Genomic DNA, 45,994 nt, shown 5'->3' with positions numbered 1-45,994 from the left:
TTTGTATGTGATCAACCGTGACAAGGTTTGGCTAGGATCTTGAAAATTGAAGATAAAAGAGTTGAGTGTAGACTCTTTAGCCAAAGCTAGTTCTTCTGGTGTAACTCTTTGCTCTTGGATACGCTTGATTTCAGTCTGTAAAGCTTTGATAAACTGTACAGTAGTCTCAGAGCGGGTTTCTCCACCAACAATGAAAATTCCAGGGTAATCATAGTTGGGACTCCAAAAACCGCCTACTGAATAAGCTAAACCTTGACGCGATCGCAATTCATTAAATAAGCGTCCACCCATTCCATTTAAGATCCCATTTAATACATCTAGTACCCCATAGTCGGGATTATCCAAACGTCCGCCTAAATGCCCCATACGAACACTACTCTGAGTTAGTTGTGGTTGATTGACAAAAAAGACACCATCTGTGTTCGCTGCTGATACTGCTGGTAATTGGGGTTTAGTAATGTTGGGGTTAGACGGCCAATCACCTAACTGAGCTTGGATGAGCGATCGCATTTGCTGAGGATCAAAGTCCCCCACAATCCCCAAAATAATATTATTGGGGTGGAAATATTGTTCGTAAAACTTCAGCAAGTCTTCACGAGTAATCCGATTTACCGTTGCGTACTCTGGTGTACGGGCATAAGGGCTATTCTTACCATAAATCAATTTCAAAAATTCCCGCTCAGTGATACTATTTGGATCGTCATTGCGACGGGAAATCGTATCTCTCATCTGAGCCTTAGCTAAATCCAGCTTTTCCTGAATAAATACTGGCTCTCGCAACACCTCAGTAAACAGCCCAAATACTGTTTCTAAATCTTCACTGAGTCCTATAAAGGCAGCACCACCATCAGTTTTGCCAATGCCAGTTTCCACCACTGCTGCGCGTTGTGCCAACAAGTTGTCTAATTCATCCGGTGAATGCTTCTTAGTCCCTCCAGTTCGCATTACTGTTCCAACAAGATCAGCTAAACCAACTTTATCTGCTGGTTCTAAGCGATCCCCTGTACGCACTAACGCTGCCCCATTCACAAAAGGTAGCTCGTGATCCTCCGCCAAATACACAACCATGCCATTTTGTAAGACAAACTGCTCGTACTTGGGTAGCTTGATCTCTGGTAACGAGGCAAACTGCAATTCGGTGTAATGCTTTGCCGTTGCCGTTACTGCCAGAGTAAAGTCAAAAGTTACAATTAAAAAGGCCACAGCTAGACTCAAAGCATAAAACAACCTCTTACTCTGGGGAATTTTGCACTTTGAGAGAAGTCTAAACGGCTGTTTGTGCTGCTCAAAATTTCTACTGTTCACCTTGTACCTGTCCATATCTTTAATTCCTTGACATCTTTTGCATTAGCCTGCGGCAAACCTCTGCGCGTCTATGTTGCTTACCCATCTTGCGATAACAGCTTGCCAATCGTGCGATTTTCGGGCGTAAAAGTTGCCTTTGCCACTCGCTGAATATCAGCAGGAGTCACTGCTATAATTTCATCCAAATACTTAAATAAATTCCGCCAAGAGCCAGTTTTTACCTGATATTCCGACAATAGTCCCGCCATCCCCATATTAGATTTGAGGTTAGCTAATAAACCTGCTTTTACTTGGGTTTTCACACGTTGCAATTCAGTTACGGAAACAGGCTCAATCTTCAATTTGTCTATTTCCTTTTGCAAAGCTGCTGCCAACTCATCCACTGTGTGACCAGAAGCCGTAGCAGCTAAGAAAAATATCAAATTGGGGTACTTGTTTCCTGGTATGCTAATTTCACCATTTAACGCTAGTGCTAGCTGTTGCTGTTCCACCAAGGACTTGTACAATCGGGATGTGCGCCCACCCCATAATAAATTGCCAATGATCTCATACACCGCATTATCTAGATGGGTTACTGCTGGACGGTGATAACCTTCAAAGTAAAATGGTTGAGATGGCAGTCGCAAGGTCACTTCCCGCATTTTTGTCTGCGGCGGTTCTACCGGAATTTTAGAAATTGGTTGTGGTTTGGACTGATAACGCCCAAAGTAAATTTGTGCTAGTTTTTTAACCTCAGCCGGGTTGACATCTCCGACAATAGCGATCGTTAAATTGCTTGGGACATAATATGTCTCAAAAAACTTCTGCACATCTTTTGGTGTCAAGTTACGGATATCTTCTTCATAACCTATAACCAGATGTTTGTAGGGATGGACTTTGAAAGCAGTATCGAAAAACTTTGCACCCATCAATCCAGTAGGTGAGTTTTCCACTCGCAAGCGTCGCTCTTCCAAAACGGTATCTTTTTCTTGATAAAACTCACGACGAAATTCTGGTTCTAGAAATCGCTCTGACTCCAGCGACATCCATAGTTCCAACTTATTAGCAGGAAGGCTGTAAAAATAACGAGTGGCATCTGTAGTAGTCTCAGCATTTAAATCTGGGCCTCCTGCTTGTCTGACAATTTGCCCAAACTCATTCTGCTTAACTAGTTTGGATGCTTGCAATTCTACTTGCTCAAACTCTGCTTGCAATCGAGCAACCTCATCTTTTTTACCATCGGCTTTTGCAGCTTTAATTTGAGCATCTAACTGTTCTAAGCGTTCTAGTAGCAATTTCTCTGCTTGATAGTCTTTTGTACCAATGCGTGTTGTACCTTTAAATGCTAAATGCTCAAGAAAGTGAGCCATACCAGTTTTCCCATCAGGCTCATCCACCGCACCCACGTCTGCGTAAGTCACAAAGGAAACGACTGGTGCTTGATGCCGTTTCAAAACAATAAATTTAAGTCCATTATCGAGACGAAACTCTGTCACCTGCTTAATCGCCCGATCTAGATAAGGTTGTATTGAACTTGAGGCTGCTGGGGTTTGGCTTTTACTTCTTTGTAGTAGTTGAGGAGGAGATGCTGTCTGAGTTTGAGCTATAGCTACTTCTGACACCATTCCCCACCATAAAAATGTCAGCATGATCAAGATTGCCAACAGCCGATGCAATCTGACAGACACAGTAATTGCACAATATGAACGGGGAATTAAGCGTTTCAGCTTAGATAACAGCATATGATTTATGCCTTATGTGAGTTGAAAATTCCTCAGCGATATCAAAGGTTTTAGCCTTTGCTTTCATGATCAAATCCGGCTTTATGAACGAAACTGTGTTCTTTCAGTCTCTAATTCACATAAGCCGTTACTAATAAATTCAGCGTATTTACCCGATATGATCGTAGTTATTCCTGTTCGGGAATGGCAATTTCTCTCGACTATTTCTTTATCTACTTTTGCCAAACTCTTAAAATAATAGTCAGCCTAAAATGACCTGAAACGTTTTGCTTTTAGTCCCAGAAGTTCAAAAAAATCACCGCCGCCAAGATTGCGAGAACCCCATCGTCCCTGTGTCAATAATGCTCGCCTTCTTCCTGAAAAACAACTCCCACACAAGCTTTTTACCCCAGATAAATTTCTGACCGATGCAGTTACCCCTCCCCCTGCTACACAAATATCAGAGGCGTAAATTTACCCTTTTTTAGTACACCTGAATAGGGATAGGGTTTAGGGGAAAGCAAAGTGGTTGGATGGAACGCAGTGAAACCCAACACAGCAGCATCAGAGTATTGAAAAAACTTTCCTTTCCTATTCTTTGTCCCCTGTTTCCTAATATTTAATTTTAATGTTGATGCACTTTTTCTAATAACCACATCGATGCTACAGTCCCGATAAAGTGAGCAGCAATACCATTGATGTTTGCCACCATTACAAACACATCCAACGCGCGGATAATTTTATTAGGATCAGTTATAGCTACCCCTGGTGGTTGGGAAATAGATTTTGCTATCAACACTCCCAAGGTTGCACCCGCACCTAAAATAGTTAATAGAATCCCTACTAAACCTACAATTATGCCTATTTGAATAATTCTAGTAGTCTCTGCCTTGCTAGGATGTAGAGTTGGGTTAGGATTATCCAATCGCTTACCGATGCGGGTGTAACGAAAATCCCAATACACGCTAAACATTAATGCCACGACTCCGCATATAGCCCAGAATATACCAATACCAAGTCCAGCATTTGGTTGAGCCGTAAAGTCACGACCAGTGGAAGCAAACAACAGGACTAGTCCGGAAACTACAACTAGTGTCAGTTGCACCCAAAAAGTAACCCAGCCTGTGAGATTAATAGTCTTGGCAATTCCATGCAGCGAACTATGTGCTAGCGATCGCGTTTCTGTTTCAGCTTGCATATATCTGACTTCCTGATATCCCAATCACCAGCATATTTTTACTTCTCAGCCTTTACCCCCACCCACAGACATAACCACTGCCACATCTCCAGGCATAAAATTAGACAAACACAACATCTCGAACTTAGGATTGATGAGGAATTTGGCTGTAACCTGACATAATTTCGACAGAATAACTAATATTGAAACGCTACGCACCGCCGTAGGCGATCGCAAGGAACAGAAGACATGATTAAATCTTGGATGGTAATTGGAGGTGTAGCGTTTGTCGTAGCATTGGCAGCAAATTGGATTACACCAAGCGATCGTCAGTGGTTCAACCGCTTACAAAGACCTAAATGGCTGACCTTTGAAGCCGCAATTCCTCTTATCTGGACTGTCATCTTTATTTGCGGTGCATGGTCAGCTTATATTGTTTGGGAACGCCAACCAGACACAAACCCGACTTGGGTACTCATGGGTTTATACTTACTACTAGAAATTGTCACAATCGCCTACACACCAGTTATGTTAAGGCTTCGCAGTCTTCATGTAGGTACAGTTCTTGGTGGCACAGGCTTTACTATCTGTATTATTTTAGCCATTACAGTCTTAACGGTTTCTAGTTGGGCAGCATTATTATTAGTTCCCTATTTACTTTGGAGTCCCATTGGTACATACACCACTTGGCAAATGATTAAAATTAATCCTCAAGATGCTTAAGGTTACTACCAGCGAATGATTTAACCCATATCATCAATTGTCAAACTTGCGGTGTATTAATTGACAAAAGATAAATTTGGGAAAATGATGATTCCATCTTGGATGGTAATCGGGGCTGTAACTTTCTTAGTAGCAGTAGGTAGTTTCTTCATCACACCGCGTGATGCTAAATGGTTTGCACAGTTAAGCCGTCCCCGATGGCTAGTTTTTGAACCTTTTATCCCCCTGATCTGGACTGTAATTTTTATTTGCGGTGCGGCTTCTGCTCATCTTGTTTGGCTACATAATCCAGGCAGTGTGATTACTTGGCTACTGATGGGTTTATACCTTTTAGTAGAAATAATCACTGTAGCTTATATACCTTTAATGCTGAGATTTCGCAGCCTCAAAACTGGGGAAATTATTGGTATAAGTGGTTTTATGTCAGCAGTGTTGCTAGCCATCTGTATCCTACCAATTTCTGGGCTAGCGACGTTGTTACTCATTCCTTACCTACTTTGGAGTCCCATTGGTACATACACCACTGAAGAATTAAGACAGATGAATCCAGAGGATGCGTAAACTTAGGGGACAGGGGACAGGGGACAGGAGACAGGTGATAGGGGACACTTCAGCACAAACGTCCATAAAAGGCTGTGGCTTGATGATTTAGCCAAGCCCACATTTGATCACCGTAACAAAAATGCCACCATTCTTTGGGGTTACGTTGAAAACCAGCTTTTAACATGACATCGGACAATAACTGACGATGGGTGTGATAGTAGTGTGCATCTGGATGATCCTTATAAGCATAGTAATCGGGATGCGATCGCTCTGACATTTCATCTATCGGCGAACCCATATTGATAATCTGTCCAACTTCGTCTACCAGCGTGATGTCTACTGCTGCACCTGTACTGTGAGGAGGTGGCATTTTTTCATCCATACTGGGTACAGCCCAAATTTCATACACTGCTTCCCAAATCTCTTGGCATTGTTTGGGTGTTAACTCAGCTTCAGTTAGTCCTCGTTCCTCTAATGCCGTAGAAAAACTGTAATCTACCATAAATTGCTGCACAGCCACCGGACGATAAGCATCAAATATCTGAATGTGCCAATTAGGACGCAGCAATTGCAGGTAATTCTGAGCTTGAATTAAATTCTTAACTACACTCTCACGGAGATAATAAGGAGAATAATTCCCATAACTAGCACCTAGCTTTTCATAAGGATGAGGAGATTCGACTGCAAACATTTCTAAGGGGATCTCCACCAGCCGTTCACCACATTCTAGAATTGGTATCTGATGATACGGCCTCATTTGATAAGTTTGCATTCACTCACAACCACAAATTTCAGATAAATACTCAAACTAGTGAAAAATTTTTGCTTTATTCTCTGTGTCTCCGTGCCTCTGTGGTTAATTAAATTATTTTTACCACAGAGGCACAGAGAACACAGAGTTAAGAAGTTCAAGAATAATTATTTCCGTTGGGGTTGACTAGTATATGGATTGTATGGAACATTAGGTTGGGGAACTTGATTCGGTTGCTGCCAGATGGAATTGCCATAACTATTTGGTACTAAGGGCATCGTGTTTGTTACAACACCTGGGCTGGGATTGCGGATAGTATAGGGGCCAATAATTGGTGATGTCCGCGTGATGACTGGTGATGTTACTTGTACTTGGTTAGGCGAAACCTGACCGTTATTTAAGTTATTATAAAAACCCGGTTGGATGTTAGTTGTATTTGGTTGGACATAACCTGGGCTAGATGTAAGAGGCTGATTGTTGAGGTTATTGTCAACACCAGGCTGAAGATTGGGTGTATTTGGTTGAATATAATTTGTGGAAGAATTTAGTCCTGTATTCGGTGAAAAAGTTTGACCGTTATTGAAGTTATTGTATCCACTTGGCTGAATGTAATTAGTTGGTGAATTGATTCTTCCACTAGGCGAGAAAGTTTGGCTAGGTGAGATGATGTTGGGTGAAGTTTGTATGACTCTCCCATAGTAAGAACTGCCTACAGAGTTAATTGGTGATGCAGTTTCACTATTGACACTGGATGAATTTTGACTAGTTGATGAGTTGACAACGGTTGTCAAAGGATTAGTTGAGTTATTATTTTGATTCTGATTAGTTTGATTAAACAGTCCTGTTTCTACTCCCGGAGAATTGGCATTGGCTGCTCTTGATTCAGCCGATGAATCCAAAGATTTAAAACCTAATAAATGATTATTATCAGTCGCTCCAAACCTTAATAGACTTTGGGTTTGTGATACAAACAAGTTCTGGTTTTGAGAGGTAGCTGTGGTATTAAAACTATTAGGAGTAGGTTTTGATTGCTGATCTGTAGATTTTTGTTTACTAGCAGCATCCAATAACGAGTTTTTACTTTTATCGTCTGGAGGATTATTTGTAGGTACTGGCAAACTCAATTGTTCATTTGTGCCAAACAATAATGGTAAATTATCAATATCTGCGGCGATCGCTCTATCTTCAGCCGAAAATGAAGCACTTAGAGGATCTGAAGCACTCACCGCGTTATCTGGCCTTTCACCAAATAGATTCGGGTTTGCCCAATATTCTTGAATCACCAGACCAACTACAGATAGAAAAATTGCTGTTCCCCAAAAACTAGGTCGCCTCAAATTCATTAATCTGGCTTTGAGATAGCGTAAGTAAGCAGGGGGATAACGACGATTTGGCATAATGAATATTAGTAAATTTAATGTGTATTTAATTGGGAATTGGGCATTAGTTATTTTCTACCTTGTCTAAATTTTTTCCTGTCACCTATCCCCTATCACCTATTCTCCCCCTAAAATTTACCTTTGAGCAACACGCATTAATAAAAATGTACCTACTCCCAAGAAAATGAAGTTAGGCAACCAAGCACCGACAAAGGGAGAAAGGACACCGGCTTGCCCTAAAGCCCCAGTAATAAAGCTGAGTAGGTAATAAGAAAAGATTACAATAACACTAATACCAAAACTTGTGCCGCGTCCGGTGCGTTGGGGTACAGTTCCCATTGCTGCACCAACTAAGCCGAAAACTACGCAGACAAACGGGAGGGCAATTTTTTGCTGAATCCGCACTTCCAGTTTACGAATTTTTTGGCGATCGCCTGCTAATTTTTCTACGGTTAGCTGTTCTAAAGCCTCTGCAATATTCATCTCGCCATAGTCGCGGCTTTTTTCTGCCAAACTTAAGGGTGTGCGGGGAAGCTTTAATTGTTGCTTTTCAAATCTTAAGATATTGCGATAAGAGCGATCGGGAGCTACTAAATAAATTGTCCCGTTATAAAAATCCCAAACACTTTGCGAGCCATTCCACTCGGCTGATTCTGCTACTACAATTTGATTTAAACCTTCCGTAGAACGGTCTATGATAGTTAATCCTTTCATCCGCTTACCATCAAATTGGTCAGCATAAAACAGCCGCGTCAGCATTCTGTTTTTTGTGCCATCCGCCTCTACAACTTCGCGGTATTCTGGATAAAAAATATTCTGTTGCCTAAGAGTTGGTTTGTCTGACTTGATGGCGGCGTTTAAGGTAAGAGTAGCTTGGTAATTTGCGGCTGGTGCAATTTGTTCGTTAAATACAAAAGTCATGCCAGTTACAACAAAACTCAACACTATCGCAGTTAACACCATGCGATAGACACTTACCCCACAACCTCGCATAGCAATTAGTTCGCTCTCACTCGAAAGACGACTATAGGCCATCAAAGTCGCCAACAGTGTAGACATGGGGAAGGCTAAAACGATGAAATTGGGCAGCTTTAACAAAAAAACCTGAACGGCGATATTGATGGGTAGTCCAGATTCTACGATTCTGCGTACTAACTCAAATACTGCATCAATGGTGACACCAATTGAAGAAAAAGCCCCAACCCCAAATAAAAACGTTGGTAGCAGTTCGCTAGCAAGGTAGCGATCCATAATCGTCAAAGGCAGCAATGAGTTGAGGCTGTAGAAAGATGGGAAATTTTTGGACACCATAATTTAATTCGTAATTCGTAATTCGTAATTCGTAATGGGCGTAAAATCTCCTCTGCTCCCCTAAACTTGAAAGTTATCGCCTAAATAATACTGTCGCACTAGTGGATTGGTGTATAGTTCATCAGCCGTACCATAGGCTAAGATTTGTCCTTCGCGCATGATGTAGGCGCGGTCGGTGATGGCTAGGGTTTCTCGGACATTGTGATCTGTGATTAAGATGCCCATGCCGCGATCGCGTAGTTGTGCGACAATGTGTTGAATCTCGTGAACTGCGATCGGGTCAACCCCCGCAAAGGGTTCATCTAAAAGTAAGAACTTTGGCCCTTCTCTCCCTGCTGCTAAGGCTCTGGCTAATTCTGTACGTCGTCTTTCTCCGCCAGATAGTTGAATCCCTTTGCTTCTAGCTAATTTTTCTAAACGAAACTCCCTCAATAGAGTTGTTAATCGTTGTGACCATTCCCGTCTCGGTACATTGGTTTGCTCTAGCACCAACAAAATATTATCTTGGACTGACAGTTGTCGAAAAACACTCGCTTCCTGTGCTAGATAGCCAATGCCCAACCGCGCCCTTTTGTGCATTGGCAATCCAGTAATCTCTAAACTATCTAACCAAACTTTCCCCTGATTAGGTTTTTCTAAACCTGTGGCAATGTAAAATGTGGTTGTTTTACCAGCCCCATTGGGGCCAAGTAAACCGACAATTTCACCCTGAGCTACAGAAAGGTTGACGCGATTCACAATTACTCGCTTGCCGTAAGATTTGTGAATATTTTCTAAAACAATTTTCACTATTTGCGGACTTTCTTAATGGTTGATGCTAATTAGCAGGTTTGAATACTGGTGTTTTGGGGGCAGGTGTAGTATCTCCAGCGTTAAGTTCTGAATCTTCCACCATATAGATAGACTCTACTTGACGGCTAGATTGGGGTAAGGCAACAAATCGGCCTTCATCAATCAAATATGTTACCCTTTCGGCGCGCATACTATTACCGCCTTGTTGCAAAATATAGACATTACCACTAAAATCAATCCGGCGTTCCTTGCTGAAATATTGGGCTTGAGTTGCTGTAGCCTGAATCTGGCGAGCAGGATACAACATCTGTACATTACCACGAGCCGTTATCACCTGATTTTTTGAGTCATATTCTTGGATATCAGAGCGGATAGTCAGGGGACGATTTCCGGCTGTTGTTTGTGCAGTAGCTGTTTGTAGTTGATTGGAGAAGGCTAAAGTACCCAAGAATGTAGCTTGTAACACCAAAGCTAATCCAAGGCGGCGTATTTTTGAAGAAGATTGATAGCGGGTTATCATAGCAATTTCAGATTCGGGATGGTGGATGATATATTAAGGTATCTCCAGCATTTTTTCCATAAATAAAAGCTCCAATCGGGAATCAATTGGGCTAAATACTGGCTAAAGCTTTGACGCTTCACTAAATCTTAAAGTTTCTGCAACACTTAAGCATAAATCTAGAACCCCGGTTTCTCAAAGAAACCGGGGTTCTGTCATCTTTAATTTTCAATCATCAATCAACACAATTTTGGGTAAGGGTAAGGCTGGATTGTTACTAAGGTTATCAGTATTATTTTTATCTAAGTCGATCAGTTGTATTTCCTGTAATAAGACTGCGCTCTGGTTTCGTAATTCATCTACATCAACACCACCGTAACTAGATGGGTAACGGCGCAGGCGATTACTGCCTTCTCCTAATAAAATGGCTGCACCTCGCCAGTTACGATTACCCATATGATAAAGAGCCACAGCAATTTGGAGGATGCCTTGATAAAAGGTTTTTTCCGGTTCACTAGCTTCAATCCATAAAGCCTCTAGGGTGTCATGACAGGCATAGAACTGTCCAGAGTTAAATTGTTCTATGCCTTGCCAATACTCCGGGGGCATGGTTTCGCTCATCCCATACTCTCTCGCACTTCTTTAATAGTTTCCAGTGCAATTTCTTGCTGTTGTCCCGCAAACTCGTTGTCTGGGGTAAGAAATAGCATACAATGGCACTCTTTGCGTTCTCTCATTGGCACACAAGGACAGTTCCAATATGTAGCCTTAACTTCGGCTTCTTTATCTTCATAGTGGCGACATGGACACAAAGGCGCACCCAGATCGTCTTTATGTTTAGCTAGTCCTTCAATCACAACCGCAGTCACGGAAGGTTCAGCACAAAAGTAAGTTCCTGTACGCTTGGCATATTGTTCTGAAAAGTGGCGCATTGCCTCTAGACTTTTATCGGTGGATGTTGTGTTCGCTTCTGATGAGATCATTGGGATCGGCAGCTCATAATTTAAATATTTCTTTGCATTGTACCGCAGCAACACTAGGCTATTGTTGGGGAGATGTCCCCAAACAGTGTTTTTAAATTTGACGACAATTTTTGCTGAGGCTCAGATTGCTGAAATGTTGGGATCAAGATGAAATGTCCCACCCAGAATGTTTAACTTGTCAGCATTCATAAATCTAAGGGTTTTTGTAATTGCGATCGCAATGCCTGTTCTTTGTCGATGATTATCCCAGGATAATCTCGATTAACTACTACTTGCTCTGTCGCTGATTGTATATCTTGCCACAGCACCCAACGACTACCTTGAGGCAGTGTAGAAAGACCCAGAGGGTTTTGTGTTAACCAAATCAATGGATGCCGCAATTCTAGGTTGCTAGCATCTTCATGATATCTAGTAGCTGCTAGAGTTTCTAAAACCAAGCGATCGCCTTTAACTAATCCTGTGGCGGCTGTGAATAGTTGCACCTGTAATTGCTGACGCTGTGCGTAAAAATACAGTGATGCTGCGGCAATTACTGCTTGTTCAAAGTTCTCCGCTTCCCAACTACTAGCACTATCCAGAGCAATAATGATTTCCTGCCCACTTGTAACTATTTCTAACTCCCGCACCCGCAATTCACCGTAACGCGCACTAGTCCGCCAATGAATCAGACGAGTGGGGTCGCCAAGACGGTAGGGACGGAGCGATCGCACTAATCCTGATGTTGATGTCTGCAAAGGTTTCCCCCGATACTCACTCCTGTTACTTTCTGCTTGTCCGATTTCATCTACAAGAGGGCAAGTAGTCAAAGGTAAGACTGTAGGATAAACAATGGCTGTAGCTTCACAGTGATGCTGACGGCGACTCCAAAACAATCCTAAAGGCGCACCTGTACCCAGTTCAACATTATGCCAACGATATACACCCCGGTGTTGGGTAGGTTGGTCATACACCCAACGGTAACTTTCTTGACTGGCGATGGATTCAATCCCCTGTTGGACTGGTTTTCCTAAGACAAAAGGCAATATATCTGCAATTTGCAATAAACTGACAGATTGCTTGGTTTGATTGCGGATTTCTAATTCTAAGATTAAGTCATCCCCGGCGGATACCGGTTGAATCGGGCGACGATTGACAGATAAACCTGTGAGCGATCGCGGTGGTAAAAATGCCGCTATACCTAATAGGGCAAAACTCACGCCGCTAATAGCGTAAAGCCAGCCAGCCATTGTATTAATCGCTGCACCAAAAAAACAAACAGCAATTCCCGCTAGTACCCAACCGGTATATGCAGGGGAACTAGCATGGATTTCTAACCAGTTAGTGATGGGTTTGATCATTTTCATGTTTCTTTTTTAACCCAACACTGATGCAAATTCACACTAATTCACCGTGTGTCTAGAACGTGAGCTAAAAATTCTTTCCCCATGTAATTAAAGCTTGACTTAAACCCTCTAATGTGTATTCTTCAGCTTCAACATCGACACGCCCTAAAAAAGCATGACAGGTTTTTGAAGTTTGCGGGCCAATGGAAGCTATACAAACTCCCCTTAAAGCATTGGCTACATTACTCGTAAAGATACTATCTACCAATTGACAGAAAAATTGGACAGTTTTAGAACTAGCAAAGGTAATCACATCTATCTCGCCATTTTTTAAAGCAAATTCTGCGGCTGGTGCGATACTACTGGGACAACAAGATTGATAAGCCGCAACTTCAACGACTTCTGCGCCTTTAGCTGTAAATTCCTTAACTAAAACTTCTCTACCACCACTTTCTACTCTAGGAAATAAAAACTTTTTCCCTTGTAGTGCTTCAGGAAAGGTTTGTACTAAAGAATCAGCGACAAAATTTTGGGGGATAAAATCGGCTTGGAGTCCGCGCTGTTGCAGACTGTGGGAAGTTTTCTCACCAACAACAGCAATTTTTACCCCAGCCAAAGCACGACTATCTTTCCCTTGGACTTTCAGCCTGTCAAAGAAATAATCTACGCCATTGGTGGAAGTCAGAATTAACCAGTGAAATTTAGATAAATTATTGATTTCCCTGTCTAATGCTTCCCAACTGGAAGGAGGTCCAATTTCTAAAGCTGGCATTTCGATGACTTTAGCACCAAAAGAAGTGAGGCGATCGCTAAATTGACTCGATTGTCCAACAGAACGGGTGACTAAGATAGTTTTACCGGTGAGAGGTAGGTTGTGAGACATAGCTGTAGTCGAATGCTTTAAGGATATTGTCTCAGGTTGTAGGAAATTACGTAGCTCCACGACTTCCCCAATGACGATGACAGATGGGGAAAGCGATAACCCAGCCGTTTGTTCGAGAATATTGCCTAGTTGACCAGTCCAAATCTGTTGTTGAGAAGTTCCTGCCCATCGGATAATGGCTATGGGTGTTAAGTGCGATCGCCCATTTCGCTGCAATTTCTCTACAATTTCCCCCAGGTGTCTCCCACCCATCAATATGACTAGTGTCTCTAACCGTGACAACGCCTCCCAGTCTAAAACCTCTGGTTCGTGGGCTGTCAACACTGCAAAGCAGCGACTCAAAACCGGATCTGTCAAGGGAATACCCGCTAGTAAAGGCGCAGCTAAAGCTGAGGAAATTCCTGGTATGACTTCAAATTCACAGCCAAAAGCCTTTAACGCTTCAATTTCTGAAGTACATCGTCCAAAAATAAACGGATCACCTGATTTTAGCCTGACGACTTGTTTTCCTGCTTGACAGTGCTGTACTAGTAATTGATTAATTTCTCCCTGGGATGTGCTAGGTTTTCCACCACGTTTTCCGACATCCAACTTTAAGCAATCAGGTGATACACACTCTAATAATTGTTCATCAACTAGGGCATCGTAAATTAAAACCTCAGCCAGAGCCAAAAGATTATCAGCTTTTACTGTCAGATAAGCTGCATCTCCCAACCCTGCACCCACAAGATAGACTTTGCCTGTGTTAGTCATTAGTCATTAGACCTCTTGCATAAATGCTGAAGCTGTCATGCTGAGCAAAGCGAAACATCTCAAAGATTCTACATTCCATTCAAAATGGCACATCCCATTTTTGGACTTTTGCAAGAGGTCTTAAGTTGATTTAGAACCCATTTTATCTAAAACTTGACTAATTCTTGCAGCTTTTTGAGGTTGACGCTGTTTTTGGAATAGTTCTTGAGATTTTCTGAGATTAATTGTTGCTTCTTCTTGTTGATTTTGCTGCATCAAAATATTGGCTAGTCTTAGATAAGCTTCAGGATTTTTAGGACTACGTTGAATTACTTCTTGATATAATTCTGTAGCTTCTGCCATTTTGTCCTGCGCTTTTAAAACATCACCCAAAAATAACCGCACGACATCATTAGTAGAGTTGATATTAATCACTTTCCGAAAAGCAGTTTCTGCACCTGGATAGTCTTTTTGTTGAGAAAAGTTAATACCTTGTTGGAATAAATTAGCGGTAACTAAAGTTTTGCCAGCAAAATAAATTAGCAAGAAAACCCCAATAGCAACTACAATAATTGCCAAAATATCATTTATTTGCAAATTATCTAACATGATTTTACGCCAAAAGACAGGCAATGGGGAACATTAAATATTCTAAGAAAAATAGCTTCCAGATGAATTGATAGAATTGAGCGATCGCTTTTTTATCTTGTAAGTCTACTGCTAAACTCCTCACCCACATCCAACATAATGCAACTAAATGGGTGATGACTAAAAATGCTGGGTTAATTGGCTCTACACGTAGAACTCCAACTATCACCATACCTAAGTAGCAAATTGTGATTACCCAAAGTGCCAAATTAAATACAGCCTGTGAACCTAATTGAATAGTAAAAGTGGTGATATTGTAGAGGCGATCGCCTTCCATATCAGGGATATCTTTAAAAATAGCGATCGCAAAGGTAAATACCAAAATAAATAAAGTTAATACCCATACTGCCAAAGGAATTGATGGATTTTTCTGTAGTACCCAATTAAAGTGCAGGAACAACCCTAAGTTAACAATAGTCCCCCGCACGGAAAAAATACACAATGCTGCCCAAAACGGAAATTGTTTTAAACGAATTGGTGGCAAAGAATAAGCTGTACCAATTGCTAAACTCACAGCCACCATACCCAATAAATAAGGGCCATTTAGTAATGCTAAAACTAAAGCTAAAATCCCCATAATCATCACGATTATTTGCCCTTGTTTCCGGGTAAATTCTCCTGAAGCTAGGGGGAGATGAGGCTTATTAATTTTGTCAATATCAACATCTTCTAGTTGATTTAGCCCCACAATATAAACGTTGCCACATAAACAAGCAATCCATGCACCCAAAACAGGCATGATTTGAGTCACAGCAAAACCTGTAGAACTAATTGCCACAGCGACTAAATATAAACCCAATACACTTAAACTTGTACCAATAATTGTGTGTGGGCGCGAAAACTTCCAAAAAGCATAAAGCCACTGGAAAGGTGACGGCAATTGTTTACTTTGCAAAGGACTGTTTTGAGAACTCTGAGTCATGAGTAGCTTGGATAGGTAGATATTGCGGCTGGACGTTCATCCATTGTCACAGAATTTGGGGAGTAGGGGTAGGGATCAGGGATACAAGGGAGAATTTTTCACCTGTCACCTGTCACCTCTAGCCTACTTATTCCCACACAGTAACCCAAACTTAATCAACCCACGCTCATAACCGCGACGCATCAAACCCAGGGATAATGCACCTTGAATGGTAGTCCAACCAGCACGCAATAATCCTAATATTGCTTGGGGAGTAATCGCAGAATCTATAACGATGTTCCAAAATTGGGCAACAGCCTGCGACCAGTCAGCAGTGCGGATATTGTTTAATGGTAATTGACGTGCGATCGCTTCATACTCAGGCAAAGAGATTACATAGGGCAAACAATACACTTGATAAATATCCTGCAAGTGTTTTTGTTCATCTGCTGATAGTGGCAATTCATCAGTATGGCGATGACACCATGTAACCATAATGAATGTACCACCAGGTTTTAACACCCTGTAGCACTCTTGCATAAATTTGGTTTTATCTGGCATATGTTCACCACTTTCCAGTGACCATACCAAGTCAAAAGTATTATCATCAAAAGGCATGGCTTGAGCATTTGCTACAAGAAACTGACTTTTAGCACTCAACCCTTTTTCTTGGGCGCGTTCTGTCGCCCTAGCAGCTTGTACTGGACTTAAAGTAATGCCTGTAGCCTGAGCCTGAAACTTTTCTGCTAAGTAGAGAGAACTACCACCTATACCACAGCCTACATCTAAAATATTTTCTGCTGTCTCTACCCCTGCCCAACTCAACAGTTCTTCGATTAAATCTATTTGCGCTTGACGACGGTCTTTTTTTTCAGTCCCATTCACACCGTAATAGCCGTGGTGCATATGTTCGCCCCAAATCTGTTCCCACAGACCAGAGGACGCATCGTAAAATTGCTGGATTCGCTGGTAAAGTGTTGCACTCATGAAAAAAGCAGTGTTAAGACAAAGCTAAATTTAAAAAAACATATTCGTAGGCTACCATGTGTGTTTTTAATTAAATAAGAAAGTTTTTGTTTCCTGGGAGGTTAAAGTTTATCAACTCTCCCAGGAAAAATTTATTGATTAATTTCCTGTCTTACTTGATACAGCAGTAAGTACCAGATTACACAATTTTGTAGGCTTGCCTTCCCGTAGGGTATTTTGAATTTTGAATTGTTTATGACTGTTTCTCGCACAATTTGTTTGGGGTTTTTGGCTGTCATCGCCGTAGGAACTATCTTACTGATGATGCCGTTTTCTACCAGTAATGGTACATGGAATGATCCTGTAGTGGCATTGTTTACATCAACATCCGCAGTTTGTGTTACTGGTTTAGCAGTAGTGGATACTGGTACTTATTTTTCCTTTTGGGGTCAGTTGTTTATTTTGATGTTGGCTCAAATTGGTGGATTGGGCTACATGACAACTACAACTTTTCTGATTTTGCTGATTGGACGTAGGTTTGATTTACGCCAAAAAGTTGCTATCCAACAAGCTTTAGACCGTCCAGGGATGAGTGGTAGCACGCAAGTCATTCGCTCCATTATTGCCACAACGCTGATTTTTGAGATTACAGGCATATTATTATTACTACCAACTTTTGTCACTGATTATGGATGGAATCGAGGTATTTGGTTGGCAATTTTTCATAGTATTAGTGCTTGGAATAATGCCGGATTTAGTTTATTTCAAGATAGTTTAGTAAAATATCAGTCATCTTGGTTAGTCGTCTTCACGATTACCTTTTTGATTATCTTTGGAGGGATTGGATATCAGGTAATTTTAGAAATGTATATATGGTTGCGCGATCGCCTGGTCAAAAAAAAGGCTACCTTAGTATTTTCTCTAGATTTTAAAGTTGCTACCAGTACAACATTAATACTTTTAGCTTTGGGGACAGTTGCATTTTTATGTATAGAAATGAGAAACCCCAATACTTTTGGCTTACAAAGTATTAGCAACCATTTATTATTAGCATGGTTTCAATCAGTTACAACTCGAACTGCTGGCTTTAACTCTATAGATATCGGTAAAATGACAACTGCTGGGTTATTTATTACTATTGCACTTATGTTTATTGGTGCTAGTCCTAGTGGGACGGGTGGCGGTATCAAAACCACTACATTACGCGTATTAACTAGCTGCACTAAAGCAATTCTTCAAGGTAAAGAAGAAGTATTATTGTATGAGCGTAAAATTGCAATTCCTTTAATCTTAAAAGCTGTTGGTGTTTTAGTCGGTTCTGTCTCTACAGTTATTTTGTCCACAATTATCATAGCTCTTACAGACCCCAAACTAGAATTTATTCAAATTTTGTTTGAAGTAGTATCAGCATTTGCTACAGTAGGACTTTCTACTGGCATTACCAGCAGCGTCTCCACAGCAGCAAAAATAATTTTAATTATCACAATGTATGTAGGAAGAGTTGGTGTTTTATTGCTAATGTCATCTCTATTAGGTGATCCCAAACCTACCAGAATTCACTATCCTGAAGAAAATTTACTCGTGGGTTAGTTAGGGAGGAGGTACGTAGGGGAAGAAGACAAGGCGAGAAAGAATACAAGAAAGAGAATGGCTCATGACTATTGACTCCTGATAATATGTAAAAGAACAGGCAAAAAATAAAACTTTTTAATAAGTCAGTCTAACGTTTTTGCCCTAAATACAGGGATTGATCATAAGGATTACATTGTGAATCTTTCATCGTTAGGTTTTTTTCGTAGTTTACGTAGAGATAACCACCAATTCGCCATAATTGGGTTAGGTCGTTTTGGTCGTTCTGTTTGTTCAACACTGCATAAATTAGGCTACCAAGTGTTAGCAACAGATATTGATGAAAAACGCGTATCGGCAGCATTGACTGAAGACATAGTTGGTCATGCTTTACAATTAGACTCTACTGAGCCGGCTGCACTGAAAGAAGCAGGCATATATGAATTTGATACGGTAATTGTAGCTATTGGCAACTATGTTCAGGAAAGTATTATCACAACTCTAAATGTGAAAGAATGTGGTGTACCTCACGTAGTAGCCAAGGCTTCTAGTGAAGTTCACTACAAGTTGTTAAAACGGGTAGGTGCTGATCATGTTGTCTTTCCTGAATATGAAGCAGGTTGTGCTTTAGCACGTACACTTACTAAACCATCTATATTAGACAGATTTGACCTTGACCCAGATAACAGTATTGTTGAAGTCATCGTACCTGATGAATTTCACGGTAAAACTGTTGCAGAACTCCAACTGCGTAACCGTTATGGGTTAAATTTGTTAGCTGTGAGTCATGATGGCAAATTTCAAATTAATCCTGATCCTTACAAGCGTTTAGAACGGGGTTCAGCAATGGTAGTGATTGGTTGTAATAAAGATATTAATCGCTTGCCGATTTGAACAAAAATGTTGAGTGCAGTCCCCAGGTAAAAAAGTATCAAAAAGGGCTAGGGTGTGCCGTACAAATAATTTCTTGGTATTTCCAGGTTTTATTTGCATGACACACCCTAAAATATTTGGATATTTTTAAGTTTGGAAGTCCCCAATCATGGAACTTCGCTTCAAGTCGCACTAACAATTCCTGACCACTGCACTTTTTTTTGTTGCTCACGTCGGTAAGAAAAGAAATGCTCTGGAGTTTGGTAAGTACAATAAGGTGCGATCGCTATTTGCTCTACACTAATACCTAAATTTTCTATTTGCAAAGCATTGATTCGTCGCACATCTAGCCTTACCCTTCCTGGTTCGGGGTCAGCTAATAATGGTGAATGGGGTAGCTCGTGTAACCCATGAACAATTTTGTGGGTGTCATTATGTGGTATGATGCTGCTTCCAACCTCTGCTGCTACCTCCACAGAAACTTGGTAAACCTCGCCTGCAATGGCTGGCCCCATCGCAATCCGTAAGTTTGATAACTGACTACCTTGGTGTTGCATCCGGGCGATCGCTTCGGGGACAATTTTTTTGGCTGTACCCCGCCAACCTGCGTGTAATGCTGCCACCTGTCCAGTTTTCACATCGCCAATCAAAACAGGTGTGCAATCGGCACTTGCTACCCATATTGCTTGTAAGGGTACTTCACTCATTAAACCATCTGCCAAAGCTAGGGCATCTTCTACATCCAGATTGCTCTCTACTTCCGTGGGGGTGAGAACTGTGTTGCCATGTACCTGTTTCAAGCGATATGCTGATGCTTCTGGGTGCAGCACCTGCGTTAATTCCTGGGGCGATCGCGGCCAAAATTGCTGAGTAAAAAAGCCGTGCTGCCAATTTTTTAAGAGACTACAAGTTAGGTATGGTAGTCCCTCCCAATTATGCCAATGCCAAGTGTGCATCTTGAACCCAACCTAAACAGAAACTTATCCGCCAATCAATGTTAACTTGAACAACGGAATTTCGCTTAATGGCTGTGGAACTTGATCAGCAAAAATTACTAACCGCCCTCACCGCAGGACGTGAGTATGATGATTTACCATTTTCTCTACACATTTTTGACAGTGTTCCTTCCACTAACCGCACCCTATGGGAATTAATCAACCAAGGGGCAGGTGTAGGAACTGTAGTTATTGCCACACAGCAAACAGCAGGCAGGGGACAATGGGGACGACAGTGGACTTCCCCAATAGGGGGACTATATCTTTCTGTGGCGATCGCCCCTAATTTAGCAGCTAACGCCAGCTACCAACTAACTTTAGCTACTGCTTGGGGCATTGCTCATCAGTTGCGTCAATGTGGTATTAGTGTAGGGATTAAATGGCCGAATGATTTAGTATTAGATGGTCGTAAATTAGGCGGCATTTTAACAGAAACCAAAGTTAACCAAGGCAAAATTACACAAGCTGTGATTGGCGTTGGCATTAACTGGTCAAATCCAGTGCCAGAGACAGGCATCAATTTACAATCATGGCAACAGAGCAGGGGAGCAGGGGGCAGGGAGCAGGGGGAGAATACTTATACAAATTCTGTCTCCCAGTCCCTAGTCCCCATTGCCCCTTATCCCCAGTCCCCAGTCCCCAGTTCCCAATCCCCAATCCCTTGTCTGGAAATGTTAACCTGTAAGGTTTTACTGGGAATAGAATCCGGTATGGCTTGCCTTTTGCAAGAAGGAGTAAGTGTACTATTGTCTCGCTATTTAGAATTTTTGGTGAACATGGGCGATCGCGTTTACGTCAACGATCTAGCAGGCAATGTTGTCGGCGTAACACCTCAAGGGAGTTTACGAGTATCCTTAGAGACTGATCGCATAAATGATATGAAAACACCAGAAATTTATTTAGAACCCGGTAAGATTAGTTTGGGTTATCGTAAGTCTTGAGGTTCATATTAGGTTTGTTCATAATTTCGCTCTTTGGGCAAGACAAACCACTAGCATCATCTCTTTAGACCAAGAAGACACAACTCAACTGAGAGAAAAAATGACGCAGCGCAATAAATCTGCCCATAATCCAAAAAAACACTTAGCCCATACTCTACCAGCACAAAGTCTGTGTTGGTTAAGTAGCGTTAGCCTCCTAAGTGGCGGTATGGTGTTTGCTCAAACAGAAAAATCAATAGATAACATCGTTCCTACTATTGAAAATTCCCAACCGACAGCAGCCACAAATTTCGTGAAAAAAGATGTTGTTGTACCAACAGCATCTCAACCCCAACCAAAATTATCTGAACGGCAAACCCAACTCAGACAAAGACTACGTAAACCAGAAGTTTCTCAATCACCAAAACCAGTCAGACAATCTAAACCCAAAGTTGAGATTGAGCCGACTGAGCCAGTTTTGAGTGTGAAAAAGTCACAACCGCAAGTGGAAACTTCCCAAGTTGCACCAGAGCAAGACTCAAAGGTTAAACCAAAACTAGAAGTAACTACCCCGAAACTTTCCGTACCTGATAAGAAACCAGCAGTTGCTCAACCATCATTAACTAATAAAAAACCAGTAGTTGCCCAGCCATCTAACGAATCAGATAAGAATCAAAGCGTTACAGTTCGGCAACCCAAGCAGGATTATAACAACGCCTATATTGACCCCCAAGATTACAACCCCAATACTGCGGGTACTTATCAAGCACCAAATTCTGTAATTCTCACAGAACGTTCTAGTGGTTGTCGCACGATTTTGTCTTCTGGACAAGGGGTAGCTGGTAGCGCGTGCGCTCAAACACCATCTGTAGCTAATTCCAGTGGTAAATCATCCCCCACATGGCTGAGAAAAAGTCAAAATGCTCAGTTAGCTACGACATCTCCAGTCCGTCCCCTAGCTAATGCGAACAGCCAAAGCAGATGGCGTGGTTCTCAGGTGAATTCTGGTAGCGTCAATAAAGGGGCTTTTCAAGCTAACCGATTTATTCCCAACCCCAGCGAATTCGCCACCACTAGAGTTAGTGCTACTCCCATTGCACCGAGTGGTGGTACACTAACACCACCAATGGCAGAAGGGAACATCGCTCCTCGTGTGAGCAGCGTAGCTTATGACATCCCCCTGGCATCAGTATTGCCACAAATTCCCTACACAGGTACATTAGCCTACCGTGGTGGTAGTGGCATGATGTATCCCTTAGCTGTAGCATCGCCCATTACATCTTTATTTGGCTGGCGAGTTCACCCCATTACAGGCGATCGCCGTTTCCACGCTGGTACTGATTTAGGTGCGCCTCTGGGTACACCCATTTTGGCAACTGTTAGAGGTCAAGTATCCACTGCTGATTGGTTGGGTGGTTATGGTTTAACCGTCGTCCTCAACCACAGTTCTGCACAACAAACCCTCTACGGTCATATGTCAGAAATCTTGGTTCAACCAGGACAGTGGGTAGAAGCAGGAACTGTAATTGGGCGAGTGGGTAGCACTGGTAACTCCACAGGCCCCCACCTCCACTTTGAAGTCCGTCACCTCACACAGAATGGATGGGTGGCTGTTGACCCCGGTGTACAATTACAGGTTGCCCTCAGCCAGTTATTGCAAGGCGTACAAACAGCACAGGCGTTGAAGAGGGAGTAGAAAGCAGGGGGAGCAGGGGGAGTTAAGCAAGACTTTTCCTATTCCCCAATCCCCAATCCCCAATCCCCAATCCCCAATCCCTATAAATACCCGTGTTCTGCTAAAAATGCGGGTGTAACTTCACTGAAACTGGAATTATCTATGGTTGTGAGAGATTTTTTGCCAGGGTGAAGCAACTTTTCCACGTATTTGCCGAGAATATCGCCTTCTAAATTTACCAAACTGCCAGAAACGAGATAGCGAAGATTGGTGTCAGCATAGGTGAGAGGAATAACCGCTACGCTAAACTGAGATAATTCGGGATCGTAAGCAGCTACCGTCAGACTAATGCCGTTGACAGTGATACTACCCTTGGGGACAATGTAACGAGCGATCGCTTCGGGTGCAGTGAAAGTCATTTCCCAAGAACTAGCAGTCTGTTGAGCATCTAGCAAGCGGCCTACACCGTCTACGTGACCCATAACAAAATGACCCCCCACTTTACCACCAACGCGTAGTGAAGTTTCTAGGTTAACGTAGCTTTGTTGTGTCTGTTCGTAGCCTAGAGTTGTACGGCGCAAAGTTTCTGGGGAAGCTGAGGCGATAAATCCATTTAGCAAAATTTCTTCTACTGTTAGGCAAACACCGTCTACAGCAACACTGTCACCGTAAGCCAGATCCTGCATAATTAAGGATGACTGACTCACACAAGTAATTTGCCATGAATCACCCTCTAAAGGTTTGATTGTTCCTAATGCTTGAATTAATCCTGTAAACACTGTTATTTTGCAAAACTAACTCTATTTATTGCCTAATTTGTCCGAAAATCCACTGGTAATTCTCACAAGAATGTCGAAAATTTTGAGTATATTTTCTGACTGTATTTATTATAAGGTAATTAACACAATCGCATCCTTCACAAGTCATACTTGGTTAAGAAGGTTATTGTCTACAAAGACCCATTTAATTTACTCTGGTGTTCACAACCAGTTCGGAGTTTAATAGAAGCAATTATAGAGAACGATGCCTATGTTTATTCCTGATCCTAGTTACCTGCTTGAGGGTATGATTTATCACTTAACGATTAAGCACTCAAAGGAGTGTAGAGGGTTAGCCAATGATTGAAATGAAAGTCGCTGGCATAGCATTAGATGCCATAACCCGTAGCCCAATAGTCTTATTAAAAGATGCCTCAGATCGGCGGGCGTTGCCAATTTATATTGGTCAGGAACAGGCTAGGGCAATTATGGGCGCATTGGAGAATCAAAAGCCTCCTCGACCCTTAACCCATGACCTAATTGTCAATATTCTAGAAACCTGGAGTATGACTCTAGAAAAAGTAATTATTCATTCTTTGCAGAAGGATACATTTTATGCAGCATTAATTGTTCAACAAGGCGAAGTTAAAAAAGAAATTGATGCGCGTCCTAGTGATGCGATCGCTGTAGCACTGCGTACAAATACTCCAATTTGGGTAATGGAAGAAGTCATTGCTGATGCTTCTATTCCTGTTGATCGGGATGCTGATGAAGCAGAACAAGAAGCCTTTCGAGAATTTATTTCTAACCTTCGTCCTGAAGATTTAATTAAACGATTTGGTAATGACGAAAGTTAAATCAGTGCTGAGTGCTGAATGTTGAGTGCTGAGTGCTGAGTGCTGAGTCCTGAGTCCTGTTAGCGGTAGCGCGGCGTTAGCCTGTGCTGTTAGCGGTAGCGGGGCGTTTAGCCTGTGCTGAGTGCTGTTAGCGGGGTGTGAGCAGCGTGCTAAATAGCTACAAGTACAAACCTGAACCCCAAACAAAATCTAATTTCCTAATTACGAATTACCAAAACTCAGCACTTTCAACTGAGAACTTAACTTTATGCACTACCGACGCTTTGGGAAAACAAATCTCTATCTATCTGTTTTTTCTCTAGGTACAATGCGCTATCTTGCTGATGTTGAAACCGCACAGCGAACCATAGCCAAAGCCTTAGAAATGGGAATTAATCATATAGAAACAGCCAGAGGTTACGGTAAAAGTGAGGAGTATCTGGGTGCAGCGATCGCTCTTGGATTATCAGTAACCCGTTCCCAAGTGTATATTACTACCAAAATTCCACCCACTGCTGATGCTGATAGTATGCGGCGGTGCATCGATGAATCCTTAACTAGATTGAACTTAGATTATCTAGATTGCTTAGGAATTCATGGTTTAAATACTTGGGAACATCTGGAGTTGGTACAAGCCCAAGGTGGCTGTATGACAGCCGTTGCGGAGGCGATCGCTGACGGTAGAGTCAGACACGTTGGCTTTTCCACCCACGGATCATTAGAAGTAATTCAAGGTGCAATAAATACAGATTTATTTGAATTTGTCAATCTGCATTATTACTATTTTTTCCAAAGAAACGCGCCAGCGATTCAGTTAGCAACTGAGAAGGACATGGGCGTTTTTATTATTTCTCCAGCAGACAAGGGAGGACGGCTATACACGCCACCGCAAACCCTCAAAGATTTGTGTCAGCCATTTTCACCTTTAGAATTAAACTATCGGTTTTTATTAAGTGACAACCGCATCACTACCCTGAGTATAGGGTCAGCTAACCCAGAAGAATTAATCGAACCGTTACAAGTTGCTGATAGTAATGGTGAGCTAACATCAGCCGAAAAGTTAATTTTTCAAAATTTAGAAAATCATCAAAACCAAATTTTAGAAACTGAAAAATGTAGTCAATGCTATGATTGTTTACCCTGTCCAGAAAATATTAATATTCCCGAAGTTTTGCGGTTACACAATCTAGCAGTAGCCTATGACATGACAGATTACGGGCAATATCGTTATGGTATGTTTGAAAACGCTGGTCATTGGTTTCCAGGAATGAAAGCCAACCGTTGTACAGAATGCGGTGATTGTTTACCTCGTTGTCCAGAAAACTTAGATATTCCTGCTTTATTAGCAGATACGCACGATCGACTTAAAGGAAAATCTGGTAGAAGACTTTGGGGATAATTCGTAATTCGTAATACGTAATTCGTAATTTAGAATATAGAGCAGTAGCATATCTTGCCTAACGACTGAGTTAAAGTGTTTAGTAAGATTGTTAAAATCTCTTGAGGCTGTCGCTACCTAATAAAATTATGCAAATAACGCAACAGCGATATTACACCCCAGAGGAATATTTAGCACTAGAAGAAGCGGCTGAATACAAAAGTGAATATATTGACGGGCAAATAATTCCAATGGCAGGTGGAACAGTAAATCATAATCAAATAGCACTTAATTTAAGCACTGAGTTGAATTTTGCATTCAGAAAGCAAAACTATCGCGTTTATATGGGTGATGTTCGTTTATGGATACCTCAAAGGCGTATTTACACATACCCAGATGTCATGATTGTGGCGGGTGAACCGGAATTTTTTCATAACCGCACAGATATGATTCTCAACCCACAGGTAATAGTTGAAGTTTTATCTGAGTCTACCAAAGGTTATGACCGCGAATATAAGTTTCAGATTTATCGGACAATTTCTACCTTCCAAGAATATGTATTAATTGATCAAACCCAAATCTACATAGAACATTTTTCTAAAACGGGTAAAAAGCAATGGAATTTACGCGAGTATGACGCAGAAGATGAAAAAATATCTTTGGTTAATATCCCCTTTGAAATTTGCTTACAGGATTTATATAACAAGGTGAAGTTTGACCTTGTGGAATCGCAGGGGGAGAGTGTTGATGTGGAGTGAGGAATGCAATTATCTGCGCCCGAAAGTCAGTCATCGCTGATTATTTGTACAAATATTTTTCTGTTAAAGTGGATTTTGAGTAGGTATACCTACAGCACGGGGAAACTTAGCTGGTGTAGCTGCTACCTTGCGTAGATACAAGCAATGACGAATACTGTTAGTTAGAGGTGTCGTAAACTCTTCAATTGATTCGATTTCGCCACCCAATTGATTGACTGCATTTTGTAAAGTTGTAGTTTCTTCCTCCGTCCAAGTACCACGATAAATTACTGCTAAACCACCTTCCTTGAGTAAAGGGAGAGTATATTCAGCACACACTGAGGCATTACCAACAGCGCGGATTAATGCTATATCGTAGTGTTTTCGATGTTGTCTTTGCTGACCAATTTCTTCAGCCCTTGCAATAAGAGTTTTAGCATTGGTAACAGCAAGTTCGCTCAATATTTGGTCTATAAAAGTAATTTTTTTGCGGGTAGAATCGGCCAAGGTAATTGTCGAATTAGGTGCAATCATGGCTACAGGAATACCAGGAAACCCAGCACCTGTACCAATATCAATTACAGATGCACCCGTTTCGAGAGACGAGATAAATTTTTGCTGTGGTGCAATTCCCCGCAAAGAGTCCCAAAGATGCTTTTCCCAAAACTCTTGAGGTTCGGTAATGCGAGTTAAATTTAACTGACGATTCCCTTCCAAGATTAATTCATACAGTTGCTGAAATCCCGTGTTCTGTTCGTCAGTAGGTTGCCAATTAAGAGTTTGCTGCCAAATTTCTGCCATTTCTGGCAATGAGTTAGTCATTAGTCGAATCAATTCAAAAAAGGTCAATAGGGATTGAGCATTGGGGTTTGGGTATAAAAGATATAATCTACCTTGTCTGTTTTGTCTCCCTATACCCATATTTCAGACTGCTGCTTGAGCTTCTTTTGCCTTAGCTTCAAGTGTTGCAGGGTCTACTGATTCTAGTTCACCCTGTTTGAGTGTCCAGCAACGATCTGCGATCGCTAGCATATCACCGGCATCATGTGTTACCACTAACAATGTCCAATCTTGTTTGAGTTTTGCTAATAAACTCACTAATTGCCGACGCATTGACCAATCTAAGCCTGCTGTCGGTTCATCTAATAATAATAGGTTTGGCTGGCGAATCAGTTGCACTGCTAAGGCTAAACGGCGTTGCTGTCCTCCACTTAAAGCATGAGGTGCGGCGGAAAGGGATAAATGCTCTAATCCTACTTCGCTTAATGCTTGCCTAACGCGTTCAGTTCCTAGTTCGGGATGCCCTAAACGTAATTCTTCTAAAATTGTACCCCCGCAAAAGTGCCGTTCTGGAAACTGAAATACTAACCCAGCTAATTGTTGTAGCTGTTCAGCAATAAGTTCTTGTTCTCGCCAAAAAACATTACCTGATGTCGGTTCAGCCAGCCCAGATAATATCTCCAGTAAGGTACTTTTACCAGAACCACTAGGGCCAATAATTAAACCTAGCTTTTGGGGTGGTAATTCCAAATTAACAGATTTAAGAATTGCTGTTGGGCAAGCTGTGGGATGATAAGTTAGATTTCTGAGATAGAGCATTTGTTAAGATTACTAAAAAGTTGGCGAAGAACTCACTAATTAAGATTAACTACAACCAGAGCAACTAGAAAATTCGGTAAGGGTTCATAGAGTATTATTCATTAAAATTCCAAATCAAGCAGTCACAATTATCTTTATTTTCTCATTCTGACAAATTCAGTCATTAGTAATAGCTACAACCAATATGGGAACTTGGAAAAATTACTTGTGTCTAAGTATATAGATGATTACGGCTTAAACAGAGGTGATTTTTAGTTACCTTTTTTCTGCATTTTAAGTAACATATAAAACCATTTCAACCGCAATTTTTCTGAGGCTAGTAATGACTAAAAAGTTCTTTTCTCCTCAAATGCTAAGATTTTCCCAATTAACTAGACTAGCTCAGGTGACTTTTGGTGTGGCGATCGCACTGAATCTTTCACTAAGTCCAACTCTAGCTGGTGATCCGTTTCGTACTAGTGAGCCACGTAAGATTGGCGACAACACAGAAGCGGCGTTTAAAGCAGTTTTTTACAAAGGTGATTATCCAGCCGCAGAACGTTATCTCAAACAAGCAGTGTCTAGCGAATCAAATGAACCGCTAGCTTATGCGATGAAGGCATCTTTAGCATACATTAACGGGGATTTGGCAGGACTAGACAATTTCAGCCAAAAAACTCTAGAAACTGGGCAAAAATTGATTGCTACTGACGAATTACGGGGTAATATATACAGTGCTGTCGGGCAATTTTTGTCAGGAGCAGTCATTCTTACTCGTGAAGGGACAATCAAAGGCGCACCCAAAGCCTTAACTCGGCTCAGACAAGTTTATCAACATCTAGATAAAGCTGAGGCGATTTCTCCTAAAGACCCAGAACTGAACTTGGTTAAGGGTTATATGGATTTGATGCTGGCTGTTAGTTTACCCTTTGCTAACCCAGATGAAGCAATTGAACGTTTAGAAACCAATGCAGCACCTGAATATTTAGCTCATCGAGGGATTGCGATCGCTTATCGTGACTTAAAACAATACTCTCAAGCCTTAGATTACGCCAACCGCGCCATAAAAGTTGCAGCAGACAACCCAGAGTTGTATTATCTAAAAGCCCAAATTCTCAAAGAACAGGGTACAAAAGACAAAAACCAGCCACTAATTAAAGAAGCGATCGCTAATTTTGACAAAGCCTTAACCAAAAAATCTCAACTCCCCGGAGATTTGGTAAAACAAATCGAACGTGAACGCAATAGTGCTGTAAACAGTTTAAATAAATAATTCAGGTGGGTGATTAAGACTTGGGCATAGGGAATTGGGCAGTAAAAAGTAAAAAGATTCTTTTCTTTTGCCTTTTACCTCCCGTGTCTTCCTTGTTTCCCTTGTCTCCCGCTCCCCTGGTTACTGAGCGCAGTCGAAGTAACTCCCCACTCCCTAATAACCAAGATGTACATTCAATTTCGTGAAGTTAATCAATTTGATGTTTGGATTTGGCTGAAATTTAGTACAGTCCCTTCTCAACGTGAAAAACAGTATATAGAGGAAGTATTTAATTCCTGGTTTTACTTAGGAAAGTTAGGTGGATTTAATGCTGAAAATCTGCAAGTGCAGGAAACAGGGCTGGATCTAAGTTATATGGACTATGACACCCAAGGTTATGACAAAAGCCTACTGGCGTTAATGCACAACATGGGTGAATTTGAGTATGAAGGAGAGTGGGGACGTTGTTGGTTTGACTTGGGAACAAGCGATGCGATCGCTTTAGATATTTTAATCAATGCTCTCACCCAAATCAGTCAAGAATATGTCACCATCGAAGCCTTGTATATTGGCGGCGAAAACGAAGATTGGCCTGTCGAAGATAGTGATAGTCGTACTTACTCTATTTACGATAATTAATTAAGGACAATGGGTAAACACAATGAAATCCGGGTGATAGCCTTGGGGCTAATTCAGGATGAAAAACGAATTTTTGTCTCTGAAGGTTATGACCCTGTGAAACAATCAAAATTTTACCGCGCTTTGGGTGGCGGTGTTGACTTTGGTGAAACTAGTATAGAAGCTTTAAAACGAGAATTCCAAGAAGAGATTCAGGCAGATTTAACTAATATTCGCTACTTAGGTTGTATAGAAAATATATTTATATACAATGGTCGCAAAGGACATGAAGTTATTCAACTTTATCAATGTGATTTTGCTGATTCTAAATTTTACCAATTAGAAAGTTTAGTATTTTCTGAATCTGAGCATCATCAGCATACCGCATTGTGGATAGATATTGCCCGCTTTCAATCTAGTGAACTTAGATTAGTTCCAGAGGAATTTTTTAATTATTTATAAATAGAATTTATAACACTAATCATATCTATGCTTTTTAGATTTAATCACTTCAATTACATCATCATGACGCTGACCTTCAATAATATCATTTAAATGAATTTTCCCATCAATATATTGCAAATGAATACGCCATCCAGATAATTTATCGATATCAGCACGGTATATTGCCTGCTTAATACCTTTGACTTTACGAAGTCTTGTCTTGGGAAAAGTTCTGGTTCTATGACATTCATTATCTTCCAGTTCAGCCAAAGCTTCTAGAAAATCTATTTTGAGATTATCCGGTAAAATCTCCATAGCTTCATGGATAATACCATGCTCATCTAGAAGTGGTTTAATCCGTGGCATTAGCTAGGACTAACCTCAATTTCTTGATGTTTGATGCTAAAATCTTGGTAGAGAGACTCTGCGATTGCAGCGTATGCAATTGCAGCATCTTCAGTATTAACAACCCTGAATAATGTAATTACTGTAGTGTTAAAAATTGGGTCATCATCAATAGTTAGAATTAATCTGATATCTTTATCAATAATTAAGGCGTAGAGCGAAGAATCATAATCATCACTAAGCTTAATTTCTTTGAGTTTAAAAGCCTGGTTTTCTAATAATTTTTTGTTCTTTGAGAGAATTTCAACGTATCGATTTAATTTCTTAATAATTTTAAATTTTTCTTTATTTTTAAACCTATCTAAATCCTGCTCAAAATCTTTTGTCGATTCAATAAGTATTTCCATTTAATTGATTTCAGACCTGAAATACTAAACTTATTTCAAATTTAACGTACATCTAGATAGCTTGAAACTATTCTAACTATTTTTATATAAAAACAAATAATATAAATAGATTCATAATTATAGCTCCATTTACTAAGTTAAATATTACATAAATATAGCGATCACTTTCAGAAATTAGCTTAAATGAACTTGTATTTAGCATAAATTTTCTCTAGCACTCAATTTCTTATGTCAACTAAATTAGTATCACCTTTATTCATAATTTTATTAGGGCTGACTCTGACTCCAACTGCTGGATGTACTAATCATAAAAGTAATTCAGCTGTTGCTCAAAGTTCACCCAAGCCAGAACCTCAAATCATCGTCCAACCTGGAGAAATACGACCTTTACCTGGCAAATTAGATAATATCCCTGTATTTAACAGCAATAGCCCAGAATGGGTTAAAACTGAGGGTATTTTACTGTCTACTTTCCCCGCAAATAACAAAAAAAACCCAGCCGCCCACCTCAATTTTCCTTTTCAGGGACGGTTTGATTTATTTGCTCACCACTATACTCACACCCCCAAAGATTTACAAACCCTATACATAGGGGTAATTATCCAGAACCCTAGTAAAAAACCTGTAACGATTGGCGTATTACAAGCAGCCAGTTATTTGATGCAGGATGCACCCTTTGTCACCTTACCCCCTTACCGAGAAAATAATGATGGTAAAGTATACTCCGGGCCAGGGGCTAGGGCTGTGGCTGATGTACTGCGGGGGGTGCGACAGGCTGAATTTCCAGCAAAACTAGTCATTCCACCAGGACAAAGCCGAATGTTAATCAATCATCCTATCCCGGTGCGGAATTTAGAAAGACCTGTCAATGGTCGGTCTAGCTTTATGCGCCTGCGGAGTAATGGCAAAGTTTACACGGCTAGTATGGCGATGTTTGCCAAGAAAAATGCTAATGGTTCAGACCGTGCGCCAACTCAGGCTGAATGGCAAGCTTTACTCAATAACGGTAACTTCGCTGGGCCAAGAGATAAAACTCCCTCTCCTCCTAATGCTACTAGCGGGGCGTTAATTTATGGCCGGGTGGCTGGTGTTTCTCAAGGTTCACAATGGAAAGCGAACTTAGTGGATAATCCTCAAGCCACGACTCTCACAATCCCTCAAGGTGGTAAAGGGATTTCTTACCCCTTAGTGACTCTGCGGGGTGGTCGCTTGGGTACTGAACAAAACCAAACCGCCAAAATGTTGGTACGTTATCCTGATACCGCGTATGAAGCGCATGGTAATTATGGCGTGGAATATAATCTCAGTCTGCCCTTGAAAAATAATACCAATCAAACTCAAAAGGTGACAGTTACTTTAGAAACACCTTTGAAGGAAGATAAATTATCGCAAGGTGGCGTGCGTTTTCGGAAACCATCGTTAGATTTTCCGTTTTTTAGAGGTACGGTAAAGCTGAGTTATTTTGATGACCAAGGGAAACAACAAACGCGTTATGTTCATCTTTGGCATAGAACTGGTCAAGTTTTAGAACCATTAGTACAGTTCGTTATGCCACCTGCAACTAGACGTAATGTGCAGGTAGATGTGATTTATCCCCCAGATTCTACACCACCGCAGGTTTTGACTGTAAGAACTTTGTGAAAATCAGGACTTATGCAACTGGCATATTATTAGGGTGCGTCAGACGGCTTAAATGCTGTCAATAAAGACATTTTTGATATCTGACGCACCCTACACCAGATTTAACAGTGTTGGGTGGGTTTCTTCCGTTAAAGCACTGACTTCTTGTGCTTAACTTTATGTCAAACATATATTAACACTGGTAAACTTCTAGATAAAACTTTTACCGGCTGATGCCATGAGCCTCTGCATAAATCCTAGTTGTACGCAACCTCAAAATCGTGATGATGAGCTATTTTGTCAAACTTGTGGCTCAGAACTGTTACTAAAAGGACGTTACCGGGTAATGCGTCAGTTGGGTGGTGGTGGTTTTGGCTTGACTTTTGAAGTTAATGAAGTGCGTAGTAACACCCCCAAAGTTATCAAAGTCCTGATTAACACCCAGCAAAAGGCAGTTGATTTATTTCAGCAAGAAGCAGAAGTTTTAAGTCAACTAGATAATCCTGGTATTCCCCAAGTTGAGAGTGATGGGTACTTTGTCTATTTTCCGAGAAATAGCCAAAATCCAGTTCATTGTCTGGTGATGGAAAAGATTGTGGGGATGGACTTAGAGCAATATATGCACAAGCGTGAGTTACGTCCCATTGATCAAGATTTGGCTATGCAATGGCTCAAGGAATTAGTCATTATTTTAGAGGATGTACATAGTCAAAACTTCTTCCATCGGGATATCAAGCCACCTAATATTATGCTGAGATCAACTGGTGAACTAACACTGATTGACTTCGGGACGGCGCGACAAGTCACAGCAACCGTTGTCAATCAACAAGGTGGCGTAACAATGATATCGTCAGCAGGTTACACACCAGTTGAACAAATGAATAGTCAAGCTGTACCCCAATCAGATTTTTTTGCTCTGGGGCGGACATTTATATATTTGTTAACAGGTAAATATCCTCTGGATTCAGCTATTTATGATGCTCACAATGATGAGATAGCTTGGCGTAGTCATGCACTACATATATCGCCACTGTTGGTAGATTTGCTAGACGAGATGATGGCACATAAACCTAAGCAACGTCCTGCAAATACGCAAGTGATTTTGCAAAGGTTAGCAGAGATTGAACAAGCTTTGAATCCACCAAAGGTTACTAGGAGAACAAATCCCCCTAGAGTTGCACCAACTCAGCCAGTAAATCCACCCCAGTCACAAGTAACAACTTCAACATCAACCCAAGCTAAACCAGTTGGATGGGGCTTGTGGCTGCAATGGGTGTTAGCAAATACTGTGACGTGTTTTGTATGGTCAGTTTTGATAAATTTCATAGGAAGTTATTATGTAAATGACACAACCGCCTTATTTGGTATTTTGTGTGGCAGTATGCTGTTGGGCAGTATGCAATGGTTAGTACTGAGGCGGTTGTTTTCCTGTAAATGGTGGGTTTTGTTAACAGCTTTAGGCATACTTATAGGGGTTGTTTTAGGGAATTTGGTAATTTTGTATCGTATTGATTTTTCCTTACTCATTTTTGCGATTGAGTGGGGTTCGTTAATGAATGCGTTATTTGGTATTTTGTGGGGTACTTCACTCGGACTGATGCAATGGTTAGGAATGAGGCGGCAAATCTCTCACTCTAGTTGGTGGATTGTAGCGAATGCTGTGGGTGGTGTGGTCTTATTTAGTATTCGGTTGTTTCCTGGTGGTTTTGATTCAGGGCTATTAGTGAATCTTTTTCTGGGTTTTGCAGGTCTTGTAATGATTACAGGTGGGGTGCTGGTTTGGTTGATGAAACAACCTACTGTAAAACCATAAATTAGTGAGAGCGGCGCGATTGCCCCTCCCTGGTAAAATATCGCAGGCGAATTGCAATCCTTAAGCTCAGAACAAGAAATTAGCCGCCCTATGTGCGATCGCAAATTATCTATAAACCCATTGAATATAAAATCACACGGTCGTACAGTCTATCAGGCAAAAGATACTTGAGGAATGCTCCTATTTTCGCGTCTTGACCGATGAGATAGCGTGTCTTTGGTTTTTTTGCTGTGAGTGCATGAATAACAGCCTCAGCTACAATATCCGATGAAATGCTCTTAGATGCCAGAATTCCTACTTGTTTACGGACAGCCGTCAACGCATGACCGTAGAGATTTAGGGCAGATGGTGATAAATTTTGCTTTGCTGTATCAGCTTGAGTGAAAGACTTTTCCCAAATGGGAGTAGCGATCGCACCTGGTTCAATAATGGAAACTGAAATTCCCCAAGGTTGTAACTCCATACGCATCACATCAGTGAGTGCTTCAAGTGCAAATTTGGAAGCATTGTAAGCACCAAGAAAGGGCGCAGCACTTCTACCGCTAATAGAACCCATATTGACAATTCGTCCTCGACTTTGGCGCAATAAACCAAGAAATGCTTGTGTGACGGCTAGTTGGCCAGTGACATTCACTTGCATTTGTTGTTCAAAGTCTGCAATTGGTAATAATTCTAATGGGCCGGGAACGGCGATTCCAGCGTTATTTACTAAACCGAAAATTCCATCACCGACTGTATTTTTGACTGTCTCAACTGCAAATGCAATCGAATCAGCATCAGTAACATCTAAAAAAATAGGAATAAGTCTTTGAGTGGCTTTCTGTTGAAGTTTTTGAGCATCAGAATCTTTACGCACGCCAGCAAAGACACAAAATCCTAATTTGTCTAAATGCAAAGCGCAGGCTTCACCAATCCCTGTTGATGCGCCTGTAATCACTACTGTACTTTGATTTTTTGCAAGCATTTATGTTATCCAATCTCTGAGATTAACTATAAAATTACTTGCTAATAACAAATGACAAATTTGCTACTTATATGTCATATTTATTAGTTCAAATCTAAAATTATATTAAGTTATATCATCCTGGCAAAACATTTTTTATAAGTCCTATATTTCCTTTTGCTTTATGTTTTTAGAATATTTTATTCATCTACTAAAGGAAAGAGATTTATTGTTCCTTGTTTTGACTAATAAAGTTAATTTTTTGTGACTACTTAGCATTGCGATTACTCGTAGAAATGAGCGTAGGCTACGCCTACGCTCAAAATTACTTACCGCCGTAGAAAAAGGCAATGTCTTTCTCTTTTAGGGGTGCAAAGCCTGCTTCTATGAGTAATTGATCAAGTTCTGGTTGGGGGATATGTTTTGCCCCAATGCGGATGATGCGCGATCGCATAGTATTAGATACACCACTGCGTTGTCTGTTGGCTTCTAATGCCATGACTTTGGTGTAAAGGTCTAACTTTGCAACTGGAATGGGTGTACCATCAAAATCGATACCTTTGGTGATCGCTTCATCAATAGCATCAGCACCCTTAGTAGTAGCATTTACTTGGTTAGTGTCAGCAGTCATGGTAGTTTTTTCTTAAAGTTCTAGGTATATCTTACCAGTCATGCTGATCTTGGGGATAGGGGATTAAGGATTGGGGACTGGGTATTAGGTAATCATATTGTTTCTGTACAATAATGAAGGAGTCATAACACCCTAGTTATTGATTCGTGTATAGCAAAGTAGATTGAAAAGGGTTTAACAAAATTCCTAAAATTTTTTCAATATCATTAATGTAGTATTCAACAATATCAATATATAGTTGATGATTTTCTAAAATTAAAAAACGCCAGTTAGTTCCAGTAGTAATAACCCCGTATATTTCATTGACTTCTTGTTGTGTATTTTGATTAAAAACTTGCGCTCCCACCATTGTGGCGATACATTGTCCTAAACCACTTTTAATGTCTTCATTTTTGGCTACAACAACCGTAACTACAGGAGCTTTAATATAAAACTGTTCTTCTGAATCACAAAGAATGAAATTACAAATTCCATTTAATCCACGCTTGTGATCGACATCAAAATTTGTTCCAGAGAATAGAGCAATTTGGCAGCTTAATTGTCGTCTAGCTTCTGCTAGAACTTGCATAATTAATAATTCCGAACGGGCTTTTTCTGTATTTATAGCCGTTGCCAATTGAATATATTCGTGTAAAAGTGTTGTTAAAGTGACTGAGGCTTTGACAGGAACTACTTCTTTAAAAAGATTGCGCTTTTCATCAATGATCAGCGTAAAATTTTCTTTCATTGTAGCTAACATAAAATCACTATATGCCATGAGGAATAATTCGTAATTTGTAATACTTTGTGAGAAGGCTGACACCTATGTAATTTTAGCCACATGAATTTAACTAATCATTAATAGATAGCTATCGACTAATAACGATTTTCTCGTATTATCAAACCACCAGTAAAAGCACCTAATATTGTCCCTGTCCAAATGCCGGTTGTACTACCTTTCCATGTTGCGCCGGGTGCTATCCAAACTTGGCATATTTGTTGTAATCCCCAAGACTGATTTTGACACTTTTGGCTATGGAGCATCAAAGTGATTTGTCCGCCAATATAACTGCCAAAAAATCCTGATGTTAGTGCTAAAAAGGTACAAATTAAAATTGGATTTTTAGTCATTACTTATTAGTCATTAGCGTCAATAGTCAACAGTAATGGCTTTTGACTATTGACTGTTTATAAAACTCAGCACTCCCAACTCAGCACTCATAACTTTTCAACCTGTATTTCTCATTCCCGCAGCGATACCGTTAATGGTTAATAGTGCGCCTCTGAGTAACTCACCTTTACTGTAACGTGAATGAATTACGCCAGAGGTGGCAATATTTTTTGACTGGCGCAGACGTTTGAGGAGAGAAACTTGGATAAAACCAAGGGGAACAATTGTACCGTTACGTAATTGTACAGAACGTTGCAGTACAGGATCACCATCTAACAACCGACTATGATCAGTGATTTGAAGAACTAAATCCCTAGTGAGATAGAATTCACTGGCGATTTGCTCAAACACCTTCTCAAATCGGGGTTTGTCTTCAGGGTTAGATAACTCCTGGACGTAGTGATGCGCCATTTGCATATCTACTTTTGCTAGAGTCATTTCGGCTTTGGAAATGACCATTTTGAAGAACGGCCACTTAACGTAAAAGTAGCGGAGTAATTTCAGGTGTTCTTCTGGTTCTGCACCTAAAAATTCTTGTAAAGCTGTACCTACGCCGTACCAAGAAGGGAGCAAAACGCGGGTTTGTGTCCAGCTAAATACCCAAGGGATGGCGCGGAGACTGCTTAAATCTTTTTTACCAGAGGGACGGCGTGCGGGGCGGGAACTAATCTGTAGCTGGCTGATTTCTTCAATGGGGGTGACTTGGTGGAAGAAGTCAATAAAATCTGGCTGTTCGTAGATTAAACCACGATAATGCTGCCGCGATCGCGCTGCCAATTCCTCCATTATTTCATTCCAAGGTTCGATATCATCAAACCCTGTACGTAGCAGGCTGGCTTGAATTACTGCTGTAGTAATGGTTTCGAGGTTGTATAAAGCCAAGTCCAGCAAGGAGTATTTGGAAGCCAATACTTCCCCTTGTTCAGTAATCTTGATGCGGCCATTGATACTATGCCCTGGTTGCGCCAAAATCGCTTCATGGGCTGGGCCGCCTCCCCTTCCTACAGAACCTCCACGCCCGTGGAAAATTCGCAGATGTAAACCGTATGCTTCGGCGATTTTCTGCAAGGATTTTTGGGCTTTGTGAATTTCCCAGTTACTACTTAAGAAGCCAGAATCTTTGTTGCTGTCAGAATACCCCAGCATGACTTCTTGTAAGTCAAGGGTGAGTAAGGCGTGCTGAGTGCTAAGTTGTGAGTTGTTTGTTGACTCAGCACTCGTTACTTTTAACTCAGCACTTTCATACCCACCAGCTAATAAGGCACGATATAACGGTAATTCAAACAATTGACGCATGACGCTGCAAGAGCGTTGTAAGTCTTCGACTGTTTCAAACAATGGTACAACTTGAATTGTGCCGACTGCGATCGCCGGGTCAAATAATCTGGCTTCTTTGGCTAATAGCAAAACTTCTAGTACGTCGCTGACTTGACGACACATACTGATAATGTAAGTTTTGCAGATACTAATCCCAAATTCTTGTTGTAGCGATCGCACTACCCGGAAGGTTTTAATGACATCATTAGTCTTGTCAGAAAATGGTAATTCTGACGATATTAATGGACGACGGGTTTGCAGTTCACTAGTTAACCACTCAACGCGCTGTTCTTCTGAGAGGTCATTATAAGATTGGGGTAACAGTTGCAGGTATTCGAGAATCTCGTTTAAAGCATCCGAATGTCTGGAGGATTCTTGGCGGATGTCTAGCTGGGTGAGATTAAAGTCAAAAATTTCGACTTGACAGATGAGATTATCCAGTTCTCGGCAACTTAAGCCAGTTTCCGTCAAATTGCGCTGAATCATCCGCAGTTCTATCAAGAAATCTGTACCTGAACGGTACATGGGGCTATCTTCGTTGGTGGGAGTTTCGCCCTTGTACAAAGATAAATTGCGATCGCGGGTATTTTCCAGCCGCTTCAGAACATAAGATAGTTTGAGACGATAGGGTTCTTGGCGATATCTTAAAGCCAATGCGTCGTAAACGTCACTTAATTGGGATTGATCTAACTCCAACGATTCCAGCAAATCTGGTAAAACATCGCTCCAGTGCATGGAGATACTGAGTAATTCAATCAATTGTGTGACTGACTTGATATATCTCTCCAGCACCATTTTGCGCTGATAGCAGGCTGTTTGCCAGGTAACTTCCGGGGTGACAGATGGATTTCCATCCCTATCTGAACCTACCCAAGAACCAAAGGAACAAAAATCTGTACTGGGTGGTTCTAACCAAGGAAATGTTTTCCCCAAAGCGTACTTGAAGCGTTTGTACAGTTGGGGGATACCATCAAATAAGACTTCTTGGAAGTAGTGCAAGGCATAATCTACCTCATCTAACACCGTCGGTTTAAACTGGTGCAGTTCATCAGTTCGCCACCAGAGGCGAATTTCTTCCATTAATTTTTCGCGGATTTCTCCAGCTTCCCAAGGATAGCCACCGCCATTGCTCTTCCGGTTTTCTACGGCATCCAGTTGTTGTAGTAATTTGACGACTTGCCGTTGTTTATCCCGAATGGTGTGGCGGACAATTTCTGTCGGGTGGGCTGTAAATACCAACCGCACATCCAAATGAGAAATTAAGCGTTGAATCTGTTGAGGTGGGACATTCAACTTGTGTAATAGGGGAAACAGGGCGGCGAATGTGCCTTTTTGTCTGTTTTGTTCTCTGGAAGAACCATTTTTAGTTAGCCAGTCCATTCCGCCTGAACCATTGAAAATGACATCATCTTCATTTTGGTTAGAGGAATAGTTAATATTGTGAGAATTTTCTTGATGGGCTAGTTCTTGTTCGGCTTCAGAATAGCGAGTTAATTGCTGCCTTTGTTCGTATTCCTGCTCTATGATGTTAATCAGCTGAAAATACAAAGCAAAACCCCGCGCTGCCCGAATTGCTTCGTTAATATTTAACTGTTCAATCAACTTGACAGCAGAAATGGCTTGGTCTTTTGTCGCTTGTCCTTCTGGTGAACATAAGTCACGCAACTGCCGCAACAGATCCACCATATTTTGCCCACATTCTTGTCGGAGTACGGACTCCCACAATTCTTCCACTATTTGGAGGCGATGACGCAAAAATAATTCTGAGGTGGGATATAGATTGGCAGATTCAGATAAAGAGTATAAAACAGAACTCATATTTGCTTCTCTCGTAAAGCCGATTGCTGTTTAACGGTGTGCCGCTACGCGGAAGTCAAAAGGAGTCAGTGCGTTGGGGAGACACTGCTTTGCATGGGTTTCCCTCGTTGTAGCAAGTGTCGTCGGCTCTGCCGACTTAAAGCAACTGACGTTCAAAAGTCAAAAGTCAAAAGTCTTACCTAGGAAGCTTTTGCTGGTTTTGAATCATGATTTTGTTGACATTCGATTGAGCAGTTTTTGGTAAGTATATTTTTTAACTGTGATTATCTAATTCTGTTGCATCGGGGAAGGGAAGAATAGGCAGGCGATCGCCGCGAAACAATTCTTCACTGGCTTGCCCTATAGATTCTAGGGCTTTTGCTGATATTTTCCCGGTGGTAAGCAGCATTAGTATAGATGCTGAACCTATTTGTAAGAGGAGAGATTGGGGAATGCTAAACAGAACTAAATCCAATCCTGATTCATTTGTGGACTGTTGGGTAATAGGAGGCATTGCTTTGTTCTTAGTGATTGGCCAACGAGTAAAATAAAACGCAAAACTCAAAATCTGTATGACTTGCAACCTTATAAGACTATTCTGTCTCACTTGGCAAGCTCAGACGGTAACAAAACTGTTAACAAAAAAATCTAAAATGTGATAGACCTATGGTTCTAGTTTACAAGTCCAGGCAATACCCCCCGTTAACAATTCAAAATTCTCTCATAGCCTTCTCCTGTAGGAGACGCTACGCGAACGGCAAGGCTTGCGCCTACAAAATTCAAAATTTAAAATTCAAGACATTTTGCCTACAATACGCTACGCAAAGAGTCGCGGATTTAAACCCCGACTATAGCTTGCTTCCCACCGGGTAAATGATACTACGTGTAGACCCGTCCCCTATCACCTGTCCCCTATCACCTGTCCCCTATCACCTGTCACCTGTGTTCCTTCAGAGTTAACTGCCCATGAAAACATTAGTATTAGATAGCCAGCAATCCTTATTGCAGTGGGTAAGCCAAGCAACAGGGATTAACACTTTAGGGGTGAAAGTCCGATTACGGGGAAATGACCTTCATATTTTGTGTGAAGGTTCAGAGTGTCCTCAACGCTGGCGGACTCTATCTGACTTGCTTCATGCACTCCAACAAACAGATTTAGATGTCTTAACCAGCCACGAACAACCATCAATATACCAAGTATTCGTCTACGGGCGAAAGAAGGGGGAATATCGTCCCCAGTGGTGTCACAAAGTTTACTTAAATCAACTAGAACGTCATCTAGAACAGGTAGAAAAAGCCCTGTTAGAAGATGCGGCTAAAGCCCCTGGGGGCGCGTTAATTATTTCTAATGAAAGTTTGGCACGGCGGGGAGATCCCAACGCCATAGCCCGCTATCTCAGCGAAACTCTGAGTGCTATGGGTGTGGCGGTACAGGTAAAAGTTAAGCAGATTGAAGCCAGCGATGATAGTCAAGCTGTATCTAATCGTCTATGGGTATTTTGCCAGTCAAGCTATAATCCCGATCCTTCACTACTAGCCGAACCAGTAGCCCATCAATTAAGGCAATTAAAGCTAACTGGCTACAAAGATGCAGTGATTGTTTCCCAAATTAGTGGTGAGACAAGGCATGATTGGCGGTTGCGGATTGACTTAACACCGCCGGAAGTAATGCTCAAAGAATGGGCGCGGTGGGGTGATGTACAAGCGATCGCTCGTCTATTGACAGCAGTATTATCAGAATTAAAAGTTACTGTCCAGGTTTCTCTACAAGAATCTACCTTACATATCTTTTGTTTACCGCTTGCTGACTCCCCCACACCAGAGAAAGCAGTATGTATAGAAAAAATATCACAGCAATTAGATGCGATCGCGCCTCAAGGTATCCTCGCCGCCACGGTTTACGGACAGAAAACCAATGAAGATAAGCAACCCGACTGGATTGATTGGCTGACTTTACCAGCTAAAGAATATCCTGCTTTGGCTACTCCAGCTTTAGAATTGGCGGCTGAAGGTGATGAACCAGCAATTATTTTCTTGCTAGAACGCTTACTTAATCCCAATTTGGATCGCAAGTTAAAAACAGGCGGTTTGCGGGTGCTACTGTTGCGGAAAGATGATTTATTTCACATCATGTGTGATGCACCTATTTGTCCCAGCCGTAAACAAGTAGCCCCCAGAGTTACCCAGTTTATTCGCCAATTAAAAATTCCTGGGATTGCTGGAGTGCGGGTTTATGGTAGACGTGCTGGTAATAAAGAACCTTTTTGGCATCATGGTGTAGATTTAGCCCAGCGTCAACGATTAGTTCCAGAGGCTACCCCAGAATTTGCGGCTACTGCTGATTATGTCAGTGAATTAATTACCCAAGACGACGACGAACCCATTTTGCGTCCTGACTTAACTACAGAAGAAGTTCAAAGTTTCGTCACCGAAGTCGCGCGGGATTGGGTAGCAACTGCAACTACCACAGTCAAACAATGGCTTTTGAATACCCAGTTATTCACAGAAAGCGATCAGTCAGCTAACCAAATTCCTGATGCTCAAGGTGTGAAAGTTGCCTTAGTCTGGGGTACTTTAGGTTTATTGCTCACCCTACAAACCGATTGGGTCTTGGGTTACATCGTGACTCGCACCATACCGAGTTCACCAGAAGTTAACAATATTTCATCATCATCCTCTGAGCCAAAATCATCTGCAAGTCCCAGAGACAATCAAAACGAAAGAACAGCATTTTTTACTACTAATTCTCAGCCACAAAATACAGCCTTTAATGGGTCTGGGTTTACTCAAGAAGACGATCAGCCCAGAGATTTAAGAGCCGCACCTTTAAAAGATAAAGCCAACGCCACAGCTATTTTATTGGCAGCGCGGTCTTCCATGCCCAGCTTTAATATTAGGCAATTAGATGAGCAATTAGCCTTATACAGACAGCGCATTGCCAAAAACGGCAAACCTGCCGATGTCTTAATTATTGGTTCTTCTCGTGCGTTGCGGGGAATTGATCCAGTCGCGTTGTCAAAAGCCTTAACCCGTCAAGGTTATCCCAATGTTGACGTATTTAATTTTGGCATTAACGGCGCAACCTCCCAAGTTGTAGACTTTGTAATTCGTCAGGTGTTACAGCCATCGGAACTACCAAAATTAATTTTGTGGGCTGATGGTTCTCGTGCTTTTAATAGTGGTCGTGATGACTTAACATTTAAAGCGATCGCCACTTCTCCAGGTTATGAATATGTGCTAAAACAGGCACAAATATCTGGTGACAGCGATGAAGTCTCAAAAAATCAAGCTAATTCCTCTAAAGATACTAAAACAACACCCCAACAGGAGATAAACAACTATCAAGTTATTAATAAGTGGTTAAATCAGGTTCTTGGTGGTGTTTCCACTAGCTATCAACACCGCGACCAAATTCAAACTTTATTCCACAAACAACTGGAATCTCTGCCAATATTTAGTGAATCTGCAAAACCTTCATCACCCACTCAATTAAACACCGATAATGCTGAAGATGAAAGTACCTTGACACAAGCAGTTGACTTTGATGGTTTCCTACCCTTGTCTGTAAGGTTTAATCCTAATAGATACTATCAAAAACATCCTAAAGTTGCCGGAAAATACGATAACGATTATAAAGACTTCCAACTAGGAGCAGAACAAGATGCAGCTTTCCAAGATGTTTTGCAATTTACACAATCTCGAAATATTCCTTTAGTCTTTATTAATCTCCCTCTCACCTCCGAATATTTAGATCAATTTCGCCGCCAACATGAACAAGAATTTCAAATATATATGTTGCAATTAGCGACTAATCCCAACTTTATTTATAGAGATTTAAGTCAAGTTTGGCCAAAGGCCAATGAATACTTTTCCGATCCCAGCCACCTTAATCGGTTTGGTGGTTACGAAGTCTCGAAAAAACTAGCCATTGATCCGATGATTCCTTGGCCAGTGAAGTAGACAGGTGACAGGTGACAGGGAAGAGAAACTAATGAATAATGACTAAAATATGAACTTTATATCTATTCTTTATGGACTGTTTTTGCTGAGTGTATTGGTTATTTATTGGTCTTTGGAACTGCCAAAATTGCGCCTATGGGCTTTATTGATTGCCAGCCTTTTTTTCTACGCATCTTTAAATATTCAATATTTACCTCTCCTATTAGCACTAACTTTTATTAACTTTCAGTTAGGGCGAGAAATTGGGAAAAATACGTCACCGGGACAACATAGTCTAGATTGGCAGATTTCTAATGAAGAATGGCAATTTGCCCACATGGATTGGAATCGCCGCAGACTAAAGTTATTATGGCTGGGAATAGGTTTAAATGTCTCAATATTATTAGGATTTAAATATATAACTTGGTTGGTAAAATTAATTTTTGATGCGCCAATTAGTGCATCAGATACACCTTTTAAAATCATCGCACCTTTGGGAATATCGTTTTTTACCTTTGAGTGCATTGCTTATTTAGTAGATGTGTATCGTGGTGCGCCTGCTAGTAATCAATTTCTCAAATTTGCAACATACAAATTGTTTTTTGCTAAATTAATTTCTGGGCCAATTACCCGCTATCACAATTTAGCAAATCAATTTAGCTCTCTGGAATTCCCTGGTACTGATAAAGTAGCACAAGCTCTATGGTTGATTGCTAGAGGTGCTGTGAAAAAGGGTATCTTAGCAGACAATCTAGGCATTTTTGTTGATTTATGTTTTGGTAATCTGCAACGGGCTGGTAGTAATGATTTATGGCTAGCTACCATAGCCTATGGGTTGCAATTGTATTTAGATTTCAGTGGGTATGTAGATATTGCCCGTGGTAGTGCTTTACTGTTTGGGTTGATGCTCCCAGAAAACTTTGATTTTCCCTATTTCAGCACCAGTATTGCAGAATTTTGGCGGCGTTGGCACATGACTCTGGGTGACTGGCTGCGTAATTATGTTTATTTTTCCTTGGGTGGTTCTCGTCAAGGTTTAACTCGCACCTGTGGGAACTTATTTATTGTCATGTTAATTGCTGGGATTTGGCACGGTTCATTGTGGGGCTTTATCATTTGGGGTATTTATCACGGATTAGCCTTAGTAGTGCATCGACTGACAGATGAAATGAGCGATCGCTATGAAAAAATAGAGCAATTCTGGCAAAATCCTGTAGGCATACTCATAGCTTGGTTTTTAACCCAACTGATGGTCTTCACCTCTTGGATTTGGTTTCGTCTACCTAACCCGCAACAATCTACTTTGGTATTTCAGCACCTGTGGGGTCATACTGCTGATGCCCAATTTTATCAAAAAGTTTATGTCGAAGCCCTCAACACCAGCCCCTACCAAATTGCCTGGATGATGGGCTTGTTAGCAGCTTTCATGAGCATAAATTATGCCTTCAAAGGCAAACTCAAACTGGATCTGAGTTGGCCGCTTAAACTAGTATTTGTACCACTTTGCTTCTATGCTGTTTGGTTGCTCGCCCCTGAAGGTAGCCTTCCTTACATCTACTTCGATTTCTAATTCCCTTACTATCTTCTCTGTGCCTCCGTGTCTCCGTGGTTAAAAAATTCCCTGTTAACACAGAGACACAAAGAATACCTTAACCAGCCTCTTTATATAATTAAAATTAATTATTAATTAACCAATACATAAGAAATTCAATCAATAAAATAACGTGAATAGATGTAAAGTTTATGAGCAGGCGAAAATATTACACGCCTCAATCATAAAAACC

General features: G+C 41.1%; 43 protein-coding genes. 16 read left to right on the top strand and 27 right to left on the bottom strand.

What is annotated here, in order from left to right:
- The 3 genes from VB693_RS23780 to VB693_RS23770 form a co-directional block, all read right to left on the bottom strand.
- Positions 1-1,320, bottom strand: a 1,320-nt coding sequence (locus tag VB693_RS23780; protein WP_323268411.1) for a pitrilysin family protein, incomplete at its 3' end; no start/stop codon positions are given.
- A gap of 62 nt (positions 1,321-1,382) precedes the next feature.
- Complete coding sequence (locus VB693_RS23775; protein WP_323268414.1) at positions 1,383-2,933, bottom strand: pitrilysin family protein; 1,551 nt, start codon at positions 2,931-2,933, stop codon at positions 1,383-1,385.
- A 697-nt stretch (positions 2,934-3,630) separates the two neighbouring features.
- Positions 3,631-4,203 carry a DUF3611 family protein gene (locus VB693_RS23770; RefSeq protein WP_323268410.1) on the bottom strand — a complete coding sequence of 191 codons (573 nt, stop codon included), beginning with the start codon at positions 4,201-4,203 and terminating at the stop codon, positions 3,631-3,633.
- 228 nt (positions 4,204-4,431) lie between these two features.
- Between VB693_RS23770 and VB693_RS23765 the strand changes: the two genes are divergently transcribed.
- A complete protein-coding gene (locus VB693_RS23765) occupies positions 4,432-4,905 on the top strand; it encodes a TspO/MBR family protein (protein ID WP_323268409.1) in 474 nt (157 codons plus the stop codon).
- 87 nt (positions 4,906-4,992) lie between these two features.
- Entirely contained in the window at positions 4,993-5,466 is a 474-nt protein-coding gene (locus VB693_RS23760; protein WP_323268413.1) for a TspO/MBR family protein, read from the top strand.
- Positions 5,467-5,515: 49 nt separating this feature from the next.
- On the opposite strand, the gene VB693_RS23755 is transcribed toward VB693_RS23760, so the two are convergent.
- The 12 genes from VB693_RS23755 to VB693_RS23700 form a co-directional block, all read right to left on the bottom strand.
- Positions 5,516-6,205, bottom strand: coding sequence for a M15 family metallopeptidase (locus tag VB693_RS23755; RefSeq protein ID WP_323268408.1), 690 nt, complete (start codon positions 6,203-6,205; stop codon positions 5,516-5,518).
- Between the two features lie 161 nt (positions 6,206-6,366).
- The gene (locus tag VB693_RS23750) at positions 6,367-7,596 is read right to left on the bottom strand and encodes a hypothetical protein (protein ID WP_323268407.1); all 1,230 of its coding nucleotides are present in this window, start codon (positions 7,594-7,596) and stop codon (positions 6,367-6,369) included.
- 117 nt (positions 7,597-7,713) lie between these two features.
- Positions 7,714-8,829, bottom strand: coding sequence for an LptF/LptG family permease (locus tag VB693_RS23745; protein WP_323268412.1), 1,116 nt, complete (start codon positions 8,827-8,829; stop codon positions 7,714-7,716).
- 120 nt (positions 8,830-8,949) lie between these two features.
- Positions 8,950-9,678 carry an LPS export ABC transporter ATP-binding protein gene (gene lptB, locus VB693_RS23740; protein ID WP_323268406.1) on the bottom strand — a complete coding sequence of 243 codons (729 nt, stop codon included), beginning with the start codon at positions 9,676-9,678 and terminating at the stop codon, positions 8,950-8,952.
- Between the two features lie 28 nt (positions 9,679-9,706).
- Positions 9,707-10,201: an LptA/OstA family protein gene (locus tag VB693_RS23735; RefSeq protein WP_323268405.1), complete on the bottom strand. Its 495-nt coding sequence runs from the start codon at positions 10,199-10,201 to the stop codon at positions 9,707-9,709.
- 207 nt (positions 10,202-10,408) lie between these two features.
- On the bottom strand, positions 10,409-10,801 hold the full coding sequence (locus VB693_RS23730) for a DUF309 domain-containing protein (RefSeq protein ID WP_323268404.1): 393 nt from the start codon (positions 10,799-10,801) through the stop codon (positions 10,409-10,411).
- Positions 10,798-11,163, bottom strand: coding sequence for a ferredoxin thioredoxin reductase catalytic beta subunit (locus VB693_RS23725; protein ID WP_190707050.1), 366 nt, complete (start codon positions 11,161-11,163; stop codon positions 10,798-10,800). Before VB693_RS23725 ends, VB693_RS23730 begins: the two co-directional genes overlap by 4 nt.
- A 185-nt stretch (positions 11,164-11,348) precedes the next feature.
- On the bottom strand, positions 11,349-12,506 hold the full coding sequence (locus VB693_RS23720; RefSeq protein WP_323268403.1) for a DUF58 domain-containing protein: 1,158 nt from the start codon (positions 12,504-12,506) through the stop codon (positions 11,349-11,351).
- A gap of 64 nt (positions 12,507-12,570) precedes the next feature.
- The gene (gene cobA / locus VB693_RS23715; protein WP_323268402.1) at positions 12,571-14,121 is read right to left on the bottom strand and encodes a uroporphyrinogen-III C-methyltransferase; all 1,551 of its coding nucleotides are present in this window, start codon (positions 14,119-14,121) and stop codon (positions 12,571-12,573) included.
- A 120-nt stretch (positions 14,122-14,241) separates the two neighbouring features.
- On the bottom strand, positions 14,242-14,709 hold the full coding sequence (locus VB693_RS23710; protein ID WP_323268401.1) for a tetratricopeptide repeat protein: 468 nt from the start codon (positions 14,707-14,709) through the stop codon (positions 14,242-14,244).
- Positions 14,710-14,713: 4 nt separating this feature from the next.
- Positions 14,714-15,670: a homogentisate phytyltransferase gene (locus tag VB693_RS23705; protein ID WP_323268400.1), complete on the bottom strand. Its 957-nt coding sequence runs from the start codon at positions 15,668-15,670 to the stop codon at positions 14,714-14,716.
- A 123-nt stretch (positions 15,671-15,793) separates the two neighbouring features.
- Positions 15,794-16,636 carry a methyltransferase domain-containing protein gene (locus VB693_RS23700; protein ID WP_323268399.1) on the bottom strand — a complete coding sequence of 281 codons (843 nt, stop codon included), beginning with the start codon at positions 16,634-16,636 and terminating at the stop codon, positions 15,794-15,796.
- A gap of 234 nt (positions 16,637-16,870) precedes the next feature.
- Here VB693_RS23700 and VB693_RS23695 point away from each other — a divergent pair, with 234 nt between their 5' ends.
- Together VB693_RS23695 and VB693_RS23690 are read left to right on the top strand one after the other, a co-directional pair.
- Positions 16,871-18,205: a TrkH family potassium uptake protein gene (locus tag VB693_RS23695; protein WP_323268398.1), complete on the top strand. Its 1,335-nt coding sequence runs from the start codon at positions 16,871-16,873 to the stop codon at positions 18,203-18,205.
- Positions 18,206-18,382: 177 nt separating this feature from the next.
- Positions 18,383-19,078, top strand: a complete 696-nt coding sequence (locus VB693_RS23690; RefSeq protein WP_190707031.1) for a potassium channel family protein — start codon at positions 18,383-18,385, stop codon at positions 19,076-19,078.
- A gap of 161 nt (positions 19,079-19,239) precedes the next feature.
- Here the strand turns inward: VB693_RS23690 and pgeF are convergent, their stop codons facing one another.
- Complete coding sequence (pgeF, locus tag VB693_RS23685; protein ID WP_323268397.1) at positions 19,240-20,013, bottom strand: peptidoglycan editing factor PgeF; 774 nt, start codon at positions 20,011-20,013, stop codon at positions 19,240-19,242.
- Between the two features lie 68 nt (positions 20,014-20,081).
- Between pgeF and VB693_RS23680 the strand changes: the two genes are divergently transcribed.
- Both VB693_RS23680 and VB693_RS23675 read left to right on the top strand, forming a co-directional pair.
- On the top strand, positions 20,082-20,993 hold the full coding sequence (locus tag VB693_RS23680) for a biotin--[acetyl-CoA-carboxylase] ligase (RefSeq protein ID WP_323268396.1): 912 nt from the start codon (positions 20,082-20,084) through the stop codon (positions 20,991-20,993).
- 100 nt (positions 20,994-21,093) lie between these two features.
- Positions 21,094-22,668: a peptidoglycan DD-metalloendopeptidase family protein gene (locus VB693_RS23675; protein WP_323268395.1), complete on the top strand. Its 1,575-nt coding sequence runs from the start codon at positions 21,094-21,096 to the stop codon at positions 22,666-22,668.
- Between the two features lie 80 nt (positions 22,669-22,748).
- Here VB693_RS23675 and VB693_RS23670 read toward each other — a convergent pair whose 3' ends face one another.
- Positions 22,749-23,426 carry a riboflavin synthase gene (locus tag VB693_RS23670; protein ID WP_323268394.1) on the bottom strand — a complete coding sequence of 226 codons (678 nt, stop codon included), beginning with the start codon at positions 23,424-23,426 and terminating at the stop codon, positions 22,749-22,751.
- 338 nt (positions 23,427-23,764) lie between these two features.
- On the opposite strand from VB693_RS23670, the gene VB693_RS23665 reads away from it, so the two are divergent.
- From VB693_RS23665 to VB693_RS23655, 3 genes are all read left to right on the top strand, one after another.
- Complete coding sequence (locus VB693_RS23665) at positions 23,765-24,262, top strand: bifunctional nuclease family protein (protein ID WP_190707018.1); 498 nt, start codon at positions 23,765-23,767, stop codon at positions 24,260-24,262.
- Positions 24,263-24,509: 247 nt separating this feature from the next.
- Complete coding sequence (locus VB693_RS23660; protein ID WP_323268393.1) at positions 24,510-25,640, top strand: aldo/keto reductase; 1,131 nt, start codon at positions 24,510-24,512, stop codon at positions 25,638-25,640.
- A 128-nt stretch (positions 25,641-25,768) separates the two neighbouring features.
- Positions 25,769-26,377, top strand: coding sequence for a Uma2 family endonuclease (locus VB693_RS23655; protein WP_323268392.1), 609 nt, complete (start codon positions 25,769-25,771; stop codon positions 26,375-26,377).
- Positions 26,378-26,440: 63 nt separating this feature from the next.
- Here VB693_RS23655 and rsmG read toward each other — a convergent pair whose 3' ends face one another.
- Complete coding sequence (gene rsmG, locus VB693_RS23650; protein WP_323268391.1) at positions 26,441-27,178, bottom strand: 16S rRNA (guanine(527)-N(7))-methyltransferase RsmG; 738 nt, start codon at positions 27,176-27,178, stop codon at positions 26,441-26,443.
- Between the two features lie 102 nt (positions 27,179-27,280).
- Positions 27,281-27,955, bottom strand: a complete 675-nt coding sequence (locus VB693_RS23645) for an energy-coupling factor ABC transporter ATP-binding protein (RefSeq protein ID WP_323268389.1) — start codon at positions 27,953-27,955, stop codon at positions 27,281-27,283.
- Between the two features lie 322 nt (positions 27,956-28,277).
- Between VB693_RS23645 and VB693_RS23640 the strand changes: the two genes are divergently transcribed.
- The 3 genes from VB693_RS23640 (at position 28,278) to VB693_RS23630 (ending at position 30,266) form a co-directional block, all read left to right on the top strand.
- Entirely contained in the window at positions 28,278-29,207 is a 930-nt protein-coding gene (locus VB693_RS23640; protein ID WP_323268388.1) for a Sll0314/Alr1548 family TPR repeat-containing protein, read from the top strand.
- Positions 29,208-29,372: 165 nt separating this feature from the next.
- The gene (locus VB693_RS23635) at positions 29,373-29,825 is read left to right on the top strand and encodes a DUF3531 family protein (protein ID WP_190707002.1); all 453 of its coding nucleotides are present in this window, start codon (positions 29,373-29,375) and stop codon (positions 29,823-29,825) included.
- A gap of 9 nt (positions 29,826-29,834) precedes the next feature.
- Complete coding sequence (locus VB693_RS23630) at positions 29,835-30,266, top strand: NUDIX hydrolase (protein WP_190706999.1); 432 nt, start codon at positions 29,835-29,837, stop codon at positions 30,264-30,266.
- A gap of 15 nt (positions 30,267-30,281) precedes the next feature.
- Here VB693_RS23630 and VB693_RS23625 read toward each other — a convergent pair whose 3' ends face one another.
- Positions 30,282-30,614, bottom strand: a complete 333-nt coding sequence (locus VB693_RS23625; protein ID WP_190706996.1) for a hypothetical protein — start codon at positions 30,612-30,614, stop codon at positions 30,282-30,284.
- Positions 30,614-31,000 (bottom strand): hypothetical protein, encoded by a 387-nt coding sequence (locus VB693_RS23620; protein WP_323268387.1) that lies wholly within the window; start codon positions 30,998-31,000, stop codon positions 30,614-30,616. Before VB693_RS23620 ends, VB693_RS23625 begins: the two co-directional genes overlap by 1 nt.
- A 228-nt stretch (positions 31,001-31,228) precedes the next feature.
- Here VB693_RS23620 and VB693_RS23615 point away from each other — a divergent pair, with 228 nt between their 5' ends.
- Together VB693_RS23615 and VB693_RS23610 are read left to right on the top strand one after the other, a co-directional pair.
- Positions 31,229-32,641, top strand: a complete 1,413-nt coding sequence (locus VB693_RS23615; RefSeq protein WP_323268386.1) for a DUF3370 domain-containing protein — start codon at positions 31,229-31,231, stop codon at positions 32,639-32,641.
- Positions 32,642-32,858: 217 nt separating this feature from the next.
- Positions 32,859-34,433, top strand: coding sequence for a protein kinase domain-containing protein (locus VB693_RS23610; protein WP_323268385.1), 1,575 nt, complete (start codon positions 32,859-32,861; stop codon positions 34,431-34,433).
- Between the two features lie 109 nt (positions 34,434-34,542).
- On the opposite strand, the gene VB693_RS23605 is transcribed toward VB693_RS23610, so the two are convergent.
- The 6 genes from VB693_RS23605 to VB693_RS23580 all read right to left on the bottom strand — a co-directional run bounded on the left by VB693_RS23605 (position 34,543) and on the right by VB693_RS23580 (position 40,785).
- On the bottom strand, positions 34,543-35,397 hold the full coding sequence (locus tag VB693_RS23605; RefSeq protein WP_323268384.1) for an SDR family NAD(P)-dependent oxidoreductase: 855 nt from the start codon (positions 35,395-35,397) through the stop codon (positions 34,543-34,545).
- A 304-nt stretch (positions 35,398-35,701) separates the two neighbouring features.
- Positions 35,702-36,007 (bottom strand): DUF4090 family protein, encoded by a 306-nt coding sequence (locus tag VB693_RS23600; RefSeq protein ID WP_323268383.1) that lies wholly within the window; start codon positions 36,005-36,007, stop codon positions 35,702-35,704.
- A gap of 136 nt (positions 36,008-36,143) precedes the next feature.
- Positions 36,144-36,764: a hypothetical protein gene (locus tag VB693_RS23595; RefSeq protein ID WP_323268382.1), complete on the bottom strand. Its 621-nt coding sequence runs from the start codon at positions 36,762-36,764 to the stop codon at positions 36,144-36,146.
- A 98-nt stretch (positions 36,765-36,862) separates the two neighbouring features.
- A complete protein-coding gene (locus VB693_RS23590) occupies positions 36,863-37,117 on the bottom strand; it encodes a hypothetical protein (RefSeq protein ID WP_323268381.1) in 255 nt (84 codons plus the stop codon).
- A gap of 97 nt (positions 37,118-37,214) precedes the next feature.
- Positions 37,215-40,292 carry a phosphoenolpyruvate carboxylase gene (gene ppc, locus VB693_RS23585; protein WP_323268380.1) on the bottom strand — a complete coding sequence of 1,026 codons (3,078 nt, stop codon included), beginning with the start codon at positions 40,290-40,292 and terminating at the stop codon, positions 37,215-37,217.
- A 253-nt stretch (positions 40,293-40,545) separates the two neighbouring features.
- Positions 40,546-40,785, bottom strand: a complete 240-nt coding sequence (locus tag VB693_RS23580) for a hypothetical protein (RefSeq protein ID WP_190706962.1) — start codon at positions 40,783-40,785, stop codon at positions 40,546-40,548.
- Between the two features lie 452 nt (positions 40,786-41,237).
- Here VB693_RS23580 and VB693_RS23575 point away from each other — a divergent pair, with 452 nt between their 5' ends.
- Together VB693_RS23575 and VB693_RS23570 are read left to right on the top strand one after the other, a co-directional pair.
- Positions 41,238-44,231, top strand: coding sequence for a DUF1574 family protein (locus VB693_RS23575; RefSeq protein ID WP_323268379.1), 2,994 nt, complete (start codon positions 41,238-41,240; stop codon positions 44,229-44,231).
- Positions 44,232-44,280: 49 nt separating this feature from the next.
- Positions 44,281-45,780 (top strand): MBOAT family protein, encoded by a 1,500-nt coding sequence (locus tag VB693_RS23570; protein ID WP_323268378.1) that lies wholly within the window; start codon positions 44,281-44,283, stop codon positions 45,778-45,780.
- Positions 45,781-45,994 lie beyond the last annotated feature (214 nt).

Source organism: Anabaena sp. UHCC 0399, assembly GCF_034931465.1.
Classification (GTDB): domain Bacteria; phylum Cyanobacteriota; class Cyanobacteriia; order Cyanobacteriales; family Nostocaceae; genus Trichormus; species Trichormus minutissimus.
Note: the sequence above shows the minus strand (reverse complement) of the source record. Positions and strands in the feature narration are given on the sequence as shown.

What these genes read in the sequence shown, in the direction of transcription:
- VB693_RS23775 (WP_323268414.1), bottom strand. Translation starts at nt 2,933, where the DNA reads ATGCTGACATTTTTATGGTGGGGAATGGTGTCAGAAGTAGCTATAGCT.
- VB693_RS23770 (WP_323268410.1), bottom strand. Translation starts at nt 4,203, where the DNA reads ATGCAAGCTGAAACAGAAACGCGATCGCTAGCACATAGTTCGCTGCAT.
- VB693_RS23765 (WP_323268409.1), top strand. Translation starts at nt 4,432, where the DNA reads ATGATTAAATCTTGGATGGTAATTGGAGGTGTAGCGTTTGTCGTAGCA.
- VB693_RS23760 (WP_323268413.1), top strand. Translation starts at nt 4,993, where the DNA reads ATGATTCCATCTTGGATGGTAATCGGGGCTGTAACTTTCTTAGTAGCA.
- VB693_RS23755 (WP_323268408.1), bottom strand. Translation starts at nt 6,205, where the DNA reads ATGAGGCCGTATCATCAGATACCAATTCTAGAATGTGGTGAACGGCTG.
- VB693_RS23750 (WP_323268407.1), bottom strand. Translation starts at nt 7,596, where the DNA reads ATGCCAAATCGTCGTTATCCCCCTGCTTACTTACGCTATCTCAAAGCC.
- VB693_RS23745 (WP_323268412.1), bottom strand. Translation starts at nt 8,829, where the DNA reads ATGGATCGCTACCTTGCTAGCGAACTGCTACCAACGTTTTTATTTGGG.
- VB693_RS23735 (WP_323268405.1), bottom strand. Translation starts at nt 10,201, where the DNA reads ATGATAACCCGCTATCAATCTTCTTCAAAAATACGCCGCCTTGGATTA.
- VB693_RS23730 (WP_323268404.1), bottom strand. Translation starts at nt 10,801, where the DNA reads ATGAGCGAAACCATGCCCCCGGAGTATTGGCAAGGCATAGAACAATTT.
- VB693_RS23725 (WP_190707050.1), bottom strand. Translation starts at nt 11,163, where the DNA reads ATGATCTCATCAGAAGCGAACACAACATCCACCGATAAAAGTCTAGAG.
- VB693_RS23720 (WP_323268403.1), bottom strand. Translation starts at nt 12,506, where the DNA reads ATGAAAATGATCAAACCCATCACTAACTGGTTAGAAATCCATGCTAGT.
- cobA (WP_323268402.1), bottom strand. Translation starts at nt 14,121, where the DNA reads ATGACTAACACAGGCAAAGTCTATCTTGTGGGTGCAGGGTTGGGAGAT.
- VB693_RS23710 (WP_323268401.1), bottom strand. Translation starts at nt 14,709, where the DNA reads ATGTTAGATAATTTGCAAATAAATGATATTTTGGCAATTATTGTAGTT.
- VB693_RS23705 (WP_323268400.1), bottom strand. Translation starts at nt 15,670, where the DNA reads ATGACTCAGAGTTCTCAAAACAGTCCTTTGCAAAGTAAACAATTGCCG.
- VB693_RS23700 (WP_323268399.1), bottom strand. Translation starts at nt 16,636, where the DNA reads ATGAGTGCAACACTTTACCAGCGAATCCAGCAATTTTACGATGCGTCC.
- VB693_RS23695 (WP_323268398.1), top strand. Translation starts at nt 16,871, where the DNA reads ATGACTGTTTCTCGCACAATTTGTTTGGGGTTTTTGGCTGTCATCGCC.
- pgeF (WP_323268397.1), bottom strand. Translation starts at nt 20,013, where the DNA reads ATGCACACTTGGCATTGGCATAATTGGGAGGGACTACCATACCTAACT.
- VB693_RS23680 (WP_323268396.1), top strand. Translation starts at nt 20,082, where the DNA reads ATGGCTGTGGAACTTGATCAGCAAAAATTACTAACCGCCCTCACCGCA.
- VB693_RS23675 (WP_323268395.1), top strand. Translation starts at nt 21,094, where the DNA reads ATGACGCAGCGCAATAAATCTGCCCATAATCCAAAAAAACACTTAGCC.
- VB693_RS23665 (WP_190707018.1), top strand. Translation starts at nt 23,765, where the DNA reads ATGATTGAAATGAAAGTCGCTGGCATAGCATTAGATGCCATAACCCGT.
- VB693_RS23660 (WP_323268393.1), top strand. Translation starts at nt 24,510, where the DNA reads ATGCACTACCGACGCTTTGGGAAAACAAATCTCTATCTATCTGTTTTT.
- VB693_RS23655 (WP_323268392.1), top strand. Translation starts at nt 25,769, where the DNA reads ATGCAAATAACGCAACAGCGATATTACACCCCAGAGGAATATTTAGCA.
- rsmG (WP_323268391.1), bottom strand. Translation starts at nt 27,178, where the DNA reads ATGACTAACTCATTGCCAGAAATGGCAGAAATTTGGCAGCAAACTCTT.
- VB693_RS23645 (WP_323268389.1), bottom strand. Translation starts at nt 27,955, where the DNA reads ATGCTCTATCTCAGAAATCTAACTTATCATCCCACAGCTTGCCCAACA.
- VB693_RS23640 (WP_323268388.1), top strand. Translation starts at nt 28,278, where the DNA reads ATGACTAAAAAGTTCTTTTCTCCTCAAATGCTAAGATTTTCCCAATTA.
- VB693_RS23635 (WP_190707002.1), top strand. Translation starts at nt 29,373, where the DNA reads ATGTACATTCAATTTCGTGAAGTTAATCAATTTGATGTTTGGATTTGG.
- VB693_RS23630 (WP_190706999.1), top strand. Translation starts at nt 29,835, where the DNA reads ATGGGTAAACACAATGAAATCCGGGTGATAGCCTTGGGGCTAATTCAG.
- VB693_RS23625 (WP_190706996.1), bottom strand. Translation starts at nt 30,614, where the DNA reads ATGCCACGGATTAAACCACTTCTAGATGAGCATGGTATTATCCATGAA.
- VB693_RS23620 (WP_323268387.1), bottom strand. Translation starts at nt 31,000, where the DNA reads ATGGAAATACTTATTGAATCGACAAAAGATTTTGAGCAGGATTTAGAT.
- VB693_RS23615 (WP_323268386.1), top strand. Translation starts at nt 31,229, where the DNA reads ATGTCAACTAAATTAGTATCACCTTTATTCATAATTTTATTAGGGCTG.
- VB693_RS23610 (WP_323268385.1), top strand. Translation starts at nt 32,859, where the DNA reads ATGAGCCTCTGCATAAATCCTAGTTGTACGCAACCTCAAAATCGTGAT.
- VB693_RS23605 (WP_323268384.1), bottom strand. Translation starts at nt 35,397, where the DNA reads ATGCTTGCAAAAAATCAAAGTACAGTAGTGATTACAGGCGCATCAACA.
- VB693_RS23600 (WP_323268383.1), bottom strand. Translation starts at nt 36,007, where the DNA reads ATGACTGCTGACACTAACCAAGTAAATGCTACTACTAAGGGTGCTGAT.
- VB693_RS23595 (WP_323268382.1), bottom strand. Translation starts at nt 36,764, where the DNA reads ATGGCATATAGTGATTTTATGTTAGCTACAATGAAAGAAAATTTTACG.
- VB693_RS23590 (WP_323268381.1), bottom strand. Translation starts at nt 37,117, where the DNA reads ATGACTAAAAATCCAATTTTAATTTGTACCTTTTTAGCACTAACATCA.
- ppc (WP_323268380.1), bottom strand. Translation starts at nt 40,292, where the DNA reads ATGAGTTCTGTTTTATACTCTTTATCTGAATCTGCCAATCTATATCCC.
- VB693_RS23580 (WP_190706962.1), bottom strand. Translation starts at nt 40,785, where the DNA reads ATGCCTCCTATTACCCAACAGTCCACAAATGAATCAGGATTGGATTTA.
- VB693_RS23575 (WP_323268379.1), top strand. Translation starts at nt 41,238, where the DNA reads ATGAAAACATTAGTATTAGATAGCCAGCAATCCTTATTGCAGTGGGTA.
- VB693_RS23570 (WP_323268378.1), top strand. Translation starts at nt 44,281, where the DNA reads ATGAACTTTATATCTATTCTTTATGGACTGTTTTTGCTGAGTGTATTG.